Below are 57115 nucleotides of genomic sequence, written 5' to 3'. Positions count from 1 at the left end.
GGGAGGGGACGCCCTGGATCCCGATCGCGTGCGGGGCGAGGTCGTCGCCCGAGACCGCGAGGTCGTCAACGACTTCACGAAGGATGCGCAGATCGCGATGCTGCGTTCGGCGCGCGCCTACCGCGGCGACCGGCTCATCCGCACGGCCGCGCCGCACCGCCTGCAGGATCCCGCCGTAGGACCGCTCATCGCGGTGCGCCTGCGGGTCATCACCCGAAAGTCTCTGGGCGGGATCGAGACGGACCTCGAAGCCCGCGCGCTCGACGCGGACGGCACGCCGATCCCCGGACTGTACGCGGCCGGCGAGGCGAGCGGCTTCGGCGGCGGCGGCATGCACGGCTACCGCGCGCTGGAGGGGACCTTCCTCGGCGGGTGCCTCTTCTCCGGTCGCACGGCCGGCAGGGCAGCCGCGCACGCGATCTGACCGGGCGCTTCCCGCGAGGCTCCTGATTCTGGGGCCGATCCGGCGGCATACCAATATACTGGTTGAGCACGCGCTCCGCCGATCACCGATCTCCGGCTCGTCGCGTCGAAGAACTCGCCATCCTCCTGCCCGGACGTCCGCGTCCCGCCGTCGAACACGAGTGGATCATCCGCCCTCCTGACCTCATCGCCCCGCTCCTCTCCGAGCCCGCGGGTCCGGCTTCGACCCACACCTCGCGATGACAGGCCGAACGACGGCGACGGCACGTGCGGCGCCCGATCCCGATACAGAGAGCTGTACTGAAAGTACAGTTTCCTCGGCTGTTCATCCTTGCTCCTCCCGCTGCACTGGAGGGGTGTCCCTCCCGCCCGAACCCGACCTCGAACAGCTGCGGGTGGCGTTCAACCAGGCGAGGCACGCCGCCAGTCTCACGTTCGACCAGCTCGCAGAGCGGTCAGGGGTGAGTCGGCAGACGCTCATCAACCTGTCCCAGGGCAGGCACTACGGCGATCTGCGGACCTGGCTGAAACTCTCCGCCACCTTCGGCATCGGACTCGACGAGCTCGTCGCGCCGGTCTGGCGCAACGAGCCGACGTCCGCTCGACGCGTCGAGGACGTCAGCCCGTCACGCGAACGGGCGTGAGGCCGGTCGCGGCGGGTCCGCGGCTCAGCACATGGCCCCGCGCGAAGGCGAGCCGCGTCCAGCGTCCCGAGGCGGTGACCGGCACCCGCTCGGCACCGGAGATGAAGCCGAAGGCGTGCGCGGCGAACGCGACACCCCGAGGCAGGCCGAGGAGATCCGCGTCGGGTTCGCCCCAGATCGCCGCACGCAGCGCACGCACCGCCTCCTCGCCGGATCCGTCCGGGGAGCCGTGCGCGACGGCCGAGATGCCCCATTGGGCCCGCTGCGCGACGATGTCGGCGCCGAGCTCGCCGACGCGCTCCCAGCCGCCGCGGGGAGGAGCGACCCCTGCCCAGGCGGGACTGCGCCCCGTGTCGGGCAGCGCCAGAGCGCGAGGATCGTCGGTGGCGCCCAGTTCGCCGATCACGATGTCGCAGCGCAGCTCGGGATCCGCGTGCACGATCCGCATCGCGAGGATCGTCGGCGTCTGATCGAACAGTCCCTGCGGCGCGAGCGCGGCCGCGGTCATCGCCAGGACTCCGTCGTGCGCCTGCAGACGCACGCCCTCGTCTCCGGCGCGCGCGGCACGGGACACGAACGTCAGAGCGTCGTGGGCGGTGTCGGCATCGGCGAGGATCAGCGGCGTGGGCACGCCCTCTAAACTAGCAATCGGCGCGCGACCCTCCCGGCCGCGACCACGGCGGAGAGGACCCCATGTCATCGGATGAGGACGCCCGACGCTCGGTCGACATGCTGCTCCGGATCCTGAATCTCGGATCCACCGAGGCACGGACCACGGAGGACATCTTCACCGGCTCCTCGCACCCGATGCCCACGGGCCGTATCTACGGCGGCCAGGTGCTCGGTCAGTCCATCATCGCGGCGGAGCGGACGATGCCGACCGGGCGGGTGCCGCATTCGATGCACGGCTACTTCCTGCGGGCGGGGGATGCCACGCAGGGCGTCACCTTCGCCGTCGACCGGATCCACGACGGGCGCTCCTTCTCCACGCGGCGCGCGCAGGCCTATCAGAACGGCGTTCCGATCTTCTCGATGATCGCGTCGTTTCAGGACGAGAACCCCGGTATCGAGCACGCCGAGCCCCTGCCGGACGGGATCCCCGATCCCGACACGCTGAGACCCGACGAAGAGCTCTCCGACGGCATCCCCCCGCTGTCGGTGCGGATGCTGTCCGAGCGCCCTGTCGACATGCGCCATGTGGAGGGGCCGCTGTACCTCCATGCCGATCCGGAGCGCCGCGCACGACAGGCCGTGTGGATGCGCCTGCGCGCACCGTTCCCCGACGATCCCGCGCTGCACCGGGCGGCACTCGCCTACCTCAGCGACATGTCGATTCAGGAGTCGATCCTCCGTGCGCACGGCCTGAGCTGGGCGACGCCGGGCTTGAAGGTCGCGAGCCTCGACCACGCGATGTGGTGGCACCGTCCCGGCCGTGTGGACGACTGGCTGCTGTACGTGCAGGAGTCCCCGAACGCGCGCGGAGGGCGCGGCCTCGCCACCGGGCGCATCTACGACCGGGAAGGCCGCCTCGTCGCCAGCGTCGCACAGGAGATCACCGTGCGCGTGCCGCAGGAGTGACCCCCCGGCCCATACGGCGCGACGTTCTCGTCGTCTGCCTCGCACCGCGGAATGCGGCCGGACCACCCGATCCCGCGGGCCCCGCTCAGCCGTGCGCGAAGACGATCGGTGCACCCGTGTAGGGCGCCCAGACCGCACGCATCTCCGGGGTGATCCGCGTCGGGCGCCCGGTGGCGGGGTTCACGAGGACGATGATCGCCGTCGATCGCGCGTACAGCACGCGTTCCTCGAACGACGGGTCGTTGTAAACCTCGTAGCAGACCTCGATGCTCGAGCCCCCGAGCTTGCCGAACCACATCTGCACCTCGAGCGGACGACGCTGGTAGGGCACCGGCGCGACGTACTCGATCTCCTGCCGCGCGACGAGCGTGATCACGCCCGCGTCGATGCCGGAGTCCAGGATCGCCGTGCTCAGTGCCTCCTCCCCCTCGTCGGGACGCCAGAACGCCCGCACCCTCGCCTCTTCGAGAAGCTTGAGCATCGAGGTGTTGTTGACGTGGTTGAAGGCGTCGAGGTCCCCCCAGCGCAACTGGATGGGGATGTGCAGACGTGCCGAGAACGCGGTGATCGCGCGCCCCTCCTCGGTTCCGACGGGCTCAGTCACGGGTCAGGCGACGGTGGGTCGAACGGTGGGGGTTGGCCGCGTCGGGACCGAGGCGCTCGATCTTGTTCTTCTCGTAGGCCTCGAAGTTGCCCTCGAACCAGTACCACCGGTCGGGGTTCTCGTCGGTTCCCTCGTAGGCCAGGATGTGCGTCGCGATGCGGTCGAGGAACCACCGGTCGTGGGTGATGACCACGGCACAACCGGGGAACTCCAGCAGGGCGTTCTCGAGGGATCCGAGGGTCTCGACGTCGAGGTCGTTGGTCGGCTCGTCGAGGAGGAGCAGGTTGCCGCCCTCCTTGAGGGTCAGGGCGAGATTCAGCCGGTTGCGCTCACCGCCCGAGAGGACGCCCGCTTTCTTCTGCTGATCCGGTCCCTTGAACCCGAACTTGGAGACGTAGGCGCGCGACGGGATCTCCGTCTTGCCGACCATCATGATGTCCAATCCGTCCGACACGACCTCCCACAGCGTCTTGTCGGGGTCGATGCTGGCCCGGGACTGGTCGACATAGCTGATCTTGACCGTCTCCCCGACCTTGAGCTCGCCCCCGTCGAGCGGTTCGAGCCCCACGATGGTCTTGAAGAGCGTCGTCTTGCCGACGCCGTTCGGACCGATCACGCCCACGATGCCGTTCGGCGGAAGGCTGAAGCTCAAGCCGTCGATGAGCGAGCGCCCGTCGAAGCCCTTCTCCAGGTTCTTCGCCTCGATGACGACGCTGCCCAGTCGCGGACCGGCCGGAATCTGGATCTCCTCGAAGTCGAGCTTCCTGGTGCGCTCAGCCTCGGCAGCCATCTCCTCGTAGCGCGCCAGACGGGCCTTGGACTTGGTCTGGCGTCCCTTGGCGCTCGACCGGACCCATTCGAGCTCGTCCTTGAGGCGCTTCGCGAGCTTGGCGTCCTTCTTGCCCTGGATGTCGAGGCGCTCGGCCTTCTTCTCCAGATAGGTGGAGTAGTTGCCCTCGTAGCCGATCAGGCGGCCGCGGTCGACCTCGGCGATCCATTCGGCCATGTTGTCGAGGAAGTACCGGTCGTGGGTGATCGCGATCACGGCGCCCTTGTAGGCCTGCAGGTGCTTCTCCAGCCAGAGCACGCTCTCGGCGTCGAGGTGGTTCGTGGGCTCATCGAGCAGGAGCAGATCCGGCTTCTGCAGGAGGAGCTTGGCGAGCGCCACGCGACGCTTCTCACCGCCGGAGAGGTTCTCCACGCTCGCATCGGCGGGCGGGGTGCGCAGTGCGTCCATGGCCTGTTCGAGCTGGGAGTCGAGGTCCCACCCGTCCGCGGCGTCGATCTCCTCCTGCAGCACGCCCATCTCCGCCAGCAGGGAGTCGAAGTCCGCATCCGGGTCCGCCATGAGCGCGGAGATCTCGTTGAAGCGGTCGACCTTCGCCTTGATCGCGACGCCCTCCTGGATGTTCTCCAGAACCGTCTTCGTCTCGTCGAGCTCTGGCTCCTGCATGAGGATGCCCACGCTGAAGCCGGGAGTCAGCTTCGCCTCACCGTTGGAGGGCGCGTCGAGCCCCGCCATGATCTTCAGAATCGTCGACTTTCCGGCGCCGTTCGGACCGACCATGCCGATCTTCGCCCCGGGCAGGAACGCCATGGTGACGTCGTCGAGGATCAGCTTGTCGCCGACCGCCTTCCGGGCTCGGACCATGGAGTAGATGTATTCGGCCACGAGGGCGCTCCTTCTGTCGTAGCAACGACGCTTGCGAACGGCTGCGGGTCGCACCGGCCCACGGGCACGGAATCGACACTCCAGCCTACCTGTGCCCACGGCCTCGGGTCGGGCGCACGCTCAGCCCCCGACGGGTTCCGTCTTCCCGATCAGGCAGCGGCCCCCGGCGAGCTGCGGCAGAACGATCGTGACGGGGTCCCCCGTGGACGGCCCCACCTGACCGACCAGGCACTCCGTCGCACCCCAGCGCACGGAGAACTGCACGCTCTCCGCCGGATTGCCGACGGTCGACTCGTCCGCCGTGCGCTGCATGTCGGCGCGCGCGAACCCGGCCGTGCTCAGTGCTTCCACGTATGCCGCGCTCGATGCGCGCTGCGGCGAGGCCCAGACCTGGGCGACGACCGCGGCGAACAGAGGAAGGTTGTCCTGCGCGCTCCCCTCGGGATGCAGCACTGGTGCGGCACTCGGCGGGGCGGAGGCCGGTGCGGGCGACGAACTCGGGGATGCGGCCCCCGAAGCCGATGAGGCGGGCCCCGGGCTCGTCGCCGTACATCCCGCAAGCACGAGCACCGCCAGCACACCGCCGACCAACGCCATTCCCGCACGACCTGTCATCGCCGTCACGCGCGGATGCCGCGAGGCGGTCCGAGATGTCTGCACGCTAGAGAGTCTAGGCGGCGCGTCCGCTGTCAGAACGGAGTGTCTCCGTCGCTCGGCGCCCAGTCGTCCTGCGCGCTCGATCCCGCACCCACACTGACGGGCTCCCGGTCCTGCTCGACGGTCTCGGTCGCCGCGGTGCTCGAACCGCCGCCTCGCTCGGGTTCGGGCGGGACCTGGTGGGACACTCTGCGGAACGTGCTGCGCCCCCACCGCAGATCGGGTCCGATGCTGTCCGCCTCGATCTCGACGGCGAGCCCGCGCTTGCCCTCCGGCGTGGACCACTCCCGCAGCTTCAGCCTTCCCGTGACGAGGACGCTGTCGCCCTTGTTCAGGGAGGCCGCGGCGTTCTCCGCCAGCCATCGATAGGCACGAACGGTGTAGAAGTTCGTGCCCGCGTCGATCCAGGCGCCCGTCCGCGGATCCTGCCGGCGATGGTTCGATGCCAGCCGGAACGTCAACGTCTCGATCCCGGTGGCGGTGCGTCCTCCCTCCGGCGGGGACGCGACGTTCCCGACGACGGTGATGGTGTCGACCATGTCCTCTGCTCCTCTCGGGGCACCCGGCGGCGCCCTCCTGACGACAGCGTGGCGCCTGGGCGGCAGACCGCCGCTCCGCTCGGCGCAACCCGTGGAGAACGCGTTGAAGCGCGACGTTGTGCGGAACGACGAACAACGCTCGCACGCGCGCCGGGGCGGCGCCGCGCACGCACCGCTCAGTGCACGAAGAGCAGCAACGCGGCGACGGCGATGAACAGGAGCCCGAACACGAGGTTGAGCCGGCGCTGCCCCGCCTTCGTCGCCGTGAGGCGTCGGAAGGTACGCGCTGCGGCGGCGAACACGAACCACATGACGACGATGTCGATCACGACGACCGTCGCGATCAACAGCAGATACTGCGGCCAGGGGTCGAGGTCCAGGCGGATGAACTGAGGAACGAAGGCGAGGAAGAACACGATCGCCTTGGGATTGAGCAGATTGACCCAGAAGCCCCGTCCCAGCATCGACCAGCGTCCCTCCGTGGTGCGCGGGATGTCGTCCTGGGCGGACACGTCGGGAACCCGGGCGACGATCAACCTGAGCCCGAGGAACACCAGGTAGGCGGCGCCCAGGTAGCGGATCGTCTCGAAGAGCCAGGGCAGCCGCGCCACGAGCAGACCGACGCCGGCCGCCACGATCGCGACATGGACGACGAGGGCGAGCTGCTGTCCGATGATCCCCCAGATGGAGCGGCGCCACCCCTCGTTGAGCGCGTTCGTCATGGTGTTGATGGCGCCGGCGCCGGGCGTGAGGCTGATCACGAGGCACGCGACGACCAGGGAGAGCCACACGGTCACAGTCACGGATTCAGTGTAGGGAGAGCCGCCGGGACGCCGGCCCCTGGGCGAATGTCGGTGGTCGTCTCTATGTTCGAAAGAGAAGGAGGAACACCATGAGCACGAACCTCTCGTCCGCACCCACGGTCCGTTGGGCCACCCCGAGCCTGCGCCGCGCCGCCGAGACGCTGCAGCCCGTCGGCGAGCGTCTCTGGCGCGTCGTCGACGCCCGGGGCGGCATCCGCGGGCATCTCCGGATCATTCCGCACGACCTCGGTCTGCGCTACCGGGCAGAGCGGCTTCACCTGCCTTCCGGCGTGTTCCGCATCGTCGGCGACTTCTGGAGCGCCGACGACGCGGTCGCCGCGCTCCGTCTGTGAATCCTCGGGCCAGGGAACCCTCAGGCCCGGGACGCCTCGGGTCAGGCTTCTTGGCCAATCCTTAGCCGGCTCCGGGGAACATGGTTCCGGCGCGCCGTGCACGGGCGCTCCGCCTCCGGTGTCCCCGCTGCGAGGACGCCTATCGAGAAGGATCCGCCCCATGACCGATCTTCGACGTCCCCGCACCCGGAGGCTCACCGGCATCGACCGCCCGAGCCGACGCCCCTGGGCCGCGGTCCTGGTCGCGGCGCTCGGAGCCGCCTTCGTGATCGGACTCGGCTTCGCGACGACGCCGGAGCATCCGGATCACGCGGTGGTCACCGCCCTCAACACCCTGCACACCGGCGCCTGGGGTGCGGTTGCGAGCGCGGTCTACCGCGGCATCGAGCCGATCCCCGCCGTCGGGATCACGCTCGCGATCGCGACCCTCGTCTGGTGGGTCTCGCGCTCGCTGCGCACCGCCGTGCTGTTCGGGACGACCGTCGCCCTCACCTGGCTTCCCGTCGCCGCGATCAAACTCCTCGTCGACAGGCCGCGCCCCGATGCGACGCTGCTCGCGCACCCGTTCGTTCCTGCGCAGCCGGACGGGTCCTTCCCCAGCGGACACACGGCCTACGTCGTCGCGCTCGCCTTCGGGTTCTGGTTCCTGCTCCGCCACACACGCTGGGCCTGGGCGCCCGTGGTCTTCGGCGTCGCCATGACGGCGTTCGTGGGGCTCGCGGTCGTGAGCGACGGCCTGCACTTCCCCACCGATGTCCTCGGCTCCGTGGTCTGGGCTGTGTCCACCGCCTGCGCGGTGCGGTGGATCGTCGTGGATCTGGTCGCGGCCCGGGTCTGGCCGATCCGTCGCATCCGCTGAACGATCGGCCGACGCACACCGCCGGCACGGAGGACGTTGGGTCGAGCGAGGGGGCTTGCAGACCTCGGAGAGCGTCCCCGCGATGGAAAAGTGCCCCCTGCAGGATTCGAACCTGCGACCAACGGATTAGAAGGCCGTCGCTCTGTCCACTGAGCTAAGGGGGCCTTCCCCCAGGCTAGCGGTTCACGTGTCGAAGCCCGTCATTAGGATGGCTCCATGGTTTCTTCGTCCGAGAACGATCGGCTGGTCTGGATCGACTGCGAGATGACGGGACTCGACCTCGCGATCGACGAACTCGTCGAGATCGCGGTCGTCGTCACCGACTTCGAGCTGCGCCCGCTGCACCCCGGCTTCCAGGTCGTCATCCGTGCGAGCGAGCCGGCCCTCGCCCAGATGAACGAGTTCGTCACCACGATGCACCGCACCTCGGGCCTGTTCGACGAGATCCCCGACGGGGTCACGCTGGCGGAGGCGCAGGAGCAGACCCTCGCCTACATCCGGCAGTTCGTGCCGCAGGAGCGCAAGGCACCCCTTGCCGGCAACACCATCGGCACCGATCGCATGTTCCTCGCCAAGTACATGCCCGAGGTCGACCAGTACCTGCACTATCGCAACGTCGACGTGTCGAGCATCAAGGAACTCGCCCGCCGCTGGTACCCGCGCGTCTTCTTCCACGCTCCGCCCAAGGACGGCGGGCACCGTGCCCTGGCCGACATCCTGGAATCGATCCGCGAGCTCTGGTACTACCGCAGGGCCGTGTTCGTGGGCGAGCCGGGACCGACCAGCGACGCCGCGCAATCGATCGCCGATGCGGTCGTGTCCGAGTTCCCCTCGAACGTGTAATACACTGGTGAGGTTGCCCGCTCCGGCAGGCACATGGTGGCTATAGCTCAGTTGGTAGAGCACCGCGTTGTGGTCGCGGGGGTCGCGGGTTCAAGCCCCGTTAGCCACCCCACAGGCGGAGAGCCCGGGTCCTCGGATCCGGGCTCTCCGCGTTTTCCGAGCGCGATCCGTGCCGCGCGACGCGACTAGCATCGGAGGGTGGCCTCCTTCGTGCGCATCGCGACCGACGCCGACCTCGCAGAACTCGCTCGCATCGAGGACGAGGCCGACGCGGTGTTCGCGACGCTCCCCGGCATTCCTCCGCTGCCCGGTCTGGGCGCTGCCCCGAGCGGCGCGGAACGCGCGACGGAGCCGGGCTTCGTGCTGATCGTCGCCGAGGAGGATGCCGGGGAGCCGGTCGGCTTCGTCCACGTGCTCGAAGAGGGGGGCATCGCTCATCTCGAGCAACTTTCCGTCCTCCCCGCACATGCGCGCCGAGGACACGGGCGTGAGCTCGCGGAAGCCGCGCTCGACGAAGCCGCGGAGCGCGGTCACGACGTGGTCACGCTGCGGACCTTCGCGGACGTCCCGTGGAATGCGCCGTTCTATGCGTCGCTCGGCTTCGTGGAGGCCGACGCACCCGACCTGCCGTTCTACCGCGCCCTCGAGGACGAGGAGCGTCGGATCGGACTCGACGCCGCGGGTCGTCGGGTGCACATGCGCATCGACGTGCGGCCGGGCCTGGAGATGGACGCGGACTCGTTCGAAGACCTCGTGACGGCCGAGCTGGACCGGCTGCCGGACGACATGGTCGAGGGACTGGAGAACGTCGTCTTCGTCGTCGAAGACCGCCCCGAAGACGGCTCTCTGGATCTGCTCGGCCTCTACGACGGGCTCGCCCTCACCGAACGGACGGGCTACGGCATGGCCGAGCTGCCGGACCGGATCATCGTCTACCGGGAACCGCATCTCGCCCAGTGCCCCGATGAGGACGCCCTCCGCGACGAGGTCCGCACGACGCTGGTGCACGAGATCGCGCATTACTACGGGATCGACGACGCACGCCTGCATGAGCTGGGGTGGGCATGACGACCCCGCTCGCCACCCCCGAGATCGATGAGCATCTGGATCTCCGGGCGGCTCCGGCCGTGCCCTGGGAGCTGGTCGTCTGGGACGACCCGGTCAACCTCATGAGCTACGTCGTCCGCGTGTTCCGCCGCTACTTCGGCTATCCGAAGGACCGGGCGACGCGACTCATGCTCGCGGTGCACAACGAGGGTCACGCGGTCGTGGCAGTCGGGCCGCGGGAGACGATGGAGGTGCATGCCCAGGCGATGCACGACTACGGACTGTGGGCGACCGTGCGTCGCGCGGAGGGGTGAGGACATCCGAATGACCGGCGGGATCGCACTGGCCTGGGCGCGCATCGAGGGAGCGCACCTGGTCGACCTGATCGATCAGTTCCTGGAGCTTATCCAGGACACCAAGATCGGCGCCGATGCCGCGCTGAGCCGACTCACCCCCGCGGTGTACCCCGACGACGATGCCGCGTCGGCGGAGTTCGCGGCCGCGACCAGCGCGGATCTGCTCGACCGCCGCGCGGCGGACGCCCGCGTCGTGCGCGCCGGAATCGCCCCGTTGCTGACCGGCCCGCCCGAGGAGACGATCGACCTGCGGCTCTCCCCCGCCGAACTCGAGGCCTGGCTCCGCACGCTCGCGGCGCTGCGTCTCGTGATCGCCGGACGGCTGGGCGTCTCCGGAGACGATCGACACGATCCGGACGACGCACGGTTCGGCGTGTACGACTGGCTCGGCTATCGGCTCGACGTCCTGGTCGAGTCCGCCGAGGAGGGCGACGGGGAGCTCTGACGGCCGGCTGCACCGGATCCTGCGCGGCGCCGCACACGGGCGCTCACGGAACCCGGATGACGAGATCCGCGAGCGCGATCGGATCGTCGTCCTGGAGGTGCTTGTCCTCCTGGGCCGCCCATCGTCGCCAATGCGGACGGAACAGATCGCCATCACGGTCGAGCGCGCGTCCTCGTCGACTCGGCTCCGGCGCGTCGATCCACACCCGGACGTCCGCATCGCGGGACGACCCGGGGGTGAGCGCCCCGCAGCCCTCGAGGATCACGCCACGCCCCGGGTCGACGGTATGGCTCTCCGCATACTCGCCGGTCGCCCAGTCGTAGCGCCGCCACGTGCCCGGCACCCCCTGTCGGTGCGGATGCAGGATCTGCGCGCGCGCCCGCTCCGCGCCCTCCGCGAGCCCGTCCCACCCGGGGTAGATCGCGTCGAGCGCCACGAGCTGAGCGGGCGCCGCCAGCGGCCAGCGATCGGCGAGCCGTCGAGCGAGAGTGGACTTCCCCGCCCCGCTGCGACCGTCGATCAGGACGACGGGATCGGGCCGATCGGTCCGGCGCACCGCGTCGATGATCCGCACGACCGCGTCGTCGAGGGCTCGAGCGACGGGATCGTCACTTCTTGAGAGCACGGATGACGCGAGAGAGCGCGCGCCCGGCGACCCAGACGAACGGGATGGTCACAGCAAGGAGCGCGACGAAGTTCGGCTCGAAACGCAGCCCCTCCTCGCGATGGATGTACGCGCCGAGGGGGATCGCGACGCCACCGCCACCGCCACCGGATGCGTCTCCCTCGCTCGCGCTGACGTTCTTCGCGTCCCCGCCGCCGAATCCGGAGAAGGTCAGGGCGACCGGCACGAACGGCACACCGTCGACCTCCTGTGTGTCGCCATAGGCGCTCTTCACGCCGAGGGATGCAGCGTTCTGACCAAGCTCGAGTGCGATGTTGGGCATGCGTCCACGCTAGCCCACGCGATATCCCACGGGCCAGCGACCGGAACGGTGCGCATCGGCGCGGGGCCGCGCGGTCAATCCAGGCCGTGCGCGCGAGGGTGCGGAGCGGAACCTCGTCCTCGTGACGCGCCGAGATGCCGCGCCCGGGTGACCATGCCGGATCCGAAACGCGCCTGCGCGCTGTCCAGCGCGCCTTCGACCCGGCGCCAGTCGGCGTCGTCGTCCCAGAGGCCGAGCGCACCCCCGGCATCGCGAAGCCTCTCCGCGCGCACGCCCACGAGCCGCACGGGGTCCCGTCGCTCGATCGCATCGAAAAGTCCGCGAGCCACCTCGCCGATGCGCTGACCGACCGACGTCGGCTCCGACAACGTCTGCGAGCGGGTGACGGTCGAGAAGTCCGCGAAGCGCACCTTGATCGAGACGGTCGACGTCTCCCAATCCGCCCGGCGCAACCGCCCGGCGACCCGGTCGGCGAGGCGCAGCAGTTCCGAGCGCAGCACGTCCGGGTCAACGACGTCGATCTCGAACGTCTCCTCGTGCCCGACGCTCTTCTCCACCCGCGTGGTCTCGACGCTGCGTGGATCCCGTCCGTCGGCGAGGTCGCGCAGCCTGCTCGCGGATGCGGAGCCGACCGCGCGTTCGAGAGCCGGGAAAGGGATGGAGCGCAGATCCCCGATGAGGCGGATGCCACGCGCCTCGAGCGACTCCGCCGTCTTCGGCCCGACGCCCCACATCGCGCGCACCGGCTTGGCCGCGAGGAAGTCGAGCGTCTCCGCCTCCGGGACGATGAGCAGACCGTCGGGTTTCGCCATGGTCGACGCCATCTTCGCGACGTGCTTGGTCGCGGCGGCCCCCACGCTGCACGTGATCCCGACCTCGTGCTGCACGCGGTGCCGGATCATGGCTCCGATCCGCCCGGGGCTCCCCCACAGCCGACGCACACCGCGGACGTCGAGGAACGCCTCGTCGATCGACAACGGCTCGACCAGAGGAGTGACCTCCTCGAAGATGGTCATGACCTGCGCGGACACCGCACGATACTTGGTGAAATCGGGCGGGACGACGCGGGCGGACGGGCACAGGCGGATCGCCTGCGCGACGGGCATCGCCGAACGCACGCCATAGCGTCGCGCCTCATAGGACGCACTGGACACGACCGACCGTCCGTCGGGGGCGCCGATGATCAGCGGAAGCCCGCGCAGAGTCGGATCGTGGAGCACCTCGACCGCGGCGTAGAACGCGTCCATGTCGACGTGCAGGATCCCCGCCCCGGTGTCGTCGGCGTCGGGTGCCGAGACGATCCGCCCGGATCCATCGCCACGTCCCATGCCTCCCATTCTCGCGGAGACCACGGACATCGGGCCCGCCAGGACCGCGCGGCGAGGCGATTCTGCACCCCTCCCCGCGTTTCGTCTCGCGCCGCCTCCGGCGGGGCTCGCTCAACGACCCCTCGCCCCGCGGCGATCGGACCACACGCAACCTGCGGTTGGGCTCGCTCGACGGCCCCCATCGCGCGGCGACCGGACCACGCGAAACCAACGGTTGGGCTCGCTCGACGGCCCCTCACCGTGCGGGGATCGGACCGCACGAATCCCGCGTTTCGTCTGCGGCGGGGCTCGCTCGACGACCCCTCGCCCCGCGGCGATCACACAAACGCAACCCGCGGTTCGGCTCGCTCGACGACGACGAGGGGTTACTGCGCGGCGCGCTCCAGGACGAGCTCGCGCACGCGCGCGGCGTCCGCCTGACCCTTCATGGCCTTCATGACCGCACCGATCACGGCGCCGGCGGCCTGGACCTTGCCGTCCTTGATCTTCGCGAGCACGTCCGGCTGCGCGGCCAGGGCGTCGTCGATCGCGGCGACGAGCGCGCCGTCGTCCGACACCACGGCGAGGCCCCGGGCGTCGACGACCTGCTGCGGGCCGCCCTCCCCCGCGATGACGCCTTCGAGGACCTGTCGGGCGAGCTTGTCCGTGAGGGTTCCGGCGTCGACGAGCTGCTGCAGCGCGGCGACGTTCTCCGGGCTGATCAGCGACGCCGCGTCGCGCTCCTCGGCGTTCGCGATGCGGCTGATCTCGCCGGTCCACCACTTCCGGGCGGCGTCCGGCGTCGTGCCGGCGGCGATGGTCGCCTCGACCTCGTCGAGCAGGCCGGCATTCACGACGCCCTGGAACTCGATGTCCCCGAAGCCCCAGTCCGCCTTGAGACGGCGGCGACGGGCGATCGGCTGCTCCGGCAGCGCCGCACGCAACTCCTCCACGAGCTCGCGGGCCGGCTGCACGGGCAGCAGGTCCGGCTCCGGGAAGTAGCGGTAGTCGTCGGCGTCCGACTTCGGGCGTCCCGGCGACGTCGTGCCGCTGTCCTCGTGCCAGTGACGCGTCTCCTGCGTGATCGACCCTCCGTCGGCGAGGATCGCGGCCTGACGCTGGATCTCGTAGCGGACGGCTCGCTCGACGGAGCGCATGGAGTTCACGTTCTTCGTCTCCGTGCGCGTGCCGAGCTTCTCCTGGCCGCGCGGGCGCAGCGACACGTTCGCGTCGCAGCGCAGGTTGCCCCGTTCGAGACGCGCCTCCGAGATGCCGAGCCCGCGCACGATGTCGCGGATCGCGGCGACGTACGCCTTCGCGATCTCGGGGGCGCGGTGCTCCGCGCCGAAGATGGGCTTCGTGACGATCTCCACGAGCGGCACGCCGGCGCGGTTGTAGTCGACGAGCGAGTACTCGGCGCCCTGGATACGACCCGTCGATCCGCCGACGTGCGTGAGCTTGCCGGCGTCCTCCTCCATGTGCGCGCGCTCGATGGGGATGGTCACGAGCGTGCCGTCCTCGAGCTCGACCTCGACGGATCCCTCGAAGGCGATCGGCTCGTCGTACTGGGAGATCTGGTAGTTCTTGCCGAGGTCGGGGTAGAAGTAGTTCTTCCGAGCGAACCGGCACGATTCCGCGATCGAGCAGCCGAGCGCGAGACCCAGGCTGATGGAGGAGCGCACGGCCGTCGCGTTCACCACGGGGAGCGAGCCGGGAAGACCCAGATCGACCGGAGCCAGCAGCGTGTTGGGCGCGGCGTCGTGGTTGCGCTCGTTCGCGGGGTTGGGCGCGTCCGAGAACATCTTGGTCTCGGTGTTGAGCTCGACGTGCACCTCGAAGCCGAGCACCGGCTCGAACAGTTCGAGCGCCTTGTCGTAGTCCATGAGCTTCGCAGCGGACATCAGCGGGTTCCTCCCAGCACGGGTGCGCGGTCGAGCAGCGGCCCGCCCCACGCGTCGACGAGCAGCGCCTCGAGTGCGGCGCCGACCCGGTACAGGCGGGCGTCCTCCCGGGCGGGCGCGAGGAACTGGATGCCGACGGGCAGTCCGTCCTCCTCGGCCAGACCCGACGGGATCGAGATCCCCGGCACGCCGGCGAGGTTCGCCGGAATCGTGGTGAGGTCGTTGAGGTACATCTGCAGCGGGTCGCCGATCTTCTCGCCGAGTCTGAACGCCGTGGTCGGCGCGGAGGGCGTCGCGATGACGTCCACCTGGGCGAACGCGGCGTCGAAGTCGCGCTGGATGAGCGTGCGCACCTTCTGCGCGCTGCCGTAGTAGGCGTCGTAGTAACCGGCGGAGAGCGCGTACGTGCCGAGGATGATGCGGCGCTTGACCTCGGGGCCGAAGCCGACCTCGCGGGTGAGGGACATGACGTCCTCGACCGTGCCGCCGCCGTCGGGCGTGACGCGCAGGCCGAAGCGCACCGAGTCGAACTTGGCCAGGTTGCTGGATGCCTCCGCGGGCAGGATCAGGTAGTACGCGGCCACGCCGTACTCGAAGTGCGGGGCCGAGATCTCGACGATCTCCGCGCCCTGCGCCTCCATCTGCCGCAGCGCGGCGTGGAACGAGCTCGCCACCCCGGCCTGGAAGCCGGAGTCGGGCAGCTCGGTGACGACGCCGACCTTGAGGCCCTTGAGGACCTGCCCGGTCGCACCCTCGCGCGCCGCGGCGGCGAACGACGGCCAGGAGTCGGGAAGCGACGTAGAGTCCTTCGGATCGTGGCCCCCGATCACGTCGTGCAGCAGACCAGCGTCGAGGACGGTGCGCGCGACCGGACCCACCTGATCGAGGCTGGACGCGAGCGCGATCGCGCCGTAACGGCTGACCCCGCCGTACGTCGGCTTGATCCCGACCGTGCCGGTCACGTGCGCGGGCTGGCGGATCGATCCGCCCGTGTCCGATCCGAGCGCGATCGGCGCCTCGAACGCCGCGACCGCGGCGGCGGAACCGCCTCCGGATCCCCCCGGGATCCGATCGAGGTCCCAGGGGTTGTGCGTCGGCCCGTACGCGGAATGCTCCGTGGAGGATCCCATCGCGAACTCGTCCATGTTGGTCTTGCCGATGCCGACGAGGCCGGCCGCGCGGGCGCGGGCGACGACGGTCGCGTCGAACGGCGAACGGTAGCCCTCGAGGATCCGGGATCCGCTCGTGGACGGCTGGTCGGTCGTGACGAGCACGTCCTTGATGGCGAGGGGCACGCCGGCGAGCTCGCCGAGCTGCTCGCCCTCCGCGCGACGACGATCGACCTCGGCGGCCGCGTCGAGCGCGTGCTCGTTGACGTGCAGGAAGGCGTGCACGTCGCCGTCGACGGCGGCGATGCGGGCCAGGTGCGCCTGGGTCGCCTCGACGCTCGACACCTCTCCGGCGGCGAGGCGGGCACCGAGCTCCGCGGCGGTCCAGCGGATGATCTCGCTCACTGCTCCTCCCCCAGGATCGCGGTCACGCGGAAGCGGTCGCCATCGGCGTCCGGCGCGTTTTGCAGCGCCTGCGCCGTGGTCAGCGTCACACCGGGGACGTCGTCGCGGAAGACGTTGTGCAGCGCGATCGGGTGGCTCGTCGCCGGCACGTCGGGGGTCGCGACCTCCGACACCTTGGCGATGTTGTCGACGATCGCATCGAGCTGACCGGTCAGCTGCGACACCTCGTCTTCGGAGAGCTGGATGCGCGCGAGCACGCCGAGATGGCGCACGAGATCGGGGATGATTTCAGACACGCGTCCAGTCTAGCCAGCGGGCCCCGACCCGTCGGGACGGCGCGGGACGACGACCATCGGCCGACCCCGCGACCCATAGGCTGATCCCGTGACGACGTTCGTTCCACCGCGCCCCTGGACCGCCAGCTATGCCCCCGGAGTCCCGGAGGACCTGGACCCCGTCTCCGGATCCCTCCTCGACATCGTCGACGCCTCGGCGCGGGACTACCCCGACGCGCCCGCCCTGCAGTTCTTCGGGCGCGAGACGACGTATCGCGATCTGCACGCCGCCATCGAGCGGGCCGCCGCGGGGCTCGCCGCCGCCGGGGTGAAGGCCGGCGATCCGGTCGCGATCGTGCTGCCCAACTGCCCGCAGCACATCGTGGCGTTCTACGCGGTGCTGCGCCTCGGCGCCGTCGTCGTGGAGCACAACCCGTTGTACACGCCGCGGGAGCTGCGCAAGCAGTTCGAGGACCACGGGGCGAAGCACGCGATCGTATGGAGCAAGGTCGTCGCGACCGTGCAGGAGTTCCCGTCCGACCTCGCGCTGACCACGCTCGTTTCGGTCGACGTGACCAGGGCGATGCCCGCGCTCACCCGGCTGGCGTTGCGCCTGCCCGCCGCGAAAGCCCGCGCGTCGCGCGAGGCGCTGACGACCACGGTGCGCGGCGCCACGTCCTGGGAGAGCATCGTGGGGCACGCTCCGCTGCCGCGCTCGCACCCGCGGCCCGCGACGGACGACCTGGCGATCATCCAGTACACCTCGGGGACCACCGGCGCTCCGAAGGGGGCCGCGCTCACCCACCGCAACCTGCTCTCGAACGCCGCCCAGGCACGTGCCTGGGTGCCCTCGATCGTGCGGGGCGACGGGTGCGTCGTCTACGCGGTGCTGCCGATGTTCCACGCCTACGGCCTCACCCTCTGCCTCACCTTCGCGATGTCGATGGGGGCGAGGCTCGTCCTGTTCCCGAAGTTCGATCCGGACCTCGTGCTCGACGTCACGAAGAAGCACCCGGCGACGTTCCTGCCGCTGGTCCCCCCGATCGCCGACCGGCTGCTCACGGCGGCGACGGCGAAGGGCGTCTCCCTCGCCGGCACCGAGATCGCGATCTCCGGGGCGATGGCGCTGCCGCACGAGCTCGTCGTCCCGTTCGAGGCCGCGACGGGCGGATACCTCGTCGAGGGCTACGGACTCAGCGAGTGCGCGCCCGTGCTCATGGCGAACCCCGTCGCCGACAACAGGGTGCCCGGCACGGTCGGGCTGCCGCTGCCGGGGACGGAGTGCCGCGTCGTGGACCCCGAGGACCCGACGAGGGACGTCGAGGCCGGAGCTCCGGGAGAGCTCGTCGTGCGCGGCCCGCAGGTGTTCTCGGGCTACTACGGCAAACCAGAGGAGACCGAGGCCGTCTTCGTCGACGGCTGGTTCCGCACGGGCGACATCGTCACGATCGACGAGGCGGGCTTCGTCCGCATCGTCGATCGGATCAAGGAGCTCATCATCACGGGCGGCTTCAACGTCGCCCCGACAGAGGTCGAGAACGCGTTGCGACAGCACCCCGACGTGCTGGACGCCGCCGTGGTCGGCCTCCCGAACGAGCACTCCGGCGAGGAAGTCGTCGCGGCGATCGTCGTCGACCCCGGCACCGAGGTGGACGTCGAGAAGATCCGCGATTTCGCCCGCGGCATCCTCACCCCGTACAAGGTGCCCCGCCGGATCTTCGTGGTAGACGAGCTGCCGACCTCGCTCATCGGCAAGGTGCTGCGGCGCCAGGTGCGCGAGAGGCTGCTCGCGCTGACCTCGGGGTCCTGAGCGCACCCGTCCGCACTGTCGGCGTTCGCGCAGACGCGGCGGAGCCCGAGGCGCTACGGTTGGGAAGTGACTGAAGACGCCGCGACGCCCGATACCTCCCCCGACGACGCTCCCTCGAGCCCCGGATTCGAGGAGCTCGGGATCACCGGTCCCGTGCTCGCGGCGGTCAAGGGCCTCGGCTACGAGACGCCGTCGGCGATCCAGCGCGAGACGATCCCGCTGCTGCTCGGCGGACGTGACGTGCTCGGCACCGCGCAGACCGGCACGGGCAAGACGGCGGCCTTCGCGCTGCCGATCCTGGAGAACCTCGACCTGCAGCAGCGCAAGCCGCAGGCGCTCGTGCTCGCGCCGACGCGGGAGCTCGCTCTCCAGGTGGCCGAGGCTTTCGAGTCCTACGCCGCGCAGATGCCCGGGGTCCACCTGCTCCCCGTCTACGGCGGTCAGGGATACGGCGTGCAGCTGTCGGCGCTGCGCCGCGGCGTGCACATCGTCGTCGGAACGCCCGGCCGCATCATGGACCACCTCGCGAAGGGCACCCTCGACCTCTCCGAGCTGAAGAACCTCGTGCTCGACGAGGCGGACGAGATGCTCAAGATGGGCTTCGCGGAGGACGTCGAGCAGATCCTCGCGCAGACCCCGGAGGACAAGCAGGTCGCCCTCTTCTCCGCGACGATGCCCGCCACCATCCGCCGTCTCGCGCAGCAGTACCTGCACGACCCGGAGGAGATCTCGGTCAAGGCCAAGACCACGACCAACGCCAACATCACCCAGCGCTACCTGGTCGTCTCCTACGCGCAGAAGGTGGACGCGCTCACCCGCATCCTCGAGGTCGAGAACTTCGAGGGCATGATCGTGTTCGTCCGCACGAAGAACGAGACGGAGACCCTCGCGGAGAAGCTGCGCGCCCGCGGGTACTCCGCGGCGGCGATCAACGGCGACATCCCCCAGCCGATGCGCGAGCGGACCGTCGGCCAGCTCAAGGACGGCAAGCTCGACATCCTCGTCGCGACCGACGTGGCCGCGCGCGGTCTCGACGTCGAACGGATCAGTCACGTCGTCAACTTCGACATCCCCACCGACACCGAGTCGTACGTGCACCGCATCGGACGAACCGGGCGTGCCGGCCGCTCCGGCGACGCGATCAGCTTCATCACGCCGCGGGAGCGCTACCTCCTCAAGCACATCGAGCGCGCGACGCGCCAACAGCCGACGCAGATGCAGCTGCCCACCACCGAGGACGTGAACAGCACGCGCCTCGCCCGCTTCGACGACGCGATCACGGGAGCGCTCGAGGAGACGGGCCGGATCGAGGCGTTCCGCGACATCATCGCGCACTACGTGCGTCACCACGACGTGCCGGAGGCCGATGTGGCCGCGGCGCTCGCGGTGGTCGCCCAGGGTGAGACTCCTCTGCTGCTCGACCCGGAGAACGACGCGCTCTCCGCAGCCGTCGCGGCGGACAACCGGCCCCCGCGGGAGCGGACCGAGCGGGGAGGATCCCGGGATTCCCGCGACGACCGCGGCACCCGTCAGGAGCGGCGCAGCCGCGGCGACTACACCCCGTACCGGATCGAGGTCGGACGTCGGCACCGCGTCGAGCCGCGCCAGATCGTCGGAGCGCTCGCCAACGAGGGAGGCCTCGGCCGGGACGACTTCGGCGCGATCACCATCCGCCCGGACTTCTCGATCGTGGAGTTGCCGAGCAACCTCGATCACTCCGTGCTGGACCGTCTCCGCGACACCCGGATCTCCGGCCGTCTCATCGAGATCCAGCGGGATTCCGGCCGCCCGAGCCGCGCCCCTCGCCGGGACCGCGACGACCGCGGTCACGCGGACCGTCCACGCCGCGATCGGGACGACCGGGGCGGGTACGGCGATCGCCCGCGTCGCGAGGATCGCCCGCGCGACGAGCACCGCGCCGACGACCGGCCGCCGCGCAAGCCCCGTCACAAGGACTGAGCGCGGCCGGCGCGCCGGCGATCAGCTCAGCGCGTCGGGGCCTTCGGTGACGAGAAGGTGGAACTGGGCGGCGTCCAGGATCCGCACGCCGAGCTCCTCCGCCTTGGCCAGCTTCGAACCCGCCCCCGGTCCCGCAGCGACGAAATCGGTCTTCTTCGACACGCTCGACGCCGCCTTGCCGCCCGCCTGGATGATCGCCTCCTGGGCGCCCTCGCGGGTGTAGCCGTCGAGGGAGCCCGTCGCGACCACCGTCAGCCCCTCGAGCACTCCCCCGGCCGCGGCCGCGGCGCCCGGGCCCGGGTGTCCCGGCGTCGCCCACTGCACGCCCGCCTCCGCCCAGCGCTGCACGATCTCCTGGTGCCAGTCGACGGTGAACCAGTCGTGCAGGGAGTCGGCGATGATGCCGCCCACTCCCTCGACGGCCGCGAGCTCCTCCCTCGACGCGGCGCGGATCGCGTCGAGGGATCCGAACCACTGCGCGAGCGCGCGGGCCGCCACCGGGCCGACGTGGCGAATGTTCAGCGCGACGAGCAGACGCCAGAGCTCCTTGGTCTTGGCCTTCTCCAGCTCGGCGAGGAGCTTGACGGCCTGTGAGGACGGCTGCGGTCCGTCTGCGCCGGCCTTCTTCTCCGCGGCGGTCGGGTTGCGGCGGAACGGCGCCCGGGTCTTCACGATCCCGTCGTCGTCCTCCTTCGGCAGCCCTGTCTCGGCGTCGCGCACGACCACCTCGATCGGCACGAGCTGCTCCAGCGTGAGCGTGAAAAGCCCCGCCTCCGTCTCGAGGGGCGGCTGCGCGGGGACGCTCGGCTGCGTGAGCGCGGCCGCCGTGACCTCGCCGAGCGCCTCCACGTCGAGCGCTCCCCGGGAGCCGATGTGCTCGACCCGCCCGCGCACCTGGGCGGGGCACGAGCGCGTGTTCGGGCAGCGCAGATCGATGTCGCCCTCCTTGGCGGGGGCGAGCACGAAGCCGCACTCGGGGCACCGCTCCGGCATCACGAACTCGCGCTCGGATCCGTCCCGGCGGTCGACGACGGGGCCGAGGACTTCGGGGATGACGTCGCCCGCCTTGCGCAGCACGACGACATCGCCGATGAGTACACCCTTCGCCTTGACGACGTCCTTGTTGTGCAGGGTGGCCTGACGCACCACGCTGCCGGCGACGTGCGCCGGCTCCATCACCGCGAACGGCGTGGCACGACCCGTGCGCCCGACCGACACCACGATGTCGAGAAGGCGCGTCTGCACCTCCTCCGGGGGGTACTTGTACGCGATCGCCCACCGCGGCGCGCGGCTGGTCGCACCGAGCTCGTCGTGCAGGGCCAGCTCGTCCACCTTGACCACGATCCCGTCGAGCTCGTGCTCGATGTCGTGCCGGTGCTCGCCGTAGTACGCCACGAACTCGGCGACCTCGTCGATCGTGGTGCAGACACGGGTATGCGGACTGGTGGGCAGCCCCCAGCTCGCGACGAGCTCGTAGACCTCGCTCTGCGCCGAGACCGGCGGATCGGGCCAGGCGCCGATCCCGTGCACGTAGAGCGCGAGCGAACCGACGCGGAGGAGGCCGGCTTCGAGCTCGAGCCCATTCTTCTTGTCGAGCTGCTGACGGAGCCCCCCGCTCGCCGCGTTCCGGGGGTTGGCGAACGACGGGAACCGGCGTGCGGCGGCCGTGCGCGCCTTCTCCTCGTCGAACGGCTTCTTCGCGCCTGCCCGCGATTCCCAGCGCTCCTTCGCCTCCGCGAAGACGCGGTCCCGGAAGGCGGACTGGGCGGCGTTCAGTCGCTCGAACGCCGCGACGGGGATGAACACCTCGCCGCGGATCTCGACCAGCTCCGGGTGATCGGAACCGCTGAGCCGCTCCGGGATCCCGGCGACGCGCAGCGCGTTCTCGGTGACGATCTCGCCGACGCGCCCGTCGCCGCGGGTCGCCGCCGAGGTGAGCAGGCCGTTCTCGTAGCGCAGGTTGATCGCGAGGCCGTCGATCTTGAGCTCCGTGAGCCAGGCGACGTCTCTGCCGGCCGCCGCGCGGGTCTTCGCGGCCCAGTCGCGCAGCTCGTCGAGCGAGAAGACGTTGTCGAGGCTGAGCATGCGTTCCGCGTGCTCGATGGTCTGCAGCCCGGTCGCTTCGGCGGCACCCACCATCTGCGTCGGCGAGTCCTGTCCCTGCAGCTCCGGATACAGCCGCTCGAGCTCTTCCAGACGGTGCATCCACCCGTCGTAGGTCGCATCGTCGACCAGCGACGTGTCGCGGCCGTAATACGCGTCCTTGGCCTCGAGGATGCGGGTCGTCAGCTCCTCCGACTCGGCGCGGGCGGCTTCCAGGGTGATGTTCTCCGGCACGGGAGAAGTCTACGAGCGGGCCCCGACATCCCCGGGGACGCGGGACCGCATCCGGCTCAGAGCCGTGCGATCGTGTCGATGTCGTCGCGGAACTCCGCGATCTCCTCGGCGGACACGGTCGCGCGTGTCCCGTCGAGCGCGCGCAGGTAGTCGTCCGTTCCGAGCGACGCCGACTCGTCGCCGTCCTGCAGCGCCCGCGCGAGCGCCTCCTGTGAGGCGCTCCGGGCCGCATACTCGATGTCCGCCGGCGTCAGACCCTCGCTCGCCGCCACGAGGCGGTCGAGCGCGACACCCTCCGCCGAGTCGGCGGGGATGTAGCGGTTCCAGATCGCGCGTCGGGCGTCGGCGTCGGGCAGGCCGATCGGGATCACGTAGTCGAAGCGGCCGTGGCGGAGGAACGCGGCGTCGAGCGCACGGATGAAGTTCGTCGCGCAGATCAGCAGCCGGCCCTCCTTGTCGCGGAAGTCGGCGACGAGCTTGAGCAGCTCGTTCGTGACGCCCTGCGTCGGGGAGGGCGGGATCCCGCCGCGCCGCGAGGCGATCTCCTCCACCTCGTCGATGAAGACGACGGCGTGCTCCAGTTCGTCGATCGTCTCGAACGACGAGCGCAGCGCCCCGGCGAGCCCCGATCCGCCGTCCGCGAGCCGAGAGGGGAAGAGCTCGACGAACGGCCAGCCCAGCCGGGACGCGACGGCGCGCGCGAAGGTCGTCTTGCCCGTTCCGGGAGGGCCGAACAGCATCACCGCCCGCGGCGGGACCACGCCGAAGCGCTCCGCGAGCTCCGGACGGGCCAGCGGCGTGACGAGCCGCTCCTCCAACAAGGTCTTCTCGTGGGTCATGCCCGCGACGCGATCCCACAGGTGCGGCGGCAGGATCCGTCCGCCCACCTCCTTGAGAGACTCGATCTCTCGGCGCTGGATCGGCATGTCGCGTTCCAGGTAGCGGACCGAGCGATGCACCTCGAAGCCATTGCCGGTGAAGGCCTCCAGTCCCTCCTGCTCGGGGATGAGGATCGACAGCTTCGCAAGCCCCAGGGGTGCCATCCGCCGCTCCAGCGCGTGCAGCAGCGCGGCGCTCACCTCGGTCGAGTCCTCCTCGCCCGCCATCCCGAAGAACACGATCCAGCCCTGCGCGTGCGCGGCGCGGCCCACGGCGGCGCCGACGAGCACGTCCCCCTGCACAGCCACGACGGCGTAGTCCTCCTGGCAGGAGGCGATCACCTCCGCCAGCGAGTAGATCGGCCACTGCGCGCCGCGCGTGACCTGTCCCCAGAGGCGCACGATCTGATCCAGATCGTCACCGTGGAAGTCCCGCACGTAAGTCCTGACCATGTCGTCTCCCTCGGCGTCGGTGGACCCATCATCACAGAAGGGCGGCTCGGACGCGACGCGCGACCGGAGCCACGGTGGAACGTGTCTCGACCCGCCCGGATCAGGCGTCGACGGGAACCGCGGAGACCGTGCGGTCGATCGTGAACTGCCCGAGGACGCGCGTGCCGACGTAGAGCACCGCGCTCTGCCCCGGCGCGACGCCGTCCAGCGGCAGCACGGGGACGACGCGGACGCCCTCGGCCGTGACGAAGGCGCGCGCGTCGACGGGATCCGCATGGGCACGGATCTGCACCTGGCACGCGAACGCGTCCTCGACGGGCGCGGGACCCGCCCAGGATCGCCGCTCCCCGGAGATCTCCGCGATCGCGAGCGCCTCCTTCGGTCCGACGACCACCGTGTTCGACACCGGCCGCACTTCGAGCACGAAGCGCGGCTTTCCGTCGTCGGCGGGGACGCCCAGCCGCAGTCCTCGGCGCTGCCCGACCGTGAACGCGTGGGCGCCGTCGTGCGTGCCGACGACGGTGCCGGAGCGGTCGAGGATCTCGCCCTGCTCCGCCCCGACCTTCTCCGCGAGCCAGCCGCGGGTGTCGCCGTCGGGGATGAAGCAGATGTCGTGGCTGTCCGGCTTCTGTGCGACGCTGATCCCGCGCTCCGCGGCCTCGGCGCGCACGAGAGCCTTCGACGGCGTGGATCCGAGCGGGAAGTAGGTGTGCGCGAGCTGCTCGGCGGTGAGGACCCCGAGCACGTAGGACTGGTCCTTCGCGGCATCGGACGCGCGATGCAGCTCGAGCCCGCCCGCCCCGTCGACGAGGGTCGCGTAGTGCCCCGTGCAGACCGCGTCGAATCCGAGTTCGAGCGCCCGCTCGAGGAGAGCCGCGAACTTGATCTTCTCGTTGCACCGCAGGCACGGGTTGGGGGTGCGACCCGCCCGGTACTCCGCGACGAAGTCCTCGATGACGTCCTCTCGGAACCGCTCCGAGAAGTCCCACACGTAGAACGGGATGCCGAGGAGGTCGGCGGTGCGGCGCGCGTCCATCGCATCCTCGATCGTGCAGCAGCCGCGGCTGCCCGTGCGCAGCGTCCCTCCGGCGCGGGAGAGGGCGAGGTGCACGCCGACCACGTCATGACCGGCCTCGACGGCGCGCGCGGCGGCCACGGCGGAGTCGACTCCCCCGCTCATCGCCGCCAGCACACGCATGCGACCAGTCTACGAGCGGGCTGCTGTGCCGGCGCCGGACGCCCTCCGGTAGGCGTCGCCGATGACCGCGACCACCGCGTCGACGTCGGCGGGGGAGCTCGTGCGCCCCAGGGAGAAGCGGATCACGCTGCGCGCCTCCTGCTCGCTGCGTCCCAGTGCCTGGACGACGTGCGAGGGCTCGGCGACGCCGGCCTGGCAGGCCGAGCCGGCGGACGCCGAGATCCCCGCCACGTCGAGGAGGAACAGCAGGCTCTCGCTGGGCGCGCCGGGGAAGAGCAGGTGCGCATTGCCGGGTAGCCTCCCCGCCGGATCCGGGTCGCCGAGCAGCGCAGCGTCCGGCACCTGCGCCCGTATGCCCGCGACGAGCGCATCCCGCAACGAGGCGAGGCGCGCCGCCTCGACCGCCCGCTCCGCCTCCGCCCGCTCCGCAGCGACGGCGAGCGCGGCCGCCCCCGCGACGTCCTGGGTGCCGGCACGAAGCCCGCGCTGCTGAGCGCCGCCGTGCAGGAGCGCGGCGAGGCGCGCCGAGCGGGCGACGACGAGCGCGCCCGTCCCGACCGGCGCCCCGATCTTGTGCCCCGCGACGCTGAGCGCGACGAGTCCCGACCCCGGGTTCGCCGCCCCGCGCCACGTGCGGAAGGAGACGGGCACGTGACCGAGGGCGGCGACCGCATCCAGATGCAGGGGCACTCCTGCCGCAGCCGCCGCCTGCGACAGGGCCGGCGCGTCGTTGAGGGTTCCGACCTCGTTGTTGGCCACGAGCGCCGTCGCGAGCGCCGCAGCGCCGGGGCGGGATCCGTCACCGCCGGACAGCGCGTCCGCGAACGCCGCGACGGGGATCCGTCCCGTCGGATCGATCGGCACCGGGCGCACCCCGGCACCGGACGCGGCGAGCGCGGCCACGGTGTCGAGCGTCGCGTGGTGCTCGCCGTCCGGCAGGACGATCCTCTCCCGTCCCGCATCACGGGCGCGCCACAGCCCCTGCAGGGCGAGGTTCACGGACTCGGTCCCCCCGGAGGTCAGCACGATCTCGATCGGCTCGGCGTCGAGCACGCCGGCGATCCGCTCCCGCGACTCCTCCAGGATCCGTCGCGCGCGCTGGCCGGCCGCGTGCGTCGAGGAGGCGTTCCCGGTCTCCCCCGCCACGCGCAGCCACTCCTCCGCCGCCTCGGGGCGCAGGTCGGTCGTCGCGGCGTGATCGAGGTAGTGCACCCTCCCACTCTCGCACCCCGGGAAGGGGGTCGGGGCGAAGTGTCCTCGCCCGTCCCATGGGGCGCCGGGCCCGTGTGTGGGACGCAGTGGCACGACGCGCGAAACCGCGTGGCATCCGTGCGGGCCGGCGCCGGTTATCCTGTCCCTCATGTGTCCGCATGCGACTGAGGACGAGGCGCCGGTTCCCGACGGCGACGGCTGCTCCCTGTGCAGCCCCTCCCTGGCCGATCTCGGCGTCCGCCTGCACGACGGGGTGGCCACGCTGCGCGTGTGGTCGCAGAACGCGTCCGCGATCGAGCTCGTGATCTTCGACGAGACGGACCTCGACTGGGAGACCGCGCAGCTCGACCTGGAGCGCCGCCCCGGCGGCGTCTGGGAGATCACGACCGAGCTGCTGCAACCGGGGACGCGCTATGCGCTGCGCGCGAACGGGGCGCACAGCCCCGGGAACACGTTCAACCCGGAGACGCTGCTGCTCGATCCGTATGCCCGCGGCCTCGCGGAGGGCGACGGGTACGAGGAGTGGCGCTCCGTCGTCATCGAGGACGGGTTCGACTGGGGAGGCGTCGCGAAGCCGCAGACCCCGCTCGACCGCACGGTGATCTACGAGGGACACGTCAAAGGCCTGACCAAGCGCCACCCCGGCGTCCCCCCGAAGCTGCACGGCACCTACGCCGGACTCGCGCACCCCGCGATGATCGACTACTACCGTGAGCTCGGGATCACCGCGGTCGAGCTGCTCCCCGTGCAGGCCTTCGCCTCGGAGCCGCGGCTACTCGAACGAGGGCTTACGAACTACTGGGGCTACAACACCCTGAACTTCTTCACGCCGCAGTCGGCGTACGCGACCGACGAGTCGCGCAAGGGCGGACCCGAGGCGGTGCTGCGCGAGTTCAAGGGCATGGTCAAACTGCTGCACGAAGCAGGCATCGAGGTGATCCTCGACGTCGTCTACAACCACACGAACGAGGAGGGCATCGGCGGTCCTCGCACGAGTCTGCGGGGGATCGACAACGCCCTGTACTACCGGCAGCAGGAGGACGGGACGTACATCGACACCACGGGGTGCGGAAACACGCTGAACACGGCCACGCCGGCCGCGGCGCGCCTCGTCCTCGACTCGCTCCGCTACTGGGCGACCGAGATGCAGATCGACGGATTCCGCTTCGATCTCGCCACCGCGCTGGGCCGCGACGCCGCCCACGCGTACACCCCCGAGCATCCGCTTCTGCGCGCGATCCGGACCGACCCCGTGCTCGCGGACGCGAAGATCATCGCAGAGCCGTGGGATGTGGGACTGGGCGGCTGGCAGACGGGCAACTTCCCCGTCGGCTGGAGCGAGTGGAACGACCGCTACCGCGACCGCGCGCGGAACTTCTGGCTGAGCGACATCGACTACGCGCGCCGTGCCTCCGCGCCGACGGGCATCGGCGGCTTCGCCAATCGCCTCGCCGGATCGGCGAACACGTTCAGCGACGAGCGCGGGCCCCTCGCGAGCATCAACTTCGTGACCGCGCACGACGGGTTCACCCTCAACGACCTCGTCTCGTACGACGTCAAGCACAACGAGGCCAACGGCGAGGACAACCGCGACGGCGCCGACATGAACCGCTCGTTCAACCACGGCGCGGAGGGCCCGACCGAGGATCCAGGAATCCTGGCGGCGCGGCGGAAGGCGATGCGCAACCTGCTGGGCACCCTCCTGCTCTCGGCGGGCGTGCCGATGCTGACGGCCGGCGACGAGTTCGGACGCAGCCAGCGGGGCAACAACAACGCCTACTGCCAGGACTCCGCATTGACCTGGCTCAACTGGGACCACGAGCCCTGGCAGCAGGACCTGTTCTCCCATGTCGCGCTGCTCACCCGGCTGCGCCAGGAGAACCCCGCCCTGCGCCCGCTCAAGTACGCGCGGCTGGGCGAGCACATCCCCAACGCCTCCGTGATGGACTGGTACGACCAGGACGGGCAGACGATGGAGGTCGAGCAGTGGAACGACCCCCGCAACCGCACCCTCCAGTACGTCGCCGCCTCGACCCCCGACACCGAGGCGTTCAACCGCGTGCTCCTCGTCGTGCACGGCACGGAGTCCCCGATCGACGTCCGCCTGCCGGTGATCGACGGCGTCGACCGTTACGTCTCGCTCTGGTCCAGCGCCGACGACCGTCCCGCCACGGAGCAGGCCGTCTTCGCCCCCGGTGACGTCATCGCGGTCCCCGGCACCTCGATGCGGTTGTTCCGCGCCGAGTGACGACACGTCTACCGCTCCCCGAGCCCGGTCGGAGTAGGTTCGACGTGTGACCGATCTCTCTGCCACCGACGCCGGATCCGTCGCTCTTCGGAGCACTGCCGAGATCCCCGTGCGAGCCCTGCCGACCACGGACGCGGCCGACGCCCAGACGCCGCGCATCCCGCTCGCGGATCCCTCCCCTGCCGCGCCGGAGGGATTCCAGCCCAAGGCGTTCACCGGCGAGGTGATCCCGTTCCGCGTGGTCGCGTTCCGCGAAGGTCACGACGTCATCGGCGTGCATCTGCGACTGCGGACGCCGAACAAGCAGGAGAGCCTGCACCGGCTGACTCCGCTCGGCGACGGAACCGACCGCTGGCAGGTCGATGTGGCGCTCGACGAGCCGCTGACCTGGACGTTCCGCTTCGAGGCCTTCGCGGACGAGTTCGCCACCTGGGCCCATGCCGCCGCCGTGAAGATCGCGGCCGGCGTCGACGTCGACGTGATGCGCGCCCTGGGGGCGGAGCTGATCCAGCGCGCCGCAGAAGACACGACGCGTCCCAAGAAGCAGCGCAAGCACCTCGCCACGATCGCGGAACGGCTCGCCTCCCCGGAGGCGACGGCGGCGGATGCGCAGGCCGTCGCCACCGATCCGGACCTCGCCGCCCTGTTCCAGGAGCGTCCGCTCGCGGCGCTGGACTCGGCCACGCCCTGGCGGACCATCCTCGTGGAGCGCGCCCTCGCCGGGGCGGCCGCCTGGTACGAGTTCTTCCCCCGCTCCGAGGGCGCGGTGCGGACGGCGGACGGCACGATCGCGAGCGGCACCTTCGCGACGGCGGCGGAGCGCCTGCCCGCGGTCGCCGCGATGGGCTTCGACGTCGTCTACCTGCCGCCCATCCACCCCATCGGGCGCCTCAACCGCAAGGGGCCGAACAACACCCTGACCGCGGGCCCCGAGGACCCCGGATCGCCGTGGGCGGTCGGTGCGGCCGAAGGAGGGCACGACGCCGTGCATCCCGACCTCGGCACCCTCGCCGACTTCCGGGCGTTCGTCGAGACCGCGAACGAGCTGGGCCTCGAGGTCGCACTCGATCTGGCGCTGCAGGCCGCCCCCGATCACCCGTGGGTCACGCAGCACCCCGAGTGGTTCACCGAGCTCCCGGACGGGTCGATCGCCTACGCGGAGAACCCGCCGAAGAAGTATCAGGACATCTACCCGCTGAACTTCGATCGCGATCCCGTCGGTCTCTACACCGAGGTCCTGCGCGTCGTGGAGCACTGGATCTCCCAGGGCGTGCGGATCTTCCGTGTGGACAACCCGCACACCAAGCCCCTGCGGTTCTGGGAGTGGCTGATCCGCACCGTCAACACCAAGCATCCGGACGTACTGTTCCTGGCCGAGGCGTTCACCCGGCCCGCTCCCATGCGCGGTCTCGCGGCGGTCGGTTTCCAGCAGAGCTACAGCTACTTCACCTGGCGCAATACCAAGGCCGAGCTCGAGGAGTTCCTCGTCTCGATCGCGCACGAGACCGCCGACTACATGCGGCCGAACCTCTTCGTGAACACGCCCGACATCCTCACCGAGTACCTGCAGTTCGGTGGTCGGGCGGCGTACCGGATCCGTGCGGCGATCGCGGCGACCGCCGCCCCGCTGTACGGGGTCTACGCGGGGTACGAGCTGTACGAGAACGTCGCGCGCCCTGGTTCCGAGGAGAACCTCGACAACGAGAAGTACGAGTACAAGCTGCGCGACTGGGCGGCCGCCGAAGCGGAGGGCCGCTCGCTCGCGCCGTTCCTCACCCGCCTCAACGAGATCCGCCGCGCGCACCCGGCGCTGCGCCAACTGCGCAACCTGCGCCTGCACTGGAGCGACGACGACGCCGTCCTGGTCTACTCCAAGCACCTCGATCGCACCTTCACCGGCACCGGCGAGGACGACACGATCATCGTCGTCGCTAACGTCGACCCGCACTCGGTGCGGCAGACCACCGTGCATCTCGACACCCTCGCCTGGGGCGTCGAGCCGGGAGCCCCGTACGAGGTCGAGGACCTCGTCACCGGATCCGTCTGGACCTGGACGGATCACAACTTCGTGCGCCTGGACGCTTTCACCGAACCGGTGCACATCCTCCATGTGAAGGGGCAGCGATGATCACCACTGCGATCGACCCCGGGGTGCTGGGGGCCGTGGCCTCCGGCTCCCACCACGACCCGCACTCCGTGCTCGGCGCGCATCCCCAGCCCGCGGAGGGCGGCCGTCGCCGAACGGTCGTGCGGGCGCTGCGACCCCTGGCGCGGACCGTGACGGTGCGGCAGGACGGTGGGATCGACGTCCCGATGGAGCACCTCGCCGACGGGATCTGGGAGGGCGAGGTCGCCGGCCCGATCGGGTCGTACCGGATCGAGGCGACGTACGACGACGCGCCGGACTGGACCGCGGCGGATCCCTATCGGCACGCCCCGACACTGGGAGAGCTCGACCTGCACCTCATCGGAGAGGGCCGCCACGAGCGCCTCTGGGACGTGCTCGGCGCACACCCCGGCACGTCCGACGGCGAGCAGGGCACCGCGTTCGCGGTCTGGGCGCCGCATGCGAGGGCCGTCCGGGTGGTCGGGGACTTCAACGGCTGGGACGGGCGCCTCAGCGCGATGCGCTCGATGGGATCCAGCGGCGTGTGGGAGCTGTTCCTGCCCGACGTGGGGGTCGGCGCCCGGTACAAGTTCGAGATCCTCACCAGGCACGGCGACTGGATCCTGAAGGCGGATCCGATGGCGCAGCTGGCCGAGGTGCCTCCGGCCACGGCCTCGATCGTCACCGCCTCGGGCTATGCCTGGCAGGACGGGGCGTGGATGACCCGCCGGGCGGCCACGCATGCGGTCGCCCAGCCCATGAGCGTCTACGAGCTGCACCTCGGATCCTGGCGGCCCGGCCTCGGCTACCGCGACATCGCGGACGAGCTCATCGAGCACGTGACGGCCACGGGCTTCACCCACGTCGAGCTCATGCCCGTCGCCGAGCATCCGTTCGGCGGATCCTGGGGCTACCAGGTGACCGGCTACTACGCGGCGACCCACCGCTTCGGGGAGCCGGACGACCTGCGCTACCTCATCGACCGGCTGCACCAGGCCGGCATCGGCGTCATCATCGACTGGGTGCCCGGGCACTTCCCCAAGGACGCGTTCGCGCTGGCCCGGTTCGATGGGGAACCGGTCTACGAGCACCCGGATCCCCGCCGCGGCGAGCACAGGGACTGGGGCACGCTCATCTTCGACTACGGGCGCAACGAGGTGCGCAACTTCCTCGTCGCGAACGCGCTCTACTGGCTCGACCAGTTCCATGCGGACGGGCTGCGCGTCGACGCCGTCGCATCGATGCTCTATCTGGACTACTCGCGGGAGGACGGCGACTGGGAGCCGAACGTCCACGGCGGCAGGGAGAATCTGGAGGCGATCCGTTTCCTGCAGGAGGTCAACGCCACGGCCTACCGCACGCATCCGGGCATCGTCATGGTCGCGGAGGAGTCGACGAGCTTCCCGGGGGTGACGGCGCCCACGAATCACGGCGGACTCGGGTTCGGGTTCAAGTGGAACATGGGCTGGATGAACGACTCCCTGGTCTACATCGAGCGGGACCCCCTGTACCGCTCGCACCATCAGGGTGAGATGACGTTCTCCTTCGTGTACGCGTTCGGCGAGAACTACATCCTGCCGATCAGCCACGACGAGGTCGTGCACGGCAAGGGCAGCCTGGTGTCGAAGATGCCCGGCGACCATGCGGCGAAGCTCGCGAACACCCGCGCCTACCTGGGCTACATGTGGGGGCACCCCGGCAAGAACCTCCTCTTCATGGGACAGGAGTTCGGCCAGCTCTCCGAGTGGTCCGTCGATCGTGGCCTCGACTGGTGGCTGCTCGAGCAGCCGTCCCACCGGCAGCTGCAGGACTTCGTCGGCGCGATGAACCGCACCTACCGCGCGAACGCACCGTTGTGGGAACGCGATCACGACGGCTCGTCGTTCACCCGCATCGGCGGTCCCGACTGGGACTCGAACGTGGTCGCCTTCGTACGGCGCGACGCCCACGGCGGCCACATCGCCGTGATCAGCAACTTCGCGGGATCCACTCGGCACGGCGTGCACCTCGATCTTCCGCTCGCGGGCGCATGGAGCGAGATCCTCAACACGGACGCCGCCGAGTTCGGCGGGCACGGCGAGGGCAATCTCGGCCTCGTGTACGCCACCGAGCGGGAGGGCGCGTCGCCGCAGGCCACGATGACGCTTCCCGCGCTGTCGACGATCTGGCTGCGGCACCAGCGGGATCCCCACGTTCCCGTCGTCAGCAAAGGGTGAGACGATCCGGGCTCCGCGGACATTGACAGGTGAGAGACACCGAACGGAGCCCTGATGGCACAGACCGCGGATGACACGGCGCTCGTCGCGCGTGCGGCATCCGGAAGCGAACACGCCTTCCGGACGCTGTACCGCGCGTACGCACGCCCCGTCTTCTGGATCGCATTCGGCATCCTGGGCGACCGGCCCGACGCGGAGGACATGGTGCAGGAGACCTTCGTCGTCGCCTGGCGCAAGCTGGCCTCCGTGGAACTCGCCGGGACTTCGTTGCTGCCGTGGCTCGCGACGATCTGCCGCTTCCAGTCCGCGAATCGGCTGCGGCGGCGGATCCGGGACCTCGCGCACACCGAGGGCGAGGTCGACGAGCGGCTGCCCGCGCTCGTCGACGTCGAGCAGCAGGTCATCGCCGCCGACCTCGCGGAGCGGATCGCGCGCGAGCTGGGCGACATGAGCCCGCTGGATCGCGAGGTCTTCCGGCTCTGCGTCGTCGAGGGATACGACTACGCCGCCGCGGCCGCAGAACTGGGCGTGCGGCACGGCGCGGTCCGCAATCGTCTCTCCCGCGTACGCACCCGTCTGCGCGGCGCTGCGACAGGAACGGAACCCGCCTCATGACCATTCCCGCACCCGCGTCCGGTCCGGATCTGCCTCGGTTCACGGACGAGGATCTGGCCCGCATCGAGAAGTCCGTCTTCGCCGAGATCGCCGAGGAGCGGGCGGGGATCGACGCACGCACCGCCGCCCATCGACGATCCCGCCGCCGAGGGTGGCTGACGGCCGGAGGCATCGCCGCCGCGTTCGTGGTCGGCGTGCTCGTCACTCCGTCGGCGCTCTCGCTCACCGGCTTCGGCTCCTCCGGCTCCTCCGTCTCCTCGTCCGGCGCGGACCCGGCGTGGAAGGCGACGAGCGTCCCGTCGTCCGATGCGACGACGCGGTCCACCGCCGACGGGGCGGCACCGCTGAGCGGCGCCGGGACGGCGGCCGGCGGAGCGGCGAACGCGGAGGCGACGCGCGATATCGTCCGTACCGGCACCGCGACCGTGCAGGTGCGGGACGTGCGCCGCGCCGTCGACGCGCTGGGCGACCTCGCGAAGAAGCACGGCGGGTACGTCGAGAGCCAGCAGATCGGATCGACGGCCCCGACGCCTGCGGACGGCACGACGCTCGCGCCGCCCACGGCGGGCGGCGACGGCTGGGTCACGCTGCGCGTCCCGGCGGCCGACCTCGAGCGCACGATGGACGAGCTGAGCGCGCAGGGCACCCTCCTGGCGTCGTCGATCGGGCAGAACGACGTCACCGCGACGACGACCGATCTGCGCGCTCAGGTGGACGCGCTCTCGACCTCCGTGGCCCGCCTCCAGCAGCTCATGGCGCAGGCGTCCTCCGTGGCCGACCTCCTGACCGCGGAGAGCACGCTCACCGACCGGCAGTCCCAGTTGCAGTCGGCGCAGCAGCAGCTGAAGGATCTGGAAGCGCAGGTGCAGATGTCGTCGGTGCAGGTCTCCCTGGTGCGGGAGACGACCGCGACAGCGGACCCCGCGGGGTTCGGCGACGGGATCGCCGCGGGCTGGCATGGTCTGGTGGTGTCGCTGAACGCCCTCGTGATCGCGATCGGGTTCCTTCTCCCCTGGCTCGCGGTCGCGGCCGTCGTCGCGCTGATCGTCTGGGCGCTGGTGCGGGTCCGCCGCGCTCGCCGACGGTCGACGGACGGGGCCGAGGCGGAATCCGTCGACAGCTGACCCGCAGACCTCGTTGAGTGAGCCGCACACGCCCCGTGCGGCCGCTCGCCCACGTTCTCCACAGCCTTCCGCGCTTCCCGCGCGAGCGAGGAATCCGCCGCTAGGGTCGTCGACATGAGCCGCAGTGTCGCCGTCTCGCCCTCGCAGGTGGCCCCCGAGGGGCGCGACCTCACGCTCGATCTCACGCGCGTCGCGTGCGTGATCCTGGTCGTGTTCGTGCACATCCTGTTCACCGGCGTCGGTCGCGCTCCCGACGGATCGCTGCTCATCGAGCGCACCGTCGAAGGACAGAAGTGGTTCGACGCCGCGAGCTGGATCCTGAACATCATGCCGCTGTTCTTCGTCGTGGGCGGGTACGCGGCGCGCGCGGGATGGCGCTCGGCACAGCGGCGTGGTGACGACGCGATCGGGTTCGTCCGGCTGCGTCTGGCCCGGCTGGCACGCCCGGCGATTCCCGTCTTCGTCTTCTTCGCGGTCTCGCTCGGGATCGTCCGGTTGCTCGGGCTCGATCCTGCCCTCGTCGACACCGTCGCGATCGGGGTCGGATCGCCGGTGTGGTTCCTTGCGGCGTACGCGCTCGTGCAGGCCCTCGCCCCGTGGATGATCGGACTGCATGCGCGCTACGGCGCCCGCGTCCTCGCCGTGCTGCTGCTCGGCGCACTGCTGACCGACGCGCTGCGCTTCCTCGTCGCCGGGGAGCTGCTCGGCATCGGCCACGTCCCCGCCGGGCACTACGGCATCGGCGAGGAGCTGTTCGGGATCCCGAACGTGGCTTTCGTCTGGCTCTTCGCCCAGCAGGTCGGCTTCTTCCTCTTCGACGGCTGGTTCCGCGCCCGCCGTGCGCTCGCGCTGGTGGCCCTCGTCGCGGCGGGCTACCTCGTGGATCTCGGGCTCGTCTCGCTGGGCGGCTACTCCTGGAACATGCTGAGCGACCAGTGGCCGCCGACGGCGCCCTTGGCGGTGCTCGCCGTGGTGCAGGCGAGCGCGTTGACCCTCCTGCGTCGACCCTTGGAGGCGCTGCTGCGTCTGCGCGCCACACGGGGCGTGGTGCTGGTCGTCGGCTCCCGTCTGATGACCGTGTACCTCTGGCATCTGCCGACGATCATGGTGCTGATCGGTATCCAGCTGCTGCTCCCCCTGCCGATGCCGGCACCGGGGAGCGCGACCTGGTGGTGGACCCGCGCGCCGTTCCTGATTCTCGTTCTGGCGGCGGTGTGGCTGCTCTCCCTGTGGCTCGTACGGTTCGAGGCGCCACCGCACATGGGCGCGGAGCCGTCGAGGCAGGCCATGGCGATCGCCGTGGCGAGCTTCGTCGTGCCGACCCTCACGATCACGGCCTACGGACTCGACCTCCCCCTGGCCGTGTGCGCGCTGATCGGATCGGTCGGCGCGCTGCTGCTCGTGGGCTCCTGGCGCACACCACGGCTCTGACCCCGGAGACGACGAAAGCCCTCGGCGAACCGAGGGCTTTCGAGTGTTGTGACCCCAGCGGGATTCGAACCCGCGTTACCGCCGTGAGAGGGCGGCGTACTAGGCCGCTATACGATGGGGCCTCATCCGCAGGGCGTCTCCGTCCCGCGACAACTGTTCAAGTATGGCATGCAGCTGAACACTCGCCAAATCGGTGCGGCCGCTCGGCGAAGCCCGGGAGTGTCGCACGCGGCAGGCGTAGTGTCGGATCATGCGCGTCACCAAGTTCGAGCACGCGGCTCTCCGCGTCGACGACCATGACCAGACCCTCCTGATCGATCCGGGGAGCTTCACGCGTCCGCTCGACGACCTCTCCCGTGTCGTCGGCGTCGCCCTGACGCACCAACATGCCGACCATTGGACCGCCGAGCACCTGGATCGGATCCTCGAGGCAGCCCCCGGAGCGCCGATCTTCGCTCCGTCCGGCGTCGCGGAAGCGGTCGGAGAGGGATACGACATCACGGTCGTCTCGCCCGGCGAGACGCTCACGGCGGGCGCCTTCACGCTGCGCTTCTTCGGCGGCGTGCACGCGGAGATCCACTCCTCGATCCCCCGTGTCGACAACCTGGGTGTCCTCGTCGACGACGAGCTGTACTACCCCGGCGACTCGTTCGCGGTTCCGGACGGCGTCGAGGTCGGAACCCTGGCGGCGCCGCTCGGAGCGCCGTGGCTGAAGGTCGGGGAGGCGATCGACTTCGTCCTCGCTGTGAAGCCGCGCCGCGCGTTCGGAACGCACGACATGACGCTCTCCTCGCCGGGGGCCTCGATGCATCGGGCGCGTCTGCAGTGGGCCACCGAACAGAACGGCGGCACGTTCTTCGAGCTGGCTCCGGGCGACACGATCGAGGTCTGATCGGTCGCTCCGTCGCGATCGGGTCGCGCCGGAGCGCTCAGCGGGAGCGACCAGCGGCCCGCTCCGCGCCGTCGGCACGCCTCGACACGGCGGCCGTGGCGAGCGACGACGCCACGACCGCGACGAGAGCGCCGAGCAGGATCGCCCCGCCTTCCCCCGGCAGCAACGCCTTCGCCTGCACTCCCACAGCGACGGCGGCCACCGGGACGCCGAGCTGTCCCGCCGATGCGATCGTCTGCGCCCAGGGCAGACCGACCGCACGCCCCAAGAGGTGCGCCAGCACCGCGGCGACGCCGAGAGCGAGGCCGAGCAGGATCATCCGAGGGTGCGCGCCGAGAGTGCGCAGATCGATCGACGCCCCCAGCCACACGAAGAACAGCGGACCGAAGAAGCCCTCGGTCATCCCGAAGAGCTGATGCGCGAGTCGACGCGGCTGCCCGCTGGCCGACAGCACGAGCCCCAGGGTGAAACCGGCCATCATGACCGACACGTGGGTGAACTGCGCGATCGCGGCGAGCCCGAACAGTGCCAGCAGGCTGAAGCGCAGTTCGAGCGCGAAGCGCCGCGATTCCGAGTACTCGTGCAGCCGGCGGCGACGGCGCTCCCCGACGCGACGGAGCAGGAGGGCGAGGACGATGCCGATCCCCGCGATGAGCAGACCGCCCGCCGCGACGAGAGGCACGCGGGACGGCTGGAGCGCGAGGGGCAGCGCAAGGATGCAGGCCACATCGGCCAGCGCGATCTGCGCGATGAGCTGCGCGGCGGACCCCGCGGTCACGTCGAGCTGCTGCAGCATGGGCAGCACGAGTGCGGCCGACGACGAGGCGATGAGCACCGCGTACACCGCGCCGTGCGACGTGCCGAAGAGCGCCGCCGTGCCGAATCCCAGCCCCACCGCGACGATCGCGACGGCCGCGGCGCCGATCGCACCGCGACCCCACACCGCTCGCACGTCGGGATCGAGCACCGGGATGTGCGAACCGATCACGAGCATGACCAGTCCGAACCCGATCTCGGCGAGTAGCGTCAGCGTCGGTTCGCCGGCATCGACCCAGCGCAGTCCGCTCGCCCCCACGAGAATGCCCGCGAGCAGCTCCCCCGCGACGAGCGGGACGCGCCAGGACCGGCGCGCGGACAGCGCGGGCCCCGCGAGCCCCACCAGCACGAGGAGCGCCAGGGTCGCGAACGTCATGCGCTCACTGTAGGGCCGCGGGCGACCGGCGCCGCGTCGACAGGCTCAGCGGGCCGGCCCCGACGTGCGGAGGGACCGCCCGGGGTGTCGCGGATCCGCTACCGCGTCGGCTGCTGCGCTGCGCGGACGCGGATCGCCCGCTGCTGATGATCGCGCTGCTCGACGACGAGTCGCCGCAGCGCAGCGGGAGCGTCGCCGTTCTCCGCGAGCCAGGCATCGACGAGCGCCGTGGTCGGGGAATCCGGGTAGAGCCCGATCACGAGGCGCCGCGCGATCTCGATCGAGCGATCGGCCCACGCGGGTCCGATCCGTTCGAAGTACTCCGCGTCGAAACTCTCGACGAGGTCGCGCCGACCGCCCGCGCCGAAGCCGGCGATCGTCGCGTCGAGGTGATCGTTCGTGAGGGCGAGGTCGCCCCAGGCCGCTCGCCAGTCGGCCGCCCTCACGTCAGGCCGGGGCGTGGACGATGCGGCCTCCCTGGCCGCGGTCCGCCCGCTCGCCGTGTGGTCGCGCAGCTGCTCGGCGGTGATCTCCTCCGCGCCGGCGTGCCCGGTCGTGACGAGCGCGGTGAGCAGCGACCAGCGCAGATCGGGGTCGACGGGGAGCCCCGCGGGACCGGCGCCGTTCAGGATCGCCTGCACGTCCTCATGCCGGACGTCGTCGAACGCCGACGCGGAGGCGAACGCACGGGCCCAGAGCAGCTGGGTGTCGCTGCCTGCCTCCGCCGCGCGCAACGCGGCCCAGGTCGCCTCGGTCCAGTCGCGCCGCGCCTGCGCACGCGTCTCCTCCGGCAGGTAGTGCCCGATCGCGAACGGAGCGTTCAGCACGATGCCGCCGAGCAGAGCGCCGTCCGACTCGAGCGGAGCGTGCGCCGCAACGATGCGGAGGTAGCGCGCGACCGGCAGCTCCCCGTCCCGGGTCGCGTTCCACAGCGCCGACCAGACCAGCGCACGGGCGAGCGGGTCGGAGAGCGTCGACAGCGAACCCTCGACGGTGTCCAGGGATCGCTCGTCCAGACGGACCTTGGCGTACGTCAGATCGCCGTCGTTGAGCAGCGTGAGCGCGGCATCCGGAAGATCGATCCGCGTGCGTTCCCCGGAGATGTCCAGCGGGATCCGCTCTCGGCGCACCAGCGCATCGCCTTCGAGATCGTAGAGGCCGACCTGGAGGCGGTGCGGCCGTGGCTCCGCCTGCACGATCGTCGTCGCCTCGTCGTCGCGCTCGAGGGACAGCGTGCTCATCCCCGTGGTCTGCAGCCACTGCGCCGCCCAGGCGCGCATGTCCCGCCCCGAGGCCTCCTCGAGCTCGACGAGCAGATCCTCGAGCGTCGTGTTGCCGTACGCGTGCCGTGCGAAGTAGCGCCGTGCGCCCTCGAAGAACGCGTCCTCTCCGACGAACGCGACGAGCTGTTTGAGCACGGCGGCACCCTTCGCATAGGTGATGCCGTCGAAGTTCAGCTTGGCCGCCTCGAGGTCGACGATGTCTGCCACGACGGGATGCGTGCTGGGCAGCTGGTCCTGCGTGTAGGCCCATGCCTTGCGCCGGTTCGCGAAGGCGACCCACGCGTCGTCGAACTCGGTCGCCGCGACCGAGGCGTGCGTGCCCATGTAGTCCGCGAACGACTCTTTGAGCCACAGGTCGTCCCACCAGCGCATCGTCACCAGGTCGCCGAACCACATGTGCGCCATCTCGTGCAGGATCGTGTTCGCCCTGCCCTGCCGTTGTGCCCTCGTCGCCGCGCCGCGGAACAGGTACTGCTCGGTGAAGGTGACCAGCCCCGGATTCTCCATCGCGCCGATGTTGTACTCGGGAACGAAGATCTGGTCGTACTTCCCCCACGGATAGGGGAACGCGAACGCGTCGGTGAAGAAGTCGAGGCCCTGCATCGCGATCCCGAGGATCTCGTCCGCATCGAAGTGCTCCGCCATCGAGGCACGGCAGAACGCTGCGAGAGGAACCACCTGATCGTCGCGCCGCCACTCCGCGGATGCACGCACGTACGGACCGGCCGCGACGCACGTGAGATAGCTCGAGAGCGGCAGGGTGGGCGCGAACTCGACGGTCTGCGCACCGCGCGCGGCGTCCGAGCGCACGGGCGACTGGTTCGACAGCACCTCCCATCCCTCGGGCGCCGTGACCACGACGGTGATCGCGGCCTTCATGTCGGGCTGCTCGAAGCACGCCATGAAGCGGCGGGCGTCGGCCGGCTCGTCATGCGTGTAGAGGTATGTCTTCCCGTCGGCCGGGTCCGCGAACCGATGCAACCCCTCCCCCGACCGGCTGTACGCGCCGACCGCGCGGATCTCGACCACGTTGTGCGCCGCGAGGTCCCGCAGCGCGATGCGAGCGCCGTCCCAGCGCACCTCCTGGGCCACTCCGTTGACCGTGACGGACTCGACGCTCTCGCCGAGGAAATCGACCCACGTCTCGGTCGCGGAGGCGTCGAACTCGAGCGTCGAGGCCGTCGGGAAGCCGTTCCGCGCGGCATCGACCGCTCCCGTGACGTCGAGTTCCAGCCGGATCCGGTGCAGTCGGATCGCCGCAGATCGCGCGGCGGTCTCGGCCCGGGTGAGATTCGCAGTGCTCATACCTCCATCGTTTCACGGAGTGTCGCGGTGCCCGCCGGCGGCGCCATCGGCGACCAGTCGGCCGTATCCACGCGCGCATGACCTCGTGCACATGTCCTCGTGCGCATCACCGCGTGCGCATGCGCGAGGATGGATCCGATGCACCCCCTGACAGAGTCCTCCGCTCCTCGCCGCCGTGCGGCGCGCCGCCGGGCCCTTCCCCGACACGGGTACGGCTCGTGACCGTCGCGGTGATCGCTCTGCGCATCCTCCTCGCGCTCGGGTTCGTAGGCATGGGGATCAACCACTTCCTGCCGCGCTCGGTGCGCGTGATGGCGGCGATGATCCCTCCCGCGCTCCGTGGACGCCGGATCACGCCACGCATGCTGGTGTGGTTCACCGGCGTCTGCGAGATCGCCGGCGGGATCGGCCTGCTCCTGCCGCAGACGCGTCTGGCCGCGGGGCTCGCCCTCGTGGTCTTCCTGATCGCGGTGTTCCCCGCCAACGCGTTCGCGGCACGGCATCGCGATCGCTTCGGGGTCCTGGCGGTGCCGCTCGTGCCGCGGTTGATCGGGCAGGTCGTGCTGGCGCTTCTCGTTCTCGTCGCGACCTTCCTCTGACTCCCCACCGCGTGCGTGACCGCACGTGACAGCATGGGGTCATGACGAATGCGCCCTCCTCCCTTCCCGAACGCAGCAGGGTCGTGCAGGACCACGTCCGCGCCGCCGGGCTCGACGCCGAGGTGCGCGTACTGCCCGACTCCGCGCGGACGGCCGCCGAGGCCGCTGCCGCGCTCGGCTGCAGCGTCGGTGCGATCGGGAACAGCCTGATCTTCCTCGCCGACGACCAGCCCGTGCTGGTCATGACGAGCGGTGCGCACCGCGTGGATCCGGACATCCTCGCGGGTGCGATCGGCGCGACGACCGTCGCGATGGCGCCCGCGGACGTCGTCCGTGCCGTGACCGGGCAGGCGATCGGCGGTGTGGCGCCGGTGGGCCACCCCGAGCCCCTGCGCACCATCGTCGACGCCGCGCTGCGCGCGCATCCCGTCGTCTGGACGGCCGGGGGCACGCCGCACACCGTGATGCCGCTCGGCTTCGAGGAGCTCGTCGCCCTCACCGACGGAACCGTCGCGATCGTCTCCGCGGACTGATCACCGCCCTTCGCGGCGTGTCGCCCGTCTTTGCGGGGCTCAGAGACGGGATCCAGGCGACGCCCAGGCTGCGTCCGTAGCGTGAAGCGGGATGTCACGGAACGGTAACAGGATCAGATCCCTGGACGGTCTCCGCGGTCTCGCCGCGGTCATCGTCCTGGCTCATCATGCCTCCCTCATCGCTCAGCCCTGGATCGATCCGGCGGGATGGGCCGTGCTCACGCGGTCGCCGGTGAAGCTGCTGCTCGCCGGCTCCGAGGCCGTCATGGTCTTCTTCGTGCTGTCGGGTCTGGTGGTGGCACTGCCCGCCCTGAAGCGCGGCTTCTCCTGGGCGCGGTACTACCCGGCACGTCTGCTGCGCCTCTACGTCCCCGTGATCGCGGCGCTCGGCGCCGGCGCTCTGCTCGTGCGGCTCATCCCGCGCGATCCGTCCACGATGCCGGACGACTCCTGGATGCAGAGCGCGCAGGCGACCGACGTGTCCGCGGCCGACGTGCTCTCCCAGATGTCGCTCATGCGCGCGAACTACCCGATCGACAACGTGCTGTGGTCCCTGCGCTGGGAGCTGTTCTTCTCCCTGCTCCTGCCCCTGTTCTGCGTCGCCGCGATCCGTGTCCGCCGGTTCGCCCTGCCGTTCGCCCTGCTGTGCGTCGGGCTCATGTTCGTCGGCCGCACCACGGGGATCTCGGCGCTCGCCTACCTGCCGGTGTTCCTCATCGGCACGCTCATCGCGGTGCGCCGCGACGACCTGCGTTCCTGGGCGGAACGCCCAGGAACGCGTCGCGCCCTCCCCTGGCTTGCCGCGCTCGCGGCGACGATGCTCATCGGCAGCGAGCTCGCGAAGCCGCTCACCGACGGCACGGTCGCGGACGACCTGCTCTGGGCCGTGGCCGGAGCGGGCGCCGGCCTGCTCGTCGTGCTCACGATGGTCTGGCCGGCTGCGCAGCGGCCGCTCGAGACCCGGCCGATGCAGTGGCTGGGGCGGATGTCGTTCAGCCTCTATCTCGTGCACGCCCCGATCCTGGCCTCGCTGAGCTATCTGCTCGGGGCCGAGCGCTGGTGGCTCGCACTGCTCATCGGCGTACCGGTCAGCGTCGCCGGCGCTGCCGTCTTCCACCGTCTCGTCGAACAGCCGGGTCAGGAGCTCGCCGGCAAGGCGGGCATGATCGGCGCGGCGCTCGCCGAACGCCTCGCTCAGCGCCGCGCCGCGTCCCGCCGCTCGCGGCGAACGGTCACCGCCCGGTAGACGGCCCTCAGGGCGGCTCGTGCGCCGTAGCGGACCAGGATCCCGGCCGCGCCGAACGCGCAGCCGATGAGCACCGCCCGCGGGTCGTGCAGATCCACGTCGAAGACCCGCGATCCGAACGGGGTCAGGATCACCGCGAGCATCCCGGCGATCATCGCCCCGACGAGCACGAACTTCCACGGCTGGAACGGGCGCGCGACCGTGATGAGCACGAAGAACGCGACGATGATGAGTGCGAGGAACGCCGTCGAGGTCGTGAGCCTGCGCTCGTGGTCCGTCCCACCCAGGACCGCGCGGGCCGTGAGATACGCACCGTAGGAGGCGAGGGCGGCCCCGATCCCGCCGGGGATCGCGGCGTCCAGCACCCGGCGGACGAAACCGTCCTGCGCACGAGCGGTGTTCGGCGCGAGCGCGAGGAAGAACGCGGGGATTCCGATCGTGAACCAGGCGATCAGCGTCACGTGCCGTGGCAGGAAGGGGAACGGCACGGCCGTGACCGCGACCAGCAGGGCGAGCAGGATCGAGTAGAGCGTCTTGGTCAGGAACAGCGTCGCGACCCGCTCGATGTTGCCGATCACGCGGCGTCCCTCCGCGACGACGTGCGGCAGCGTGGCGAACGAGTTGTCCAGCAGCACGATGCGCGACACCGCCCTGGCCGCCGGGGATCCGGATCCCATCGCGACGCCGACGTCCGCGTCCTTGAGCGCGAGGACGTCGTTCACGCCGTCGCCCGTCATCGCCACGACGCGTCCATCCCGCTGCAGGGAGTGCACCATCGCGCGCTTCTGCGTGGGGGTGACCCGGCCGAACGCCGTGCGGTCGCGCACCTGTTCGTCGAAATGCCACGATCCGGGGTTGAGCGTCCGTGCGTCGACGGCGTCGCGTCCCTCCGGAACCCCCGCTTCGGCGGCGATCGCGCCGACCGCCGCCGCGTTGTCGCCCGAGATCACCTTGATCCGGACGTCCTGCGCGGCGAAGTAGGAGATCGCACCCGGCGCCTCCGGGCGCAGGCGCTGGTCCAGGATCACGAGCGCCGCCGCGGCGAGGCCCTCCGGCAGGGTCTCCCGCCCCGCCGCGGAGTCGGGCAGGGGGCGATCCGTCTGCGCGAGCACCAGGACGCGCAGACCCCGAGCGCCAAGAGCCTCCGCACGGACCCGAGCGGCGTCCTCGTCCGGCAGCAGGACGTCGGGGGCGCCGAGGACCCAGGTCATCCCGCCCTCGGTCTCGGTCGCCGCCCACTTGCGGGCGGAGGAGAACGCGACCGTGCGGGCGACGACCGGCGCCGCGACGTCGCCGACGCGCTCCAGGATGGCGGTCATGCTGCTGTTCGGCCTTCCCTCCGCCCGCCCGATCGCCGCGAGCGCACCCTCGATCGCGTCCTCGGCGGCGTCCCCGAGGAGCTCCACGGCGTCCACCCGCATGCCGTCCTCGGTGAGCGTCCCCGTCTTGTCCGTGCAGACCACGTCGACGCGCGCGAGCTGCTCGATCGCGGGGAGGTCCTGCACCAGGCAGTTGCGTCGACCGAGGCGGATCACGCCGACCGCCATCGCCACGCTCGTCATGAGCACGAGCCCTTCCGGCACCATCGGCACCAGCGCCGCCACGAGCCCGCGCACGGCCGAGCGCCAGTCCTCGGAATGTCCCCAGATCTGATTCACGATCGTGAGCACCCCGACCGGGATGAGCGCCCAGGTGACGTACTTCAGGATCCGGTCGATCCCGGAACGCAGCTGGGACGTCGGGCGGCGGAACTGCGACGCCTCCTTCGCGAGCTTGGCCGCGTACGCGTGGACGCCGACGGCCGTCGCACGGAAGCGGGCGGATCCGGCGGCGACGAAGCTGCCCGACTTCAGCTCGTAGCCCGCGCCGGCGAGCACCGGCTCGGACTCCCCCGTGAGCAGGGACTCGTCCACCTCGAACCCGACGGCCTCGAGGACGATCCCGTCCACGGGGATCTGATCTCCCGCCGCGACGAGCACCACGTCGTCGAGCACGATCCCCTCGACGTCGAGCTCCGCTCGACCGTCGGCCCTCTCGACCCGCGCGGGGGCCTTGCTGAGCAGCGCGAGGCGGTCGAGCGTGCGCTTCGCCCTGATCTCCTGCACCATGCCCACCACGCTGTTCACCACGATGAGCAGTCCGAAGAGGCCGTCGATGAAGGAGCCGGTGCCGAGGATGAGCAGGAACAGGACGGCGTAGATCGCGTTCACGCGGGTGAACGCGTTGGCGCGGAAGATCTCGCCGAAGGTGCGGCTCGTACGCGCCTCGATCGCGTTGCTCTCCCCCCGGGCGACCCGCGCCGCCACCTCGTCGGCGGTCAGCGGCTCCCCGACGGTCCCGGGTGCCGCACCGGGCAGGGAAGGACCTGCGCTCACGCCTCAGACCGGCCGATCCGTCGCGATCCATCCCGCGGTGAACCCGCTCACCCGGGATCCGTCGAGGTCCGCGAGCGAGACGCCGACGAACGCCCGCGCGGCGTCCGAGGTCTGCCGGCGGAACACGAACTCCTCCGAGAGCGCGGCCGCCGCGATCTCCGCGCCCGCCTCTGCGGCGGACTGCGCCCGCGCGAACGCGCCCGAGGTCCGCGCGAGGTAGGCGTCGAGCAGCGGGCCGTAGGGGCCCCCATCGTCGGGACGGACGGCGTTGCGCACGAACTCGCTCGCCACGGCCGCCGGCTCGATCACGCCCACCCGCACTCCGAACCGGGCCGCGACTGCGGCGAGCGACTGCATGAAGCCCTCGACGGCGAACTTCGCCCCGCAGTAGGCGTCGGCGAAAGGCTGTCCGACGGCGCCGCCGACGCTCGTGACCGTGAGGATGCTGCCGTCGCCGCGTTCGCGCATCCCCGGCAGCACGAGTTTGGTCAGATGCACCGGCGCGAGGTAGTTGACCTCGACCTGTGCCCTGATCTGCTCCATGGAGAGCTGTTCGGCGGTGCCCACCCCGCCCTGGCCCGCGTTGTTCACGAGGACGTCGATGCGCCCGTGGGTGTCGATGATCTCGGCGACGACACGCTGGGCGGCATCGTGGTCGACGACGTCGAGAGCCCTGATCTCCAGCTCCACCCCCGCGGCCTCCGCGGTGTCGCGCAGCAGCTGCGAGCGTGCCGTGTCGCGCAGGGTCGCGATCACCCGTGCCCCGCGTTGCGCGAGCGCGACGGCGGCGTGCATGCCCATCCCGGACGAGGTTCCCGTGACCAGCGCGATGTGACTCATGCGCTCACCGTAACAGTGCGACCCTGGCGCCGCTCCCGGCGGATCGTGGGGCCTCCGACGCCCACGGTTCGGCGAGCGCACCGCCGCCCGAGTCGACCGGTCGGCCTCGTCGCACACGCCTCAGGCATAAAGCTCGTGCATGGGCGAGCTCAGACGGCGGCCTTCTCCTCCGCCGGCACGGACACGCCGTTGGCGACCGCGGGGATATGGCGTTCGAGCACGAACGCCAGGACGCCGACGAGCACGGCTCCGGCGATCATCGCGACGATGAACCACGCCTGACGACCTTCGCCGAGCAGGAGTCCCGCAGCGATCGGACCGGCGATCGCCCCGCCCTGGAAGGCTGCCGAGTTGATCGCGTTGTAGCGACCGCGGTTGCGCTCCGAGGCGAGGTCGTTGAAGATCGCGGGCACGGTCGGCTGCAGCATCGTCTCTCCGAAGGCGAAGACACCCATGAACGCGAGCACGCCGATCGCCGCCGCGAGCGAGTCGGGCAGCAGCCCGGTCACTCCGAGCACGCCCCACGACGCCGCCCAGATGAGGGCCATGACCTGCATCACCCGCGTGCGCCGCCGACCCGTGATGAGCTTCAGGACCGCGAACTGCAGCGCAACGATGACGACCGTGTTGACGGCGAAGGCGAAGCCGACCACCTGCGTCGAGACGCCAGAGACCTGGCGCGCGAACGCAGGGAACCCTCCCTCCATCTGACCGTAGCCGATGAAGACCGCGAGGAACGTGAGCAGGGTGAGCCAGAGCACCCCCGGGCGGCGCAGAATGCGACGGTACCCGTCGACGGGGGCGCCCGCATCGTCGGGATCCGCGTGGGTGCGCACCCGACGGAGCGGACCGAGGAGCAGAGCCATCGGGATCAGCGCGCTGGCCCCGTCGACGAGGAAGATGAGCTCGAAGGTCTCCGGACGCTGGACGTCCACGAAGAAGCCGCCCACGACGCCGCCCACGCCGATGCCGAGGTTGATCAGGGCGAAGTTCACTCCGAAGTACTGCTGGCGGACTTCTCCGTCCACGATCGTCGCGATGAGCGCGTTGAACCCGGGCCAGGAGACGCCGAAGTTGATGCCGATGAGCACGAGGGCGACCGCGGCGACCGACGGGGTGGTCGCGAACGCCAGCAGCACGCATCCCACGACCATCGCCGTGAGCCCGACGAGCAGGACCCTTCGCGCCCCGAAACGGTCGATGAGCGTGCCGCCCGGCCCCGTCACCACGAGACCCGCGACCGCGATGATGCTCATCAGCGCGCCGGAGAGACCGAGGTCGAAGCCCCGCACCTCGTGCAGGTAGATGATCGTGAAGGGCAGGGTGAGTCCTCGCCCCATCGTCTGGATGGCGACGGTGGACAGCAACCAGCGCCCCTCGGTGGGCAGGGCGGTCCAGAACGTTCGCATACCGGTCACCCAACCAGTCTGGCCGAGGGCACCGACATCGGCGGACCCTCCACGCGCCACGGGCCCCGGGGGCGTCCGCGCGTCCGACGGACGCTCAGGCGACGGCCGCCGCGACGCGCACCAGGGCGTGCGCGAGGTCGTCGATGAGGTCCTGTGGACCCTCGAGCCCGACCGAGATGCGAACGACGTCCGCCCCCGGCCGCGCCTCCGGGGCGACAGGACGATGCGTGAGCGCGGCAGGGTGCTGGATCAGCGAGTCGACCCCGCCGAGCGACACGGCGTGCGTGAACAGCCGCACCGAGCCGGTGAGCACTTCGGCCGCGGGATACCCGTCGCGCAGCCGCATCGCGATCATCGCGCCGCCGCCCCGCATCTGCCGGGGCACGAGCCCGCGGACGTCGCCGATGCCCGGGTAGCGGACCTCGGCGATCTCCGGCTGCTCGGCGAGCCACGCGACGATCCGCTCCGCCGAGCGCTGCTGACGTTCGAGCCGTACCGGGAGCGTCGCGAGGCCGCGATGCAACAGGTAGGCGCCCAGAGGGTGCAGCAACGCCCCGGTGATCGCCCGGACGCGCCGCAGCGCCTGCGCCGTGTCCTCCGCACAGGCGATGACACCGGCGATCACGTCACCGTGCCCTCCGATGTACTTCGTCGCGCTGTGCAACGACATGCGCGCGCCGAGATCGAGCGGGTTCTGCAGCAGCGGCGTCGCGAACGTGTTGTCGACGAGCACCGGCACCTCCCCCGCCTGCGCGACGACGGCCGCGATGTCGACGAGATCGAGGGTCGGGTTTCCAGGCGTCTCCACGATGACGAGCCCGGTATCGGGCCGCAGCGCCGCGGCGACGCCGTCCTCGGCGCAGAAGGTCGTCTCGGCTCCGAGCAGGCCCGCATCGAGCAGATGGTCGGTGCCGCCGTACAAAGGGCGGACCGCGACGATGTGCCCGCGTCCCACCGCGGACGTGTGCGCCAGGATGGCCGCCGTCATCGCCGCCATGCCGCTTCCGAACGCCACCGCGGCCTCCGCGTGCTCGAGCTCGGCGAGGGCCTCCTCGAAACGGGCCACCGTGGGGTTCCACAGCCGCGCGTACACGTTGCCGCCATCGGGCAGCGGATGTCCGCCGGTCGCCATGGATTCGTACGAGTCGCCGCCGTGGACGATGTCGGGCAGGGGATTCGTCGACGAGAGATCGAGGGGCGGTGCGTGCACCCCCAGGGCGGCGAGATCCGCACGCCCCGCATGGACGGCGACGGTGTCGGGGTGCGGGGGCCGGTCGTATCCGGAGCGTTCGATCATGGCGCCACGATCCCTCACGGCGCAGAGGAACGCCAGATCCCTTGTCGCCATGACCGGAATCGCGCCAGGATGTTGTCCTGACGACGAAATCCGCCTCTCCGAGGGAGCCGATCTTGACCGCTGCGCAGAACACCCCTGTAGACGCACTGGACCGGCGGATCCTCGCCGCGCTCGCGGCGCGTCCCGATGCCCCGGTCAAGGAGCTCGCCGCCGCCCTGGACGTCCCCGCGTCGACGTGCGCCTTCCGGCTGCGCGCCCTGCGCTCGCGCGGCGTGATCGTGGGAACGCGGCTGATCCTCGATCCCTCCCGTCTGGGACGAGGCGTCCAGGCCGTGATCCGCGTGAGGCTCGGGGCGCACAGCAAGCCAGGGGTCGAGGCGCTCTTCGACGCGCTCGAACGCACCCCTGGCGTGCTGCAGGTGTTCCACATCGCGGGCGCCGACGACTTCCTCGTGCACGTGGCCGTCGCCGACGCCACGGCGTTGCGCGACATCGTCCTGGAACGAATCACGGTGCACGAGGTGGTCCGTGCGACCGAGACGCAGCTCGTCTTCGAGCGGCGCGACGGCTCCGGCGCTCTCGATCCGGACTGAGCCCGTCGCGGGCTCGGCGGGACTACTGATCCTTGCGGATGTACTTTCCGAGGCGGTCGTGCGTCGAGCGGGGCGGCGGAGTGCTGCCGTCCTCGTGCTCGGCCCCGGCGTAGGTCCCGCGCGTCTCGGTGTCGGGACCGCCCTGCTCCGTGCGGGTGTACTGCCCGTGCACCGTGCGCTCCTGATCCGGCTCGCCGGCCCGCTCGGTGTACGTCCCCTCGAGGCGGTCCCTCGGGTCCTCTGCGGAACCGCTCGTGTTCGGCGTGTCTGCCATGCGTCCTGCTCCTCTCGGAGGCGTTCACGCCTCGGACACCAGCGTACGCCCGGGAACGGCCTGCGATCAGGGAGAAATCGCGAGGGCGCGGGGTACGCGGCTCCGGAGGGCGGTCGCCACGGAGGCCGTCGCGACGACCTGCGATGAAAACGGATCGCGCCCAATCCATGCGATTTTCAGGAACTCCCCGTATTATTACGGAGTTGTAACACCCTCCCCTGCCCGAGGAGCACATCATCCCTTCGCTTTCGCCTGAACCCGGGCGCCCCTCCCCCCGCATGACTTCACTCCCCACAGACTCCGCCTCTTCCGCCCCGCTGTCCCGCCGCGCGTTGCGCCTGCAGGCGCTCGCCGCCCAGGCGCACACCCCGACCGAGAACGACCCGCAGCCTCCCGTCGAGTCGTCCGAGCCGCAGGACGTCGTCGTCCTCGCCGCCCCCGAGGACGAGCTTCCCGAGGCCGTGACCGTCGAGACGCCGGGCGCCGCCGTTCCCGAGATCGAGATCGCGGTCGAACCGATCAGCGACCAGCCTGTGGCCGAGCAGCTGCCGGCGCCCGCCGAGCCGGAGACGCCTTCGGCCTCGCACATCGCACCCCAGGGCAAGGGCCGGAGCAAGGGCCGCCGCGCCCGTGCGACGAAGCCAGACCGCGCCGTGCGGCCGGTGCGCTCGGTGCAGCGGGTCAGCAAGACGACGGGCGCCGCGTTCGCGATCGGCGCGCTCGTCGTCGGCACCGCGCTCCCCGCGATCGGCCTCGCCCGTGCCGCGGACGGCAACGCCGCCACGACCGCCGCGGCCGACATCCGCGCCCAGTCCTTCACCGCGGCGCACGGCGTGCTTCCCGACGTGCAGGTCCACGGCACGTTCACCGCGACGACCCCGACCGAGCTGAGCGCGATGCAGGCCGCCACCGCCGCCGCCGAGCGCACGGGCGTCGCGTCGATCGCCAAGCCCGGCCAGGTCATCTACCCGATGGCCGCAGGGTCCTACACGCTCACCGACGGCTTCGGCGCCGCACGCACGGGCCGCAGCCACATGGGTCAGGACTTCGCGGCTCCGGCCGGCACGCCGATCTACGCGGTCGCCGACGGCTGCGTCACGATGTCCCAGGAGAGCTATCAGGGGTACGGCGTCGCCGTGGAGATCGCGCACCCGGCGCTCAGCTCCGCCAAGGCCGTCTCCACGCTCTACGGCCACATGGAGTACGGCACGCGCGCCGTGCAGGTCGGCGAATGCGTCACCGCAGGGCAGTTCCTCGGCCGCGTCGGCGACACGGGCTGGACGGTCGGCACGTGCCTTCACCTCGAGGTGCACATCAACGACAACCCGATCGACCCGCTCGCGTGGCTCGAGGCCAACGTCTTCTGAGGCCCTAGAGCCTGTGCGGCCCGAGCCGCAAGCCCCTGCCGCGCTCCGCTGCGCCGGCGCACGATGGATCCAGGATCCGCGTCGACCGCGGACCGGGCGGAGGTGCGGGGATGAGTCTGCGGATCGTCAGCGGGCAGGACGAGGGCCTGCGCCGTATTCGTCGCGGGCGCGGCTTCGAGTACCGCACGGCCGACGGTGTCAGGATCACGGATGAGACGGACCTGGCACGGATCCGCGCGCTCGCGATCCCGCCCGCGTGGCGGGACGTCTGGATCTGCGGGTATCCGAACGGTCACCTTCAGGCCACCGGCGTCGATGGGGCGGGGCGCACGCAGTACCTGTACCACCCCGAGTGGGCCGAGCGCGCCGCCCAGGTGAAGTTCGATCGCGCCCTCGATCTCGCCCAGGCGCTCCCCCGCGCCCGGGCGAGCGTGACGCGGGATCTGCGCCTCGGGACCCCCACCCGGCCCACGGTGCTGGCGGCGGCGTTCCGCATGCTCGACGCGGCGCTGCTGCGCATCGGTTCGGAGGCGTACGCGCAGGAGCACGGCAGCATCGGGCTGACGACGCTCCGGGGATCGCACGCGACGATCGCTGCCCCGGTCGTGAGCCTGCGGTTCACCGGCAAGAGCAGCATCGCCTGGGAGACCGACATCGACGACGCCGACCTCGCCGCCGTGCTGACCGTGCTCCGTCGGCGCGGCGCGCGCCGGAAGCTCCTGTCCTGGCGCGACGAGAACCGATGGCGGCCGCTGCGTCCAGCGGAGATCAACGACGACGTCCGCGCCCGCACCGGAGGCGAGTTCACGGCGAAGGACTTCCGCACGATCCACGGCACGGTGATCGCGGCCACGAGCCTGGCCCGCTCGGGCGTCGCGGAGACCGAGAGCGCCAGGAACAAGGCCATCCGGGACGCCGTCGTCGCCGCGGCCACCGCTCTCGGGAACACCCCCGCCGTCGCGCGCAGCAGCTACATCGACCCGAGACTGTTCGAGCAGTACGAGCGCGGGCACATCGTCCGCCGCGACGGTCCCAGTGTGGAGCGGCAGTTGCTGGACCTGCTGCCATAGCGCCGGATTGGACCGGCCGCGCCGGATCCCGGCCGCCGAATCCGTGCCGTGCGCGCCGCCGCGAGCGCGGATCAGTGATGCGCGTGCGGATCCATCATCGGCATGTCGATCGACGTGTCGTGACCGTGCGGCTGGCCGTTCAGCGCCGGATCCGTGGTCGCGAGCGCAGGAGTGGTGAGGCCCGCGACGAGGATCGCTCCAAGCACCGTGCCGACGGCCCGATGACGTTCGGCGACCGGACGCGCGGACGCCGTGCGGGCCGTCCCCCGCGCGCGGCGGACCGACGAGATCCCGGCCAGCCCGGCACCAATGGCGAGAGCGGTGCCGATGGCGGCGGCGAGCGGCGGGGAACCCGCGACGAGCGATGCGCCGCCGAGCACCACGGCGGCCATCGCGGCCGGCGCGAGCGCGCGCGACCAGATCAGCCGCCCGGAGCGCAGAACCAGCGCACCCCAGACGAGCTCGGATGCGCCCAGGAGGATCAGTCCCATCGCCACGGCGATGCGCGGACCAGGGCTGGGCGCCGCCATGACGGCGGCGCCCAGCGCGAGATGGGTCAGGCCCGCTCCCCACGACAGGAGAGCGGGCCAGGTGCGGAGCACGATCGGCCTCAGGCCACGGCCCCGCGAGGTGCGGAACGCTCGACTCCGAGCCCGAGCGCGAGCAGCAGGATCGCGCTCGCGAGGTGCAGGAAGTGGTCGAAGGTGTTCAGCGCGAGGATGTTGGCCGACGTCCCAACGAGGAAGAAGCCGAGGATGCCCAGTAGCAGGTACGCCGCGCCGATGACCGTGTTGGTGCCCTTGGCGGCCCGCGTCGAGACGAGGCCCGCGATCAGGAGCACGGCGCCGATCAGCAGGTGCGCGATGTTGTGCAACGGGTTGACCATGAAGATCCCGAGCAGAAGTCCTCCCTGAGTGGCCAGGAACGAGACTCCTCCGGTAACGGCGAAGCCCAGGGCTCCGACGACGATGTAGACGGCGCCGAAGATGACGGCGACCAGACGGTTCGGTGACGAACGCATTGCTCCTCCTCGAGTGCGGCGCGGTGCCGCTCATCCCTTGTTCGGAGCCCCCTGTGAATCGGATGGGACCGATTCGCGCTCCGTCGCCGGCGAGGACTCCCGCTCCGCCTCGCCGAGGATGCTCGCCACCATGCCGCTGAAGATGATCCCGTGGAAGGGCAGCAGCACGGCCCAGTAGAGCCGTCCGGCGAGTCCCTTGGGGAAGAACACGGCGCGCTGACGATAGAGGCTGCCCTTCCCGTCCGGCTCGACGCTCAGTTCGAGCCATCCGCGGCCGGGCATGCGCATCTCGGCGCGCAGGCGGAGCGCCCTCCCCCGGTCGATCGACTCGACACGCCAGACGTCGACCACGTCGCCGGTGTTCAACCGCGACGGATGACGACGCCCGCGCGACATCCCGACGCCACCGGAGAGCCGATCGATCCAGCCGCGCGCCGCCCAGGCCAACGGAGCCGAATGCCATCCGCTCTCGCCCCCGATCGACTCGATCACGCGCCACACGGCGGCGGGCGACGCCGCGCTGCGGCGTTCCCGCTCGTCGGTGAACACCCGGTGCCCCGCCCACTCGGGATCGCTCGGGATCGGGTCGCTGGGGATCCCCGGGACCGTCGCGTTCTGCCAGCTCGTCTCGACCTCCCCGGCCCGCTCGCGGCGCAGCGCGAGACGCACGGCCACCCGGTACGGGAGCAGCCCGCCCTCCGGTGGCGGGATGTAGCGATCGATGTCGTGCTCCTGGGCGACGCAGTCGTTCTGCAGCGAGGCGATGATGGGCACCGCGAGCGCGCGCGGCACGGGCGTGACGAGGTTGACCCACTGCGAGGCGAGCCACGGGGTGAGCACGGGAAGCGGAGCGATCGGTCGCTGCGGGAGTCCCGCCTCGACCGCGTACCCGTTCATCATCTGCCCGTAGCGGAGCACGTCCGGACCGCCGATGTCGAAGGTGCGGTTGAGGTCCTCGGGAATCGAGGCGGCCTGTACCAGGTAGCGGAGCACGTCTCGGACGGCGATCGGCTGCACCCGGTTGCGCACCCAGCGGGGCGCGGGCATGTACGGCAGAACCTCGGTGAGGTGGCGGATCATCTCGAAGGAGGCGGAGCCGGATCCGATCACGATCCCCGCCTGGAACACGATCGCCGGCACCGGGGAGTCGAGGAACACGCGCCCCACGGCGGCGCGCGACGCGAGATGCTCCGAGAGGCGTCCTTCGTGCGGATGCAGGCCTCCCAGATAGACGAGACGACGCACCCCCGCGTCGGCCGCCGCCTGCGCGAAGATCTCCGCCTGCTCTCGTTCCGCGCGGGCGAAGCCGCGCCCTGCGTCCATCGAGTGAACCAGGTAGTACGCGACCTCCGCCCCCTCCATGGCCGCGCGCACCCCGGTGGGATCCGCGAGATCGGCCTCGGCGATCCGAACGCGGTCGCGCCACGGCACGTCGGTGAGCTTCCAGGGCGAGCGCACGAGACAGGTGACCTCGTAGCCCGCGTCGAGCAGCTGCGGCACGAGCCGCCCGCCGATGTAGCCCGTCGCACCGGTGACGAGAACGCGGGTCATTCGTACCTCCCAGGCCGGAATCCGCTAACCCGGTTAACGATATGGTTCCTCGTCCTCCCCGACCCGGGGTTGACAAACGTGCGCCCGGGAAACGCGCCGCGCGCCCCTCGCGCGGAGTAGCGTGGAAGACCACCTCGGAAGGGATCCCATCATGAGCACGACCGCGCTGACGCTCGAGGACTTCGAGAAGACCGTGACCGAGGACGGCATCGTCCTCGTGGACTTCTGGGCAGAATGGTGCGGTCCCTGCCGCATGTTCGGTCCGATCTTCGAGAAGGCCTCCGAGCAGCACCCCGACATCGTGTTCGGCAAGGTCGACACCGAGGCGGAGCAGCAGCTCGCGGCGATGGCGCAGATCACCTCGATCCCCACCCTCATGGCGTTCCGCGACGGCATCGGCGTGTTCGCACAGGCCGGTGCCCTGCCCGCCCCTGCGCTCGACTCGCTCATCGAGCAGATCCGTGCGCTCGACATGGACGACGTCCGTGCACAGGTCGCCGAAGCCGAGGAGCACGGCCAGCACGCCCCCGGCGCCGAGGTCTGAGTTCCTGCGCCCGACACCGTGCATCTGTACCTGCACCGGTTCAGCGACGACCACACCGACGCCATGGCCCGCCTCGCAGCCGTTGCGAGCAAGAAGCTCGCTCCCTTAGCGCAGATCGGCTGAGGTTAGGCTCATGGACATGACCGCTGCGCCCTCCCGCACAACGCTCAGACGCCGGCCCAACGGATGGTTGGTTGCCGTGGTCGTTGTAGTCGCCGTCATCCTGGCTCCGGTCATCGGTGGAATCGCCATCTCGGCGCAGAACGATGCAGCAGCCGACGCCGTTAAGAATCAACTCGTCTCGATGCCGCTCCCGCCGGACACGCAGTTGGTCGATTCATACTCACGAGCGGGCAAGCTCGTGGGCAACGGCAACGGCATGCAGTATCTCGGCGCAATGTTGATCCAGAGCCATCTACCCATTGCTGAACTTGAGTCTTACTATGCTCAGCAAGCAGATACTCTCGATGAGTCTCGGACCTCCGAGTACCCGACCACAATCAACGTGCGACAAGGCGATTCGTCGCAGCTCCAAGACATCAGAGGCCTTTCAGGACTTCTCACCCAATCAGATCAGTCCGACCGCTTCCTCGTATACATGTGGGGCGACGCTCCATCGTGGCTCCACGAGGACTGGGACCTGCGCGGCCACTGAGCCTCCCGCGCGTCTACCGGGGATTCTTCCGCAGCTCGGCGTTCCGCCGCCTCCAACAACAGAGGCCCGGATCACTGATTTTCCTCAGTGTTTCCGGGCCTTCTCTGTGGCTGGGGTACCTGGACTCGAACCAAGAACAACTGAACCAGAATCAGCCGTGTTGCCAATTACACCATACCCCAAGGGCGAAACCGGGGTCTCGCACCGAGGTTCAAGCTTACCCGAGCGGCGCGCGGGATCCAAACCGGAGCGGGATCCCGCGCGCGTCGCCCGATCAGGCCGTCCGCAGCTCCGCGAGCGCGCGCAGACGGCGCAGCGTCTCGTCCTTGCCCAGCAGCTCCATCGACTCGAAGAGCGGCGGCGACACGCGCCGACCGGTGATCGCCACGCGCGGCGGCCCGTAGGCGACCCGGGGCTTGAGCCCGAGCCCGTCGACGAGCGCGGACGACAGCGCCTCCTGGATCGCCTCGGGCGTGAACACGTCCAGCGGCTCCAGAGCAGCCGCGCACGCGGTCAGGACCTCGGCCGCGTTCTCGGGCAGGCCCTTGAGGGCGTCGGCCTCGTACGACACGTCCTTCGCGAAGAGGAAGCCGAGCATGCCCGGTACCTCGCCGAGGAGCTGCACGCGCTCCTGCACGAGCGGCGCCGCACGGAAGGCCAGCACGATCTGCTCGTGAGTGGGCTCCCCCTCGAAGACGTCCGCCGCGGCGAGGT

52 protein-coding genes, 4 tRNA genes and 2 pseudogenes (2 of these 58 running past the window's edge) are annotated in these 57115 nt (G+C 70.7%); 28 read left to right on the top strand and 30 right to left on the bottom strand.

The genetic code is table 11. The features are described from left to right. Positions 1–424, top strand: the 3' end of a protein-coding gene (locus Q0P88_RS03235) for an FAD-binding dehydrogenase (protein WP_295011001.1). 1241 nt of this gene lie to the left of the window's left edge; only the last 424 of its 1665 coding nucleotides appear in the window; its start codon lies off the left edge, out of view; its stop codon occupies positions 422–424. A 355-nt stretch (positions 425–779) separates the two neighbouring features. Beyond that, positions 780–1067, top strand: coding sequence for a helix-turn-helix transcriptional regulator (locus Q0P88_RS03230; RefSeq protein ID WP_295010999.1), 288 nt, complete (start codon positions 780–782; stop codon positions 1065–1067). Here the strand turns inward: Q0P88_RS03230 and Q0P88_RS03225 are convergent. Then, complete coding sequence (locus Q0P88_RS03225; RefSeq protein ID WP_295010997.1) at positions 1042–1698, bottom strand: hypothetical protein; 657 nt, start codon at positions 1696–1698, stop codon at positions 1042–1044. The two genes, Q0P88_RS03230 and Q0P88_RS03225, sit on opposite strands and share 26 nt — an antisense overlap. Before the next feature lie 62 nt (positions 1699–1760). Between Q0P88_RS03225 and Q0P88_RS03220 the strand changes: the two genes are divergently transcribed. Further along, positions 1761–2645, top strand: coding sequence for an acyl-CoA thioesterase II (locus Q0P88_RS03220; RefSeq protein ID WP_295010995.1), 885 nt, complete (start codon positions 1761–1763; stop codon positions 2643–2645). Between the two features lie 85 nt (positions 2646–2730). Here the strand turns inward: Q0P88_RS03220 and Q0P88_RS03215 are convergent, their stop codons facing one another. The 5 genes from Q0P88_RS03215 to Q0P88_RS03195 form a co-directional block, all read right to left on the bottom strand. Continuing rightward, positions 2731–3249, bottom strand: a complete 519-nt coding sequence (locus tag Q0P88_RS03215) for a thioesterase family protein (protein ID WP_295010993.1) — start codon at positions 3247–3249, stop codon at positions 2731–2733. Beyond that, positions 3242–4921, bottom strand: a complete 1680-nt coding sequence (gene ettA, locus Q0P88_RS03210) for an energy-dependent translational throttle protein EttA (protein WP_295010991.1) — start codon at positions 4919–4921, stop codon at positions 3242–3244. The genes Q0P88_RS03215 and ettA overlap by 8 nt, the downstream gene beginning before the upstream one ends. A 120-nt stretch (positions 4922–5041) precedes the next feature. Next, positions 5042–5374 (bottom strand): DUF6993 domain-containing protein, encoded by a 333-nt coding sequence (locus Q0P88_RS03205; RefSeq protein WP_295010989.1) that lies wholly within the window; start codon positions 5372–5374, stop codon positions 5042–5044. Positions 5375–5610: 236 nt separating this feature from the next. Beyond that, positions 5611–6117: a single-stranded DNA-binding protein gene (gene ssb / locus Q0P88_RS03200; RefSeq protein WP_295010987.1), complete on the bottom strand. Its 507-nt coding sequence runs from the start codon at positions 6115–6117 to the stop codon at positions 5611–5613. A 176-nt stretch (positions 6118–6293) separates the two neighbouring features. Further along, positions 6294–6920: a LysE family translocator gene (locus tag Q0P88_RS03195; protein WP_295010985.1), complete on the bottom strand. Its 627-nt coding sequence runs from the start codon at positions 6918–6920 to the stop codon at positions 6294–6296. 89 nt (positions 6921–7009) lie between these two features. On the opposite strand from Q0P88_RS03195, the gene Q0P88_RS03190 reads away from it, so the two are divergent. Both Q0P88_RS03190 and Q0P88_RS03185 read left to right on the top strand, forming a co-directional pair. Next, entirely contained in the window at positions 7010–7273 is a 264-nt protein-coding gene (locus tag Q0P88_RS03190) for a hypothetical protein (protein ID WP_295010983.1), read from the top strand. A gap of 160 nt (positions 7274–7433) precedes the next feature. Further along, positions 7434–8132 (top strand): phosphatase PAP2 family protein, encoded by a 699-nt coding sequence (locus Q0P88_RS03185; RefSeq protein ID WP_295010981.1) that lies wholly within the window; start codon positions 7434–7436, stop codon positions 8130–8132. A gap of 91 nt (positions 8133–8223) precedes the next feature. Here Q0P88_RS03185 and Q0P88_RS03180 read toward each other — a convergent pair. Further along, positions 8224–8296, bottom strand: a tRNA-Arg gene (locus tag Q0P88_RS03180). A gap of 52 nt (positions 8297–8348) precedes the next feature. On the opposite strand from Q0P88_RS03180, the gene orn reads away from it, so the two are divergent. The 6 genes and pseudogenes from orn (at position 8349) to Q0P88_RS03150 (ending at position 10823) form a co-directional block, all read left to right on the top strand. Continuing rightward, positions 8349–8975: an oligoribonuclease gene (gene orn / locus Q0P88_RS03175; RefSeq protein WP_295010980.1), complete on the top strand. Its 627-nt coding sequence runs from the start codon at positions 8349–8351 to the stop codon at positions 8973–8975. A gap of 36 nt (positions 8976–9011) precedes the next feature. Continuing rightward, positions 9012–9087: transfer RNA gene (locus Q0P88_RS03170), tRNA-His, on the top strand. An 86-nt stretch (positions 9088–9173) separates the two neighbouring features. After that, a pseudogene (locus tag Q0P88_RS03165) lies at positions 9174–9581 on the top strand (GNAT family N-acetyltransferase); the annotation flags it as partial. 90 nt (positions 9582–9671) lie between these two features. Then, complete coding sequence (locus tag Q0P88_RS03160; RefSeq protein ID WP_295011096.1) at positions 9672–10043, top strand: metallopeptidase family protein; 372 nt, start codon at positions 9672–9674, stop codon at positions 10041–10043. Beyond that, entirely contained in the window at positions 10040–10336 is a 297-nt protein-coding gene (gene clpS / locus Q0P88_RS03155) for an ATP-dependent Clp protease adapter ClpS (RefSeq protein ID WP_295010978.1), read from the top strand. The genes Q0P88_RS03160 and clpS overlap by 4 nt, the downstream gene beginning before the upstream one ends. A gap of 10 nt (positions 10337–10346) precedes the next feature. Then, complete coding sequence (locus tag Q0P88_RS03150) at positions 10347–10823, top strand: DUF2017 family protein (protein WP_295010976.1); 477 nt, start codon at positions 10347–10349, stop codon at positions 10821–10823. A 43-nt stretch (positions 10824–10866) separates the two neighbouring features. On the opposite strand, the gene Q0P88_RS03145 is transcribed toward Q0P88_RS03150, so the two are convergent. The 6 genes from Q0P88_RS03145 to gatC form a co-directional block, all read right to left on the bottom strand. Further along, entirely contained in the window at positions 10867–11397 is a 531-nt protein-coding gene (locus tag Q0P88_RS03145) for a hypothetical protein (RefSeq protein ID WP_295010974.1), read from the bottom strand. Positions 11398–11431: 34 nt separating this feature from the next. Further along, entirely contained in the window at positions 11432–11770 is a 339-nt protein-coding gene (locus tag Q0P88_RS03140; protein WP_295010972.1) for a hypothetical protein, read from the bottom strand. A gap of 74 nt (positions 11771–11844) precedes the next feature. Further along, the gene (gene dinB / locus Q0P88_RS03135) at positions 11845–13098 is read right to left on the bottom strand and encodes a DNA polymerase IV (RefSeq protein WP_295010970.1); all 1254 of its coding nucleotides are present in this window, start codon (positions 13096–13098) and stop codon (positions 11845–11847) included. 365 nt (positions 13099–13463) lie between these two features. Then, positions 13464–14978 (bottom strand): Asp-tRNA(Asn)/Glu-tRNA(Gln) amidotransferase subunit GatB, encoded by a 1515-nt coding sequence (gene gatB, locus Q0P88_RS03130; RefSeq protein ID WP_295010968.1) that lies wholly within the window; start codon positions 14976–14978, stop codon positions 13464–13466. After that, on the bottom strand, positions 14978–16492 hold the full coding sequence (gene gatA / locus Q0P88_RS03125) for an Asp-tRNA(Asn)/Glu-tRNA(Gln) amidotransferase subunit GatA (RefSeq protein WP_295010966.1): 1515 nt from the start codon (positions 16490–16492) through the stop codon (positions 14978–14980). Before gatA ends, gatB begins: the two co-directional genes overlap by 1 nt. After that, the gene (gene gatC / locus Q0P88_RS03120) at positions 16489–16788 is read right to left on the bottom strand and encodes an Asp-tRNA(Asn)/Glu-tRNA(Gln) amidotransferase subunit GatC (RefSeq protein ID WP_295010964.1); all 300 of its coding nucleotides are present in this window, start codon (positions 16786–16788) and stop codon (positions 16489–16491) included. The genes gatA and gatC overlap by 4 nt, the downstream gene beginning before the upstream one ends. 88 nt (positions 16789–16876) lie before the next feature. Here gatC and Q0P88_RS03115 point away from each other — a divergent pair, with 88 nt between their 5' ends. Continuing rightward, a complete protein-coding gene (locus Q0P88_RS03115) occupies positions 16877–18577 on the top strand; it encodes a long-chain-fatty-acid--CoA ligase (protein ID WP_295010962.1) in 1701 nt (566 codons plus the stop codon). A 66-nt stretch (positions 18578–18643) separates the two neighbouring features. After that, the gene (locus Q0P88_RS03110) at positions 18644–20536 is read left to right on the top strand and encodes a DEAD/DEAH box helicase (RefSeq protein WP_295010960.1); all 1893 of its coding nucleotides are present in this window, start codon (positions 18644–18646) and stop codon (positions 20534–20536) included. Positions 20537–20557: 21 nt separating this feature from the next. Here the strand turns inward: Q0P88_RS03110 and ligA are convergent, their stop codons facing one another. From ligA to Q0P88_RS03090, 4 genes are all read right to left on the bottom strand, one after another. Next, positions 20558–22873: an NAD-dependent DNA ligase LigA gene (gene ligA, locus Q0P88_RS03105; RefSeq protein ID WP_295010959.1), complete on the bottom strand. Its 2316-nt coding sequence runs from the start codon at positions 22871–22873 to the stop codon at positions 20558–20560. A gap of 56 nt (positions 22874–22929) precedes the next feature. After that, positions 22930–24204, bottom strand: a complete 1275-nt coding sequence (locus tag Q0P88_RS03100) for an ATP-binding protein (RefSeq protein ID WP_295010957.1) — start codon at positions 24202–24204, stop codon at positions 22930–22932. A 100-nt stretch (positions 24205–24304) separates the two neighbouring features. Further along, positions 24305–25402, bottom strand: a complete 1098-nt coding sequence (gene mnmA, locus Q0P88_RS03095; protein WP_295010955.1) for a tRNA 2-thiouridine(34) synthase MnmA — start codon at positions 25400–25402, stop codon at positions 24305–24307. A 9-nt stretch (positions 25403–25411) separates the two neighbouring features. Then, positions 25412–26614, bottom strand: coding sequence for a cysteine desulfurase family protein (locus Q0P88_RS03090; protein ID WP_295010954.1), 1203 nt, complete (start codon positions 26612–26614; stop codon positions 25412–25414). 148 nt (positions 26615–26762) lie between these two features. Here Q0P88_RS03090 and glgX point away from each other — a divergent pair, with 148 nt between their 5' ends. The 6 genes from glgX to Q0P88_RS03060 all read left to right on the top strand — a co-directional run bounded on the left by glgX (position 26763) and on the right by Q0P88_RS03060 (position 36355). Further along, positions 26763–28862, top strand: coding sequence for a glycogen debranching protein GlgX (gene glgX, locus Q0P88_RS03085; RefSeq protein ID WP_295010952.1), 2100 nt, complete (start codon positions 26763–26765; stop codon positions 28860–28862). A 109-nt stretch (positions 28863–28971) separates the two neighbouring features. Next, positions 28972–30990, top strand: coding sequence for a maltotransferase domain-containing protein (locus tag Q0P88_RS03080; protein ID WP_295011093.1), 2019 nt, complete (start codon positions 28972–28974; stop codon positions 30988–30990). Beyond that, positions 30987–33185 (top strand): 1,4-alpha-glucan branching protein GlgB, encoded by a 2199-nt coding sequence (glgB, locus tag Q0P88_RS03075; RefSeq protein ID WP_295010949.1) that lies wholly within the window; start codon positions 30987–30989, stop codon positions 33183–33185. The genes Q0P88_RS03080 and glgB overlap by 4 nt, the downstream gene beginning before the upstream one ends. Positions 33186–33239: 54 nt before the next feature. Then, the gene (locus tag Q0P88_RS03070) at positions 33240–33800 is read left to right on the top strand and encodes an RNA polymerase sigma factor (protein WP_295010947.1); all 561 of its coding nucleotides are present in this window, start codon (positions 33240–33242) and stop codon (positions 33798–33800) included. Continuing rightward, entirely contained in the window at positions 33797–34924 is a 1128-nt protein-coding gene (locus tag Q0P88_RS03065) for a DUF4349 domain-containing protein (protein WP_295010945.1), read from the top strand. Before Q0P88_RS03070 ends, Q0P88_RS03065 begins: the two co-directional genes overlap by 4 nt. A 114-nt stretch (positions 34925–35038) precedes the next feature. Next, the gene (locus tag Q0P88_RS03060) at positions 35039–36355 is read left to right on the top strand and encodes an acyltransferase (RefSeq protein WP_295010944.1); all 1317 of its coding nucleotides are present in this window, start codon (positions 35039–35041) and stop codon (positions 36353–36355) included. Positions 36356–36404: 49 nt separating this feature from the next. Here Q0P88_RS03060 and Q0P88_RS03055 read toward each other — a convergent pair. Continuing rightward, positions 36405–36477 (bottom strand) — tRNA-Glu (locus Q0P88_RS03055). A 128-nt stretch (positions 36478–36605) separates the two neighbouring features. Here Q0P88_RS03055 and Q0P88_RS03050 point away from each other — a divergent pair. After that, positions 36606–37247 carry an MBL fold metallo-hydrolase gene (locus Q0P88_RS03050; RefSeq protein ID WP_295010942.1) on the top strand — a complete coding sequence of 214 codons (642 nt, stop codon included), beginning with the start codon at positions 36606–36608 and terminating at the stop codon, positions 37245–37247. A 37-nt stretch (positions 37248–37284) separates the two neighbouring features. Here the strand turns inward: Q0P88_RS03050 and Q0P88_RS03045 are convergent, their stop codons facing one another. After that, positions 37285–38439, bottom strand: coding sequence for a cation:proton antiporter (locus Q0P88_RS03045; protein ID WP_295010940.1), 1155 nt, complete (start codon positions 38437–38439; stop codon positions 37285–37287). 98 nt (positions 38440–38537) lie between these two features. Continuing rightward, on the bottom strand, positions 38538–41027 hold the full coding sequence (gene pepN / locus Q0P88_RS03040) for an aminopeptidase N (RefSeq protein WP_295010938.1): 2490 nt from the start codon (positions 41025–41027) through the stop codon (positions 38538–38540). 218 nt (positions 41028–41245) lie between these two features. Here pepN and Q0P88_RS03035 point away from each other — a divergent pair, with 218 nt between their 5' ends. The 3 genes from Q0P88_RS03035 (at position 41246) to Q0P88_RS03025 (ending at position 43405) form a co-directional block, all read left to right on the top strand. Continuing rightward, positions 41246–41626, top strand: coding sequence for a DoxX family membrane protein (locus Q0P88_RS03035; protein ID WP_295010936.1), 381 nt, complete (start codon positions 41246–41248; stop codon positions 41624–41626). A 41-nt stretch (positions 41627–41667) separates the two neighbouring features. Further along, a complete protein-coding gene (locus Q0P88_RS03030) occupies positions 41668–42159 on the top strand; it encodes a YbaK/EbsC family protein (RefSeq protein ID WP_295010934.1) in 492 nt (163 codons plus the stop codon). A gap of 91 nt (positions 42160–42250) precedes the next feature. Then, positions 42251–43405, top strand: a complete 1155-nt coding sequence (locus Q0P88_RS03025; RefSeq protein WP_295010932.1) for an acyltransferase — start codon at positions 42251–42253, stop codon at positions 43403–43405. Here the strand turns inward: Q0P88_RS03025 and Q0P88_RS03020 are convergent. From Q0P88_RS03020 to Q0P88_RS03005, 4 genes are all read right to left on the bottom strand, one after another. After that, a complete protein-coding gene (locus Q0P88_RS03020) occupies positions 43354–45780 on the bottom strand; it encodes an HAD-IC family P-type ATPase (protein ID WP_295010930.1) in 2427 nt (808 codons plus the stop codon). The two genes, Q0P88_RS03025 and Q0P88_RS03020, sit on opposite strands and share 52 nt — an antisense overlap. Positions 45781–45783: 3 nt before the next feature. Then, entirely contained in the window at positions 45784–46620 is an 837-nt protein-coding gene (locus tag Q0P88_RS03015) for an SDR family NAD(P)-dependent oxidoreductase (protein WP_295010928.1), read from the bottom strand. 149 nt (positions 46621–46769) lie between these two features. Further along, complete coding sequence (locus Q0P88_RS03010) at positions 46770–48029, bottom strand: MFS transporter (protein WP_295011092.1); 1260 nt, start codon at positions 48027–48029, stop codon at positions 46770–46772. Between the two features lie 94 nt (positions 48030–48123). Next, positions 48124–49326 (bottom strand): PLP-dependent aspartate aminotransferase family protein, encoded by a 1203-nt coding sequence (locus Q0P88_RS03005; RefSeq protein WP_295010926.1) that lies wholly within the window; start codon positions 49324–49326, stop codon positions 48124–48126. A 113-nt stretch (positions 49327–49439) separates the two neighbouring features. On the opposite strand from Q0P88_RS03005, the gene Q0P88_RS03000 reads away from it, so the two are divergent. Then, positions 49440–49919 carry an Lrp/AsnC family transcriptional regulator gene (locus Q0P88_RS03000; protein ID WP_295010924.1) on the top strand — a complete coding sequence of 160 codons (480 nt, stop codon included), beginning with the start codon at positions 49440–49442 and terminating at the stop codon, positions 49917–49919. A 22-nt stretch (positions 49920–49941) separates the two neighbouring features. Here the strand turns inward: Q0P88_RS03000 and Q0P88_RS02995 are convergent, their stop codons facing one another. Next, positions 49942–50193 (bottom strand): hypothetical protein, encoded by a 252-nt coding sequence (locus tag Q0P88_RS02995; protein ID WP_295010922.1) that lies wholly within the window; start codon positions 50191–50193, stop codon positions 49942–49944. A 278-nt stretch (positions 50194–50471) separates the two neighbouring features. On the opposite strand from Q0P88_RS02995, the gene Q0P88_RS02990 reads away from it, so the two are divergent. Then, entirely contained in the window at positions 50472–51560 is a 1089-nt protein-coding gene (locus Q0P88_RS02990) for a peptidoglycan DD-metalloendopeptidase family protein (RefSeq protein ID WP_295010920.1), read from the top strand. A gap of 110 nt (positions 51561–51670) precedes the next feature. Continuing rightward, positions 51671–52630 carry a DNA topoisomerase IB gene (locus Q0P88_RS02985; RefSeq protein WP_295010918.1) on the top strand — a complete coding sequence of 320 codons (960 nt, stop codon included), beginning with the start codon at positions 51671–51673 and terminating at the stop codon, positions 52628–52630. A 71-nt stretch (positions 52631–52701) separates the two neighbouring features. On the opposite strand, the gene Q0P88_RS02980 is transcribed toward Q0P88_RS02985, so the two are convergent. The 3 genes and pseudogenes from Q0P88_RS02980 to Q0P88_RS02970 form a co-directional block, all read right to left on the bottom strand. Then, entirely contained in the window at positions 52702–53232 is a 531-nt protein-coding gene (locus Q0P88_RS02980; RefSeq protein ID WP_295010916.1) for a hypothetical protein, read from the bottom strand. Between the two features lie 8 nt (positions 53233–53240). Continuing rightward, entirely contained in the window at positions 53241–53651 is a 411-nt protein-coding gene (locus Q0P88_RS02975) for a DUF4383 domain-containing protein (protein WP_295010914.1), read from the bottom strand. Positions 53652–53681: 30 nt separating this feature from the next. After that, a pseudogene (locus Q0P88_RS02970) lies at positions 53682–55202 on the bottom strand (SDR family oxidoreductase); the annotation flags it as partial. A 151-nt stretch (positions 55203–55353) separates the two neighbouring features. On the opposite strand from Q0P88_RS02970, the gene trxA reads away from it, so the two are divergent. Both trxA and Q0P88_RS02960 read left to right on the top strand, forming a co-directional pair. After that, on the top strand, positions 55354–55746 hold the full coding sequence (trxA, locus tag Q0P88_RS02965) for a thioredoxin (RefSeq protein WP_295010912.1): 393 nt from the start codon (positions 55354–55356) through the stop codon (positions 55744–55746). A 139-nt stretch (positions 55747–55885) separates the two neighbouring features. After that, a complete protein-coding gene (locus tag Q0P88_RS02960; protein WP_295010910.1) occupies positions 55886–56401 on the top strand; it encodes a hypothetical protein in 516 nt (171 codons plus the stop codon). A 107-nt stretch (positions 56402–56508) separates the two neighbouring features. Here Q0P88_RS02960 and Q0P88_RS02955 read toward each other — a convergent pair. Both Q0P88_RS02955 and gltX read right to left on the bottom strand, forming a co-directional pair. Continuing rightward, a tRNA-Gln gene (locus tag Q0P88_RS02955) sits at positions 56509–56583 on the bottom strand. 92 nt (positions 56584–56675) lie between these two features. Next, positions 56676–57115, bottom strand: the final stretch of a protein-coding gene (gene gltX / locus Q0P88_RS02950) for a glutamate--tRNA ligase (protein WP_295010908.1). It continues 1069 nt past the right edge of the window; 440 of the gene's 1509 nt are visible here — the last part of the coding sequence; its start codon lies beyond the right edge, outside the window; it ends in the stop codon at positions 56676–56678.

The sequence above is a fragment of the uncultured Microbacterium sp. genome, from assembly GCF_945952435.1.
In the GTDB taxonomy this organism is placed as follows: Bacteria; Actinomycetota; Actinomycetes; order Actinomycetales; family Microbacteriaceae; genus Microbacterium.
This window is presented reverse-complemented; position numbering and strand designations above follow the sequence as displayed.

Coding starts and splice junctions, on each gene's coding strand:
- Q0P88_RS03185 (WP_295010981.1), top strand. CDS start 7,434: ATGACCGATCTTCGACGTCCCCGCACCCGGAGGCTCACCGGCATCGAC.
- glgB (WP_295010949.1), top strand. CDS start 30,987: ATGATCACCACTGCGATCGACCCCGGGGTGCTGGGGGCCGTGGCCTCC.
- trxA (WP_295010912.1), top strand. CDS start 55,354: ATGAGCACGACCGCGCTGACGCTCGAGGACTTCGAGAAGACCGTGACC.
- glgX (WP_295010952.1), top strand. CDS start 26,763: ATGTGTCCGCATGCGACTGAGGACGAGGCGCCGGTTCCCGACGGCGAC.
- gatB (WP_295010968.1), bottom strand. CDS start 14,978: ATGTCCGCTGCGAAGCTCATGGACTACGACAAGGCGCTCGAACTGTTC.
- Q0P88_RS03010 (WP_295011092.1), bottom strand. CDS start 48,029: ATGCGAACGTTCTGGACCGCCCTGCCCACCGAGGGGCGCTGGTTGCTG.
- Q0P88_RS03150 (WP_295010976.1), top strand. CDS start 10,347: ATGACCGGCGGGATCGCACTGGCCTGGGCGCGCATCGAGGGAGCGCAC.
- Q0P88_RS02960 (WP_295010910.1), top strand. CDS start 55,886: ATGACCGCTGCGCCCTCCCGCACAACGCTCAGACGCCGGCCCAACGGA.
- Q0P88_RS03140 (WP_295010972.1), bottom strand. CDS start 11,770: ATGCCCAACATCGCACTCGAGCTTGGTCAGAACGCTGCATCCCTCGGC.
- Q0P88_RS03045 (WP_295010940.1), bottom strand. CDS start 38,439: ATGACGTTCGCGACCCTGGCGCTCCTCGTGCTGGTGGGGCTCGCGGGG.
- Q0P88_RS03005 (WP_295010926.1), bottom strand. CDS start 49,326: ATGATCGAACGCTCCGGATACGACCGGCCCCCGCACCCCGACACCGTC.
- Q0P88_RS02995 (WP_295010922.1), bottom strand. CDS start 50,193: ATGGCAGACACGCCGAACACGAGCGGTTCCGCAGAGGACCCGAGGGAC.
- Q0P88_RS03100 (WP_295010957.1), bottom strand. CDS start 24,204: ATGGTCAGGACTTACGTGCGGGACTTCCACGGTGACGATCTGGATCAG.
- Q0P88_RS02985 (WP_295010918.1), top strand. CDS start 51,671: ATGAGTCTGCGGATCGTCAGCGGGCAGGACGAGGGCCTGCGCCGTATT.
- ssb (WP_295010987.1), bottom strand. CDS start 6,117: ATGGTCGACACCATCACCGTCGTCGGGAACGTCGCGTCCCCGCCGGAG.
- Q0P88_RS03015 (WP_295010928.1), bottom strand. CDS start 46,620: ATGAGTCACATCGCGCTGGTCACGGGAACCTCGTCCGGGATGGGCATG.
- Q0P88_RS03025 (WP_295010932.1), top strand. CDS start 42,251: ATGTCACGGAACGGTAACAGGATCAGATCCCTGGACGGTCTCCGCGGT.
- Q0P88_RS03060 (WP_295010944.1), top strand. CDS start 35,039: ATGAGCCGCAGTGTCGCCGTCTCGCCCTCGCAGGTGGCCCCCGAGGGG.
- Q0P88_RS03065 (WP_295010945.1), top strand. CDS start 33,797: ATGACCATTCCCGCACCCGCGTCCGGTCCGGATCTGCCTCGGTTCACG.
- mnmA (WP_295010955.1), bottom strand. CDS start 25,402: ATGCGTGTGCTGGCGGCGATGAGCGGGGGAGTCGACTCCGCCGTGGCC.
- Q0P88_RS03160 (WP_295011096.1), top strand. CDS start 9,672: ATGCGCATCGACGTGCGGCCGGGCCTGGAGATGGACGCGGACTCGTTC.
- Q0P88_RS02975 (WP_295010914.1), bottom strand. CDS start 53,651: ATGCGTTCGTCACCGAACCGTCTGGTCGCCGTCATCTTCGGCGCCGTC.
- Q0P88_RS03030 (WP_295010934.1), top strand. CDS start 41,668: ATGACGAATGCGCCCTCCTCCCTTCCCGAACGCAGCAGGGTCGTGCAG.
- Q0P88_RS03050 (WP_295010942.1), top strand. CDS start 36,606: ATGCGCGTCACCAAGTTCGAGCACGCGGCTCTCCGCGTCGACGACCAT.
- pepN (WP_295010938.1), bottom strand. CDS start 41,027: ATGAGCACTGCGAATCTCACCCGGGCCGAGACCGCCGCGCGATCTGCG.
- Q0P88_RS02990 (WP_295010920.1), top strand. CDS start 50,472: ATGACTTCACTCCCCACAGACTCCGCCTCTTCCGCCCCGCTGTCCCGC.
- clpS (WP_295010978.1), top strand. CDS start 10,040: ATGACGACCCCGCTCGCCACCCCCGAGATCGATGAGCATCTGGATCTC.
- Q0P88_RS03220 (WP_295010995.1), top strand. CDS start 1,761: ATGTCATCGGATGAGGACGCCCGACGCTCGGTCGACATGCTGCTCCGG.
- dinB (WP_295010970.1), bottom strand. CDS start 13,098: ATGGGACGTGGCGATGGATCCGGGCGGATCGTCTCGGCACCCGACGCC.
- orn (WP_295010980.1), top strand. CDS start 8,349: ATGGTTTCTTCGTCCGAGAACGATCGGCTGGTCTGGATCGACTGCGAG.
- Q0P88_RS03070 (WP_295010947.1), top strand. CDS start 33,240: ATGGCACAGACCGCGGATGACACGGCGCTCGTCGCGCGTGCGGCATCC.
- Q0P88_RS03190 (WP_295010983.1), top strand. CDS start 7,010: ATGAGCACGAACCTCTCGTCCGCACCCACGGTCCGTTGGGCCACCCCG.